The organism is Hydrogenophaga sp. L99, assembly GCF_058731905.1.
In genome coordinates, this window is sequence record NZ_CM178972.1 from 3,974,657 (window position 1) to 4,030,275 (window position 55,619).

The window sequence follows — 55,619 nt, forward strand, 5'->3', positions numbered from 1 at the left end:
CTGGCGCCGGAGACCAACGGCCACGTGGCGGTGAAGGCCTGGGAAGCGCTGGGCAAGCAGACCGGGCGCGACCACACCCACCTGGCCATCTACCGCGAAGACGAAAAAATCCGCTACCGCGACATCCAGGCGCAGCCGCGCAAGATCATCAGCTCGCCGACCTGGAGCGGTATCGAGAGCGAGACGGTGAGCTACAACGCCGGCTACACCAACGTGCACGAATACATCCCATGGCGCACCCTCACCGGCCGCCAGCAGTTCTACCAGGACCACCCCTGGATGATCGCTTTCGGTGAAGGCTTCGGCAGCTACCGCCCACCGGTGGACCTGAAGACCACCAACAGCATTCACAACATCAAGCCCAACGGCAACAAAGAGATTCAGCTGAACTTCATCACGCCGCACCAGAAGTGGGGGATTCACTCCACCTACAGCGACAACCTGATGATGCTCACGCTGAACCGCGGCGGCACCGTGGTCTGGCTCAGCGAGGACGACGCCAAGAGCGCCGGCATCGAAGACAACGACTGGGTCGAGCTGTTCAACATCAACGGCGCCGTGGCGGCCCGTGCGGTGGTGAGCCAGCGCGTGAACAACGGCATGGTGATGATGTACCACTCGCAGGAAAAGATCATCAACACGCCCGGCAGCGAGATCACCGGCGTGCGCGGCGGCATCCACAACTCGGTGACCCGCATCGTGCTGAAACCGACCCACATGATCGGCGGCTATGCGCAGCTGAGCTACGGCTTCAACTACTACGGAACCATCGGCACCAACCGCGACGAGTTTGTGGTGGTGCGCAAGATGAGCAAGGTGGACTGGCTCGACACACCTGCAGATGACCACTTGGTCAGGGCCTATCAGTCACAGGGCGAGAACCCCTGAACCAGCGTCGATCTACAAGGAAAAATGTCATGAAAATACGCGCACAAATCGGCATGGTGCTCAACCTGGACAAGTGCATCGGTTGCCACACTTGTTCGGTCACCTGCAAACAGGTCTGGACCAGCCGCCCCGGTGTCGAATACGCCTGGTTCAACAACGTCGAGTCCAAGCCCGGCATCGGTTACCCCAAGGAGTGGGAAAACCAGGAGAAGTGGAACGGTGGCTGGATTCGCAAGGCCGACGGCTCCATCGTGCCCAAGCAGGGTGGCAAGTGGTCGCTGCTGATGAAGATCTTCAGCAACCCCAACCTGCCTCAGATCGACGACTACTACGAGCCCTTCACCTTCGACTACGACCACCTGCAGTCGGCGCCGGAGATGAAGCACGCACCCACCGCCCGCCCGCGTTCGCTGATCACCGGCAAGCGCATGGAAAAAATCGAGTGGGGTCCGAACTGGGAAGAGATCCTGGGCGGCGAGTTCAGCAAGCGCAGCAAAGACGCCAATCTGGACGGTTTCGAGCAGGCCCAGAAAGACATGATGGGTCAGTTTGAAAACACCTTCATGATGTACCTGCCGCGCCTGTGCGAGCACTGCCTGAACCCGGCCTGTGTGGCTTCGTGCCCATCGGGCTCGATCTACAAGCGCGAGGAAGACGGCATCGTGCTGATCGACCAGGACAAGTGCCGCGGCTGGCGCATGTGCGTGAGCGGCTGCCCGTACAAAAAGATTTACTACAACTGGAAGAGCGGCAAGGCCGAAAAGTGCATCTTCTGCTACCCGCGCATTGAAGCCGGCCAGCCGACGGTGTGCAGTGAAACCTGCGTGGGCCGCATCCGTTACCTCGGTGTGTTGCTGTACGACGCAGACCGCATTGCCGAAGCCGCGAGCACGCCCAACGAGATCGACCTGTACCAGGCCCAGCTCGACCTGTTCCTGGACCCGAACGATCCCAAGGTGATCGCGCAGGCGCGCATCGACGGCATTCCCGACGCCTGGATGGCCGCCGCCCGCCAGAGCCCGGTTTACAAGATGGCGGTGGAGTGGAAAGTGGCCCTGCCGCTGCATCCCGAATACCGCACCCTGCCCATGGTCTGGTACGTGCCACCACTGTCGCCCATCACCGCATCGGCCAACGCCGGCATGCTGGGCAACAACGGCGAGATTCCGGACGTGTCGCAGCTGCGCATTCCGGTGAAGTACCTGGCCAACCTGCTCACCGCCGGCGACACCGGCCCCGTGGTGCGCGCCCTGGAACGCATGCTGGCCATGCGCTCTTACCAGCGCACCAAACACGTGGACGGCCTGATCAACCAGGAGGTGCTGGACCAGGTGGGTTTGAGCGTGCGAGAGGTGGAAGAGATGTACCGCTACATGGCGATCGCGAACTACGAAGACCGCTTCGTGATTCCGACCACGCACCGCGAATACGCCGAAAACACCTTCAACGTGAAGGGCGGTTGCGGCTTCAGTTTCGGCAACGGTTGCTCGGAAGGGCAGACCGAAACCAGCCTCTTCGGTTCCGAGAAGAAGCGCACGATCCCAATCAAGATGGAGAGCTAAGGACATGGCCCACCCCCGCCGCGCTTCGCGCGACCCCCTCAAGGGGGCAACGCTGGCGGCCCGGCAAAGCCGGTTCCGCGGCGTTCTGGGTTTGCTCCCCTTCGTTCATCGATCCAGCTGTTTGACCAAGGAATTGATGTCATGAGTTTATTTTCTTCATCCCCTCCCCAGGCCCGCCTCACGCTGCGCGTGCTGGCGCACCTGTTGCGCTACCCCGACGCGGCGTTCCGCGCCCACACCGCCGACATGCGTGAAGCCCTGCAAGCCGAGGCGGCGCTGCCCGCTGCACGGCTGGCCGAACTCGACGCCTTGCTCAAGCACCTGGGCGCCAGCCCGGCGCTTGACGTGGAGTCCGAATACGTCGAGCTGTTCGACCGGGGCCGCCGCACCGCGCTGCACCTGTTTGAGCATGTGCATGGCGATTCGCGCGACCGTGGCCCGGCCATGATCGACCTGATCCAGACCTACGAAAAAGCCGGCCTGTTTCTGGGTGCCAGCGAGCTGCCCGACTACTTGCCGGTGGTGTTGGAATTTGCCTCCACCCAGCCGCCGCCGCAGGCGCGTGAGTTCATGGGCGAGATCGCGCACATCGTGCGTGTGATCTTCAGCGCCCTGGCTGGCCGCCAGAGCCCCTACGCCAGCGTGCTGGCCGCGGTGCTGGAGTTGGCGGGCGAAAAGGCCGAAGCCGTGGCCATTGCACCCGAGCCCGAAATGGACGAGAGCTGGGCCGAGCCCGAGGTGTTCGGTGGTTGCTCCACCGAAGGCCAGGCCAAACCCGGCCAGCCGCAGCCGATCCACATTGTCAGAAAGTCACCCCAACCCTCTCAAGGAGCGCAGGCATGAACACGCTGCACAACTTCCTCTTCAACGTCTTTCCCTACATCTGCCTGGCGGTGTTCTTCATGGGCAGCCTGGCCCGGTTTGACCGCGACCAATACACCTGGAAAAGCGATTCGTCGCAGCTGCTGCGCAAGCGCCAGTTGCGCTGGGGCAGCAACCTGTTCCACATCGGCATCCTGTTCCTGTTCTTCGGCCACTCCGTGGGTTTGCTCACGCCCCACTTTGTGTACGAGCCCTTCATCACGGCGGGCCAGAAGCAAATGGTGGCGGTGGTGGCCGGCGGCATTGCGGGTGTCATCTGTTTCATCGGACTCACCCTGCTGCTGCACCGTCGCATTTTTGACGACCGCATCCGCCTCACCAGCCACCGCACCGATCTGGGCATCCTGATCATCCTGTGGGTGCAACTGGTGCTGGGCCTGGTCACGCTGCCTTTCTCCTATGGCCACTCCGACGGCCAGGCGATGCTGCAACTGTCGGCCTGGGCGCAAGGCATCGTCACGTTGCGTCCCGATGCCAGCCTGCTGGCCGGTCTGGACTGGGTCTACCTGGTGCACCTGGTGCTGGGCATGACCATATTCCTGCTCTTCCCCTTCTCGCGCCTGGTGCATGTGTGGAGCGGTTTCGGCACGCTGGCCTACGTGTTCCGCCCTTACCAGGTGGTGCGCAGCCGCAAGCTGGGCCTGAAGTCCAGCGCCCCGGCCGAGCAGCGCCCCGTTTCACATTGACCTGAGGACACACACCATGAATGCAGCAACAACCGTGGGCTGTGGCAGCGGCCACTGCGCCTGTGCCGGTGAAGCCCAGCCCGTCGTGGCCAGCATCAACGGCATTGCCCTGCACGAGGTCGGTGAGACACCCGACCTCAACACGCTGCGCGAGCGCGCCTACACCGAGTTGCTGCGTCAGCAGGCGGTGAAGGCGGGCCTGCTGCCGCGCCACGCCGGGCTGGTGGCGCCCGAGCTGGACGACGCCCAGCGCGCCGTGATCGAAAGCCTGCTGGACGTCGCCGTGGTCTCGCCCGACCCCGGCGAATCCGAGTGCCGCCGCTACTTTGACGCCAACAAGGGCCGCTTCATCGTGGGCCAGGCCCTGCATGTGCGCCACATCTTGTTTGCGGTGACGCCGGGTGTGAACGTGCATGCGCTGTCGCAGCGCGCCGAAGCGGCACTGCTGGAGCTGATCCGCAAAGACGTGCCCCCCGGCCGCTTCGAGGCGCTGGCAACCGAGCTGTCCAACTGCCCGTCCAGCAAAGAGGGCGGCGATTTGGGCTGGGTGACGCCGGAGGACTGCGCGCCCGAGCTGGCCAATGAGCTGTTCTTCCAGACCGATTCGCGCTGGGGCATGGGCGTGCACCCGCGTCTGGTGCACACCCGTTTTGGCCTGCACATCATTGAAGTGCTGGGCCGGCGCAAAGGCAAGCTGCCCGAGTTTGAGCAGGTGCAGGAACGCATCAAGGCCCAGCTGGCGCTGCAGTCGCGCAGCACGGCGCTGCGCCAATACATGCAGCTGCTGGTGGGCCAGGCCCAGTTGGAAGGCATCGAGCTCGAAGGCGCCGACTCACCGCTGGTGCAATAAGCCCCCGGGTGCGCAACGTACCGGTGTTTGATGCACCGCAAAGCGCCGGCGGCCCAGGCTGGTTAGCCTCGCCTCGGCGGCATGGGCCGCACCAAAGGAAGTGCAACAGCATGGAACAACTCTTGGATAGCGAACAGACTTCCCACCAGGGCACCTCGACGGTGGCCCAGCTGGCGGCCGAGCTGCAGACCCTGGCCCGCAGCGATGGCCTGCGTACCTGGCGCCTGGCCGGGCGCGAACTCATTCCGGTGGTGCAGGGGGGCATGGGCGTGGGCGTGTCGGCCGGCTCGCTGGCTGGCACCGTGGCCAGCTTCGGGGGCGTGGGCACGGTGTCGTCGGTGGACTTGCGCCGCATGCACCCCGACCTGATGGCCCAGACCGGCCACCTGGACAAAGAACCCGATGCCAAGGCGCAGATTGACGCCGCCAACCTGGTGGCGCTGGACCGCGAGATCCAGCGCGCCCGGGGCATTGCCCAGGGCCGCGGCCTGATTGCGGTGAACGTGATGAAGGCGCTCAGCGCCTACGAAATGTATGTGCGCCAGGCGCTGCAAAGCGGTGCCGACGCCGTGGTGGTGGGCGCCGGTCTGCCACTGGACCTGCCTGAAATCGCCAAAGACCACCCCAAAACCGCGCTGATTCCGATCTTGTCGGACGCCCGGGGCGTGCAGCTGCTGGTGCGCAAGTGGGAGAAAAAAGGCCGCCTGCCCGACGCGATCGTGATCGAGCACCCCCGCTTGGCCGGTGGGCACCTGGGTGCGGCCAAGGTGTCCGATTTGCAGGACACGCGGTTTGATTTTGAAAACGTGCTGCCCCAGGTGCTCGAATTCTTCAAAACCTCGGGCATTGAGGGCCAAATCCCCCTGATCGTCGCCGGTGGCATCAGCAGCCGGGCCGATATTGTGCGGCTGCAGGCCTTGGGTGCCAGCGCGGTACAAATGGGTACCGCCTTTGCCGTCACCACCGAATGCGACGCCGACCCGGCCTTCAAGCACGTGCTGGCCGACGCGCGGCCCGAGGACATTGTGGAGTTCATCAGCGTGGCCGGCCTGCCGGCGCGCGCGGTGCGCACACCCTGGCTGGACAAATACATCCGCATCGAACCCAAGCTGCAGGCGGCCGCGCATGTGAAGAAAAAATGCAATATGTCGTTCGACTGCCTGGCCCACTGCGGCCTGCGCGACGGTGTGGTGGGCATTGGGCAGTTCTGTATTGACCAGCAACTGGGCCACGCCATGGAAGGCGATACGAACAAAGGCCTGTTTTTCCGGGGCGCTGGAAACCTGCCTTTCGGCCGGGAAATCCGGTCGGTTCACGATCTGTTGCAGTGGATGCTGGCAGACGTCCGGCCGTCCGTGCCCAGCCACTGAAAAGGCAAAATAATCCATCGGAAAAGGGCTTTGGCGGTGAAAACCGGTTCCAGCAGGGATAATTTGCGTCCGACGCACAAGCCATTTGCCCGACACCAAGGCCTGAAGCGGCCGTCCACACGGTTTCGCCTCAGCGCCATGTCGACCAACAAACCCCAGTGGCCCGTTGGTCGCCCTCCCCTTCCGATAGGCCGCAGGCCTTTTCAACACGACCCGACATGAAACGCGACAACACCATGCGTCCGCAGGACCTGACCCATACCCAGCCCATCAGCCTCGATGTGCTCAAAGAAAAATACCTGAAGCCCGGCGAAGACGGCATTGAAGACCTGTACCGCCGCGTGGCGCGTGCGCTGGCTTCGGTGGAAAAAGAAGACGTGCGAGCCGACTGGGAGCAGCGCTTCCTGGCCAACCTGCACGCTGGTGCCATTGGCGCCGGGCGCATCATGAGCGCCGCTGGCACCGACATCCAGGCCACCCTGATCAACTGTTTTGTGCAGCCCGTGGGCGACTGCATCCAGGGCGTGGACGCCGAGGGCTATCCCGGCATCTATGAAGCCCTGCGCGAAGCCGCCGAGACCATGCGCCGCGGTGGCGGCGTGGGTTATGACTTCTCGCGCATCCGTCCCAAGGGCGCCGAAGTCAAGGGCACGCACTCCATGGCCTCCGGCCCATGCAGCTACATCAACGTGTTCGACCAGTCGTGCTCCACCGTGGAGAGCGCCGGCGCGCGCCGTGGCGCCCAGATGGGCGTGCTGCGCATCGACCACCCCGATGTGCTCGAATTCATCACCGCCAAGCGCACCCCCGGCCGCTGGAACAACTTCAACGTGTCGGTGGGCGTGTCCGACGCGTTCATGGAAGCCCTGGGCAGCGACCAACCCTGGGAGCTGGTGCACAAGGCCCGCCCGGGCGCCCCTCTGATCGCCAAGGGCGCTTACCAGCGCGCTGATGGCCAGTGGGTTTACCAGATCATCGCCGCCAGCGAACTGTGGGACACGGTCATGAAGTCGGCCTACGACTTCGCCGAACCCGGCATCCTGTTCCTGGACCAGATCCGCAACGACAACAACCTGCGCTACTGCGAGAGCATTGAGGCCACCAACCCCTGTGGCGAACAGCCGCTGCCGCCTTACGGCTGCTGCGACCTCGGCCCGGTCATCCTCACCCGATTTGTGCGCAACCCGTTTGGCTTTGGCGGCCTGCCATCGTTTGACTTCGACGCGTTTGAACAAGCCGTGACCACCCAGGTGCGCGCGCTCGACAACGTGCTGGACGTGACCTTCTGGCCGCTGCCCCAGCAGCGCGAAGAGTCGGCCGCCAAGCGCCGCATTGGCGTGGGCTTCACCGGCATGGGCAACACCCTGGCCATGCTGTGCGTGCGCTACGACCGCGACGAAGGCCGTGCCATGGCGGCGCAAATTGCCGAGCGCATGCGCGACGCGGCTTACGCCGCTTCGGTGGCCCTGGCGCAAGAAAAAGGCGCGTTCCCCAAGCTGGTGGTGGACGACTACCTGGCGGCCGGCACCTTCGCCAGCCGCCTGCCTGCCGCGCTGCAAAAGCAGATCCGCAAGCACGGCATCCGCAACAGCCACCTGCTGTCCATCGCGCCCACCGGCACGGTGAGCCTGGCCTTTGCCGACAACGCGTCCAACGGCATCGAGCCGCCGTTTTCCTGGATGTACCGCCGCAAAAAGCGCGAGGCCGATGGCTCCACCAGCGAATACGCGGTGGAAGACCACGCCTGGCGCCTGTACCGCGAACTCGGCGGTGACGTAGACCAGCTGCCCGAGTATTTTGTGAACGCCCTGGCCATGAGCGCCGGCGACCACATCGCCATGATGCAAGCGGTGCAGCCGTTTGTGGACACCGCCATCTCCAAGACGGTGAACGTCGAAGCCGACTACCCCTACGAAGACTTCAAAGGCCTGTACCAGCAAGCCTGGCGCGCCCACCTCAAGGGCCTGGCCACCTACCGCCCGAACAGCATTCTGGGCTCGGTGCTTGACACTGGCAGCGCTGCCACCGACGCGGCGGCGGCCGCTGCGGCCGCCGCACCGGCGCCGGTGGACCCCATGCGCACCGTGATCGAAAGCCGCCCCAAAGGCGCGCTCTCGGCCGTGGCCGACAAGGTGGAATACTGGACGCAAGAGGGCCACAAAACGCTGTACATCGTGGTCTCGTTCCTGCCGGTGCCTGCGGCCGACGGCGTGGGCACGATCGAGCGCGCCATCGAGTTCTTCATGCCCGTGGGCCAGAGCGGTGAGTCGCAGCAGTGGATCACCTCTACCATGCGCATGCTGTCGCTGGCCGCGCGCGGCGGCTTCCTGGAACGCGCCCTGGGCGACATGCGCAAAGTGGCCTGGGACCGCGGCCCGGTGCGCCTGGGCACCTACCAGAAGGCCGACGGCACGCACGTGCCGATGTGGCACGACTCCGAAGTGGCCGCCATCGCGTTTGCGCTGCAAAACATCATTGCGCGGCGCGCCCAGCAGGGCGTGGCGGCGGTGATGCCCGAGCCGGTTGCCGTGTCCGTGAGCACGTCTGCGGGTGTGATGGCCGGCAAAAAATGCCCCGAGTGCGGAGCGCACGCCATGATCCGCAAGGACGGCTGCGATTACTGCACCCAGTGCGGCCACCTGGGTACGTGTGGGTAACACGTCCGTACGCCGAGTTGCATGGGCGTGCGCATTGACCGGCTAGGTGGTCAGTCAACCTGCAACGTCCAAACGCCCTTGAAGACCGCTACAGCGCAAGCTGCAGCGGTCTTTTTCTTGGTGCGCGCAGCATGGCGCGCGTACCGGCGGGCACTCCCCATCGTCCATTGGTAGTAGCCCCTTTGCGTTTTCGCCAAGGGGCTTTTTGTCGTCTAATAAAAACGCCTTGGTACCCCCTAGGCGGCGCTTTCCAGGCGCTGTGTGTCGATGCCCCGCATGCGCTTTTGCAGGTCGGACGCAAACAGCCGCTTCGGGTGCCGATGCCTTTGTCAACCCCTTGAGTTTTCATGAATGAAACTTGCCACTGATGCGAGCCCCCAAGCGATCTGTGTGGGCTCGCCTACCCAGGCCGTTCAGGCCGATCAGCTGACGCGAGCGGCCAGACCGGCGCGGGCGCTTCGTCCCGAGCCACTGGCTTCGCAGCCCTGGCGCCCGGCGCACCTGCTGCTGGCGCCACACCGACTGGGCTTTGCTTTGGCGGTGTTGCTGTTGCTGGCCTCGGGCGTCTGGTGGGCGCTGGTGCAGGTGGACCGGGCCACTGGCGCCCTGGGTCTGGCCTACGCGGTGTCGCCCTCGCTGGGCCATGCGGCTGTCATGACGTTTGGGTTCATTCCCCTCTTCTTCACGGGTTTTCTGTTCACCGCAGGGCCCAAGTGGCTCGGTGTGGACGGGCCCGAAGCCCGCAGCCTGCTGGCGCCCTTGCTGCTGCAGGCCGCTGGCTGGCTGGTGTGGCTGCTGGGCCTTCACACGGCTTGGGGGCTGAGCCTGGCCGGTGGCGCTGTTGCGCTGCTGGGGCTGGGCTGGGTGGTGGCCTTGTTTGCCCAACTGGTACGCCGCAGCACGCTGGACGACCGCCTGCACGCCCGCACCGTGGCTGTGGCGGGCGGTGTGGGTGTGGTCAGTCTGGCGCTGCTGCTGGTGGCGCTGGCTGCCGGCGCTTATGACGTGGCCCATGCCGCCGTGCTCACCGGGCTGTGGGGCTTTGTGGTGGTCACCTACCTGGTGGTGGCGCACCGCATGATTCCGTTTTTCACCTCCAGAGCCGTGCCCATGATCGATGTGTGGCGGCCGTTCTGGGTGTTGTGGATGCTGCTGGGTGCGGTGGCGCTGGAACTGGCCGCCATCTGGGTGCCGCTGGTCATGTCCTGGATGGGCGAGCCCGCCGGGCGGGGTGGCCGCGCCTGGATGCTGGGCCTGGGCCTGATGCAGCTGGCCGCGGGCAGCGTCATTTTGTGGCTGGCCTTTGTGTGGGGTCTGGTGCAGAGCCTGAGCATCCGGCTGCTGGCCATGCTGCACCTGGGTTTTTTGTGGCTGGGTGTGTCGTTTGTGCTGGCCGGCGCTTCGCAGCTGCTGGGCCTGCGGCTGGGCACGCCGGTGCTTGGCCTGGGAGCGCTGCACGCGCTCACCATGGGCTGCCTCGGTTCGCTCATGCTGGCCATGGTCACGCGGGTGTCGTGCGGTCACAGCGGCCGCACCCTGGTGGCGGACAACCTGGTGTGGGCGCTGTTCTGGCTGTTGCAGCTGGCGGTGCTGCTGCGCATTGGTGGCGCGCTGAACCAGGCGCCGGCCTGGCTGGTCATGGCCGCTGCGCTGCTGTGGGCCGTTGTCATGGCCGTGTGGGGCGTGCGCCTGCTGGGCTGGTATGGCCGCCAGCGAGCCGATGGCCGTCCCGGTTGAACCCCAACGAGCGTCCCATGTTCAAAACCGAATACAACGTCCCTGCGCTGGAACAGCCCGCCAACGACTGGCCCGTAGTGGCCGGCGAACTGATCCAGGCCCGCCAGACCGTGCTGCCCAAGCGCCTGCTGGGTCCCGGCCCCGATGCTTCGCAGCAGCACAGCATCTTGGCCGCTGCGGCGGCCGCCCCCGACCACGGCCAGCTGTTGCCCTGGCGCTTCATTGCCGTGCCCGATGCGCAGCGCGAGCGCCTGGCCGAGGTGTTTGGCCAAGCCCTGCTGGAGCGCGACGCCGGCGCCACGCCCGAGCAGGTGGCGCAAGCCCGCGAAAAAGCCCACCGCGCGCCCTGGCTGATGCTGGTGGTGGTGGACGGCCAACGCGGCGACCCCGCCGTGGACCTGGCCGAGCGCATCCTGTCGGCCGGCTGCGCCGTGCAAAACGCGCTGCTCATGGCCACCGCGCTGGGTTTTGGCTCTGCGCTCACCAGCGGCAAAGCCTTGAAATCGGACAGCCTGCGCGCCCTGTTTGGCCTGCAGGCTGGCGAGCAGGCGCTGTGCTTTGTCAGCGTCGGCACGGTGCGCGCGCGCAAGCCCGCCCGGGTGCGGCCCGCCGTGGCCGAGTTCCTGAGCACCCTGGGTGATCCGCCTGCCGCGCTTTGAACATTTTTCTTTTTTAAACAGCCATCCATGAACATTGCCACCTTTGACGACCTGCTGAGCGCCGCCCGCGCCCAGCCCATGCCGCAGCGTCTGCTGTTTGTGTTTGCCGGCATCGAGCTGCCCGACGACGCCACCCCCGCTGAACGCGCCGGTTTTGAGCGCGGTGAAGGCGGTGCGCTGGTGCCGCAGATGTGCGTGGACAAGACGCCCGACGAGCTCACCTCGTTTGACCAGTTCAAGCAGGAAGCCAGTCAGATGGGTCCTGCCTGGGGCATGGTGTTTGCCGCCGCCCTGTCGGGCAAAGCGGGCCGCGCACCCAGCAGCGAAGACGCTGAAAAACCCCTGCAAGACATGGTGGAAGCCATCCGCATGGGCCAGCTGCAGGCCTTCATCCCGTTCAACCCGCAGGGTGAAGCGGTGCAGCTCGGCTGAATTTTTGCAACGCCGCGAACCATGGCCACATCCATCCCGCTGAGCCAGATCACGCTGCCCGGTCACCGTGCGCCCGGTGCAGGTTTTGAGGCGCCGTTCGAGATGCTCGACGCTTGCCACGAGCGGGTGCACCGCATGCTGGCGCTGCTGGCCAAGCTGCAGCAACACGCGCGGGTGCACGGCTGGAGCCAGCAGATCGGCCAGGCGGCGGTGGACGTGATGCGCTACTTTGACCAGGCCGCCCCACACCACCACGAAGACGAAGAGCGGCATGTGTTTCCGCCGCTGCTCGCCGGTACCGACACCGCGCTGCACACCATCGTGCAGCGGCTCCAGCAAGACCACCGCGACATGGACGCCGCCTGGGCGCAGGTGCGCGTGGTGCTGGCTGGGGTGTGCCAGCCGCCGCCAGCGGGCTGGACCGATTTCACACCGGAACAGACGGCCCTGATCAACCACTTTGCTAGCCTGTACCGGCGGCATATCGACGACGAAGACGGCATCGTCTACCCCGCCGCCCAGGCCCAACTGGCGCCTGACGCGTTGCTGGCCATGAGCGAAGACATGATGCGCCGACGCGGTGTCCAGCCGCTTCAAGGCCCCTGAGCCGTACACAGGCGGCCAAACCGAGGGGCGTGAGCATGAGCCAGAACAGTCCGCACTCCCTGGCGCTTCAGACTTTTGTGTGGAGCGAACGCTTTGAGACCGGTGTTGAATTGATCGACCACCAGCACCAGGCGCTGGTGGGTCTGACCAATGCCTTGGGTGAGGCGCTGGTGGGTGGCGACGCCGCCGAGTGCGAACGTGTTCTGGCCGAGGTGCAGGCCTATGCGGAGTACCACTTTGAAGCCGAGGAAGCCTGGTGGGCGCAGGCCGGCGTACCACCCACGGCGTTGGCTGCGCACCACGGACGCCACAGCGAGTTTGGCGACCAACTGGCCCAGTTCAGCGCGTTGTGGGCGCAAGGTGGTCCGCAGGCCGCGGCGCTGCACCGCTTTCTGTCGGCCTGGCTGATCGTGCACATTCTTGGCGAAGACCGCGAGATGGTGCAGCGGCTCAGCCAGTTGCCTGACGCGGCCGTGCAAGCGCCGCGCACCCTGGGTGACGGTGAGGTGGTGCTGCTGGAGGCGGTGCGCAACCTGCAAGGCGCCCTGGCGGGGCTGAACGCCGGTCTGGACCAGCGTGTTCGCGAAAGCACGGCCGAACTGGCCCACGCCAACCAGCGCCTGAAGGACAGCTTCCTGACCTCCATTCGCACGTTCACCAGCATGATGGAGTTGCGCGGCGGCATGCTGGCCGGGCATTCGCGGCGGGTCGCTGAACTGGCGCAGCGCCTGGCCAAGCAGCTGGGGCTGGACGACCTGACCGTCCAGCAGGTGTTTCTGGGTGGCCTGTTGCACGACATCGGCAAAATCGGTTTGCCCGACGAACTGCTGGGCAAGCCCGTGACCCAGATGAACGCACAGGAGGTGGCGCTGTACCGCAAGCACCCGGTCGCGGGGGTCCAGGCCCTGATCGCGTTGGACGACTTGCAGCCCGCCGCCACCGCCTTGCGCAGCCACCACGAGCGTTTTGACGGCAAGGGTTTTCCGGACGGTCTGGCCGGCGAAGCCATTCCCCTGGAGGCCCGCATTCTGGCCGTTGCCAATGATTTCGATGGCTTGCAGCACGGTCTGATTTCATCCCGCCGCCTGTCTGTCAACGAGGCGCTGCAGTTCGTGCAAGACCAGGTGGGCCAGCGTTACGACCCGCAGGTGGTGGGCGCTCTGCTGCAGGTCATGGGGCGGTCTGCCGAGGGCCGGGGGCCTGAGCGCGTGGTGTTATCGGCCGAGCTCATGCCTGGCATGACCTTGTCGCGCGATCTGGTCACCCCTGAGGGCATGTTGCTGCTGGCGGCCGACAGCCCGCTCGAAGCGGGGCTGATCCGACGCATCCAGGTGTATCTGGGCCAGGCCGGACACCGCCCATTGCAGGTGCATGTGCGCCAGGAAGCCCAGGGCAGCGACATGCCCGCACCCGGCGCTGCATAGATCTGGCGCAACGCGTGGCTTTCGCCGGCGTGTTGCTGCCGGCACCGCTCCGCCAGGGCTTACCGCCCGGCCGTGACCGCTGGCAGCCAGGTGGACAGTTCGGGCACCGCCGCAATCAGCACCAGCGTGAGCATCACCGCCAGCAGAAACGGCACAGTGGCCTTGAACAGCGGACCCATGCGGATGTTGGCCTGCACCATGGCGATGTAAAGCCCTGGGCCCACCGGCGGTGTGACCAGCCCGATCACCGTGGCCACCGTGCAGACCACGCCGAAGTGGATCGGGTCGATGCCCAGGGTGTTCACCACCGGCATCAGTAGCGGCACCACCACGATCAGCACGCTGATGCTTTCCAGGAACATGCCCAGCACCATCAGCATCGCGATCACCAGCAGCAGGAACACAAAGGGCGAATCGGTCAGGCCCTGCATGGTTTCCACCACCAGGTCGGGCACGCCCTGAAAGGCGAGCACCCAACTCAGCACCGAGGCCGCGGCGATCAGGCCGGTGATGGTGGCGGTGTTGGTGGCCACACCCAGCAAGATGCCGCCGAGGTCGCGGACCTTGATTTCACGGTAGGCAAAGCCCAGCGCCAGCGAAATGATGGCTGCCACCGCACCCGATTCGGTGGGCGTCATCACGCCCAGCATGATGCCGGCGATGACCACCACCGGAATCACGGCAGGCACCAGGCCTTCGAGCAACACCTTGATGGACCTGGAGCGCTCGCTCTTGCTGCCGGCCGGCAAGCCGGGGCCAAACACGCCGTGCAAAAAAATCACCAACGCCAGTGCTGCCACCATCAGCAGGCCGGGCACGATGCCGGCGATGAACAGCGGGGCGATGGGCTGCACCGCCACCACGCCGTAAATGATCATCAGCATGGACGGCGGGATGATGGGCCCCAGCAGGCCAGAGGTGACCGTGACCGCGCCCGAAAACGCGCGGTTGTAGCCCATGCGTTCCATGGCCGGGATCATCACCTTGCTCATCACGCCGATCTGCGCCACCGCCGAGCCCAGAATGGACGCGGCCATGGCGTTGGTGAACAGGTTGGCGTAGGCCAGGCCGCCCTTGAGGTTGCCCACGAGCACCTCGGCCACGGCGATCAGGCGCTGCGTCAGGCCCGCCTTGTTCATGATCTCGCCCACCAGCAAAAACAGCGGAATCGCCAGCAGGCTGTTGATTTCCAGCGCGCCGTAAAACTGGATCGGTACCGAGTCGTACAGCACGGCCAGGTCGTTGGTGGCCATGAAGGCCAGCGCGCCCGCCAGGATGGCGCCCACAATGGGCAGGCCGGCAAACAGCAGGCCAAAGAAAACGATCAGGGTGATCATGCGGCGGTTCCTTTGAGCAGGGCGCGCGCGTGGCGCAAGATGGCGGCGAACTGGTGAAAGGCCATACAGGCCATGGCCAGCGGCAGCGCCGAATAGTTGTACCAGCGCGGCAGCTGGGTGGTGGCGCCCAGTTCCATGCGCACCTCGGGGCGGTTGACCCATTCCCAGCCCAGCACCGCCAGGAACAGCAGCAGCGCCAGCAGCACCGCACCCAGCACGGCCATCAGGGCGTGGCGGGCGCGTGCGGGCAGGGCGGCGGGCAAAAAGTCGATGCTCACCAGCTGCCCGCTCTGCACCAGCAGCGACAGGCCAAACAGCGTGACGAACACGAGCAGCTGCACCGACATTTCTTCGGCCCAGAAGATCGGTGCGCTGAAGAAATAGCGCATCACCACCTGCGTCATCATGATGCCGGCAATGCCCGCTGTCAGCGCGATCACCGCGCCGCGTTCCAGCTGCATGAGCCAGCGGTCCAGGGTTTGTATGGGGGCGTACAGGGGCATGGTCGGTCTTGGGTTCAGATGGTCAAAAGCAGACAGGGCCCTGACGGGCGCTGTCTGCGGTACGGTGGCCGGAGCGGGCCGGTTTACAGGCCTTTGGCCTGCTTGTAGAAGTCCGCAATCAGCGGGTTTTTGCTGGTGTACTTGTCGCGGATCGGCCCCGCCACTTTCTGGAACGAGGCGATGTCGGCATTGACCACCTTGGCGCCGTCGGCCTTGGCCTTCACCAGGTTGCTGGCGTCGGCGTCGATAGCGGTCTTGAAGCCCCATTGCTCGGCGTCGGCCACTACCTTGGTGAGCATGGCGCGCTCGGCGTCGCTGCGGGTGGCCAGCCATTTCTTGGACACCACGATCACGGCCGGGAAGGCCATGTGGTTGGTCAGCGTGAGGTTGGGCGCCTGCTGGTGAAACTTCAGGCCCACCAGGGCGTCCAGGTCCACGTCCACCGCGTCGAGCAGTTTGGTGGTCAGCGACGGCGCCACTTCCGACAGCGGCATGGCGGTTGGCGCGGCGCCGTTGGCGTTCCACCAGTCGTTGTAAATGGGGCTGGGGAACGAGCGCACCTTCTTGTTGGCCAGGTCTTTGGCCGATGCCACGGGCTGCAGCGACAGCACGTGGCGCATGCCGGCAAAGGTGTAGCCCAGGCCCACCAGACCGTGCTGGTCCAGGCGCTTGAGCATTTCTTTGGCGGCCGGCGTGCTGGCGGCGCGGGTGGCGTGGGCCACGTCCTTGAACACATAGGGCAGCGACCAGGCCAGGAAGGACTCTTCGCGGTTGGACAGGCCGCCCACCGTGAACACGCCGAGCTGCTGCGCGCCGGCCTGCATCAGGTTGATCATCTGGGCTTCGTTGCCCAGCTTTTGCAGCGGGCTCACCGCCACCTTCATCTTGCCGCCTGAAGCCTTTTCCAGGTCGGTGGCGATCTTTTCAGACACTTGGTGCCACACGTGCGTGGGCGGTGTGATGTGGCCGAGCTTCAGGGTCTGGGCGCTGGCGCCGCTGGCCAGGGCGGTCAGGGTGAGGGCGGCGGCCAAGCCGCGCAGGGTCTGGGTGAATGTCATGGGTTTCATGGGAACGCTTGGGACAAAGCAGCGGCCTCAGCGCGCGTGGCGCCGAAGCCTGCTGCGGGTTGAAAAAGGGGTGGCTGGACGGGGCTCAGGCCGCGTCGGGCTGCGCGGCCGGTGCCGCGCGCTTGAACGCGTCGAGTTCGCTGCAGGCCTGGTCGATGGCGCTGATGAGCGGCCAGCGCGACAGGTCCACCTTGAAGCGGCGCGCGCTTTCCACCTGGGGAATCAGGTACACGTCGGCCACCGTGGGCGCGTTGCCAAAGCTGAACGCGCCACGCGCCGTGTCGGCCGCCAGCAGGGCCTCGTAGGCGTCAAAGCCGGCGCTGATCCAGGTGGCGCACCAGGCGTTCACCGTGGCTTCGTCGGCGTTGAACTGCTTGCGCAGCGCTTCCAGAATGCGGCGGTTGTTGATGGGGTGGATGTCGCAACCCACGATGGCCGCGAGCGCACGCACGCGCGCCCGATCGCTGGCACCGGCGGGCAGCAGCGCGGGCGTGGGGTGCGTTTCTTCCAGCCACTCGATGATGGCGGGCGACTGGATCAGCACTTCGCCGTTGTCCAGCGCCAGCGCAGGCACCAGCATCTGCGGGTTCACCGCTTTGAAGGCGTCTTTCAGATGCTCTTCTTTGCCCAGGTGCACCGCCAGGTACTCGGCGCTCAGGCCTTTGAGATTGAGCGCAATGCGCAGGCGGTGCGAGGTGCCGCTGCGCCAGAAGTTGTAGAGCTTCATTCCGCAGGGCCCACCGTCAGTGCAATCTCGGCCACGCCTTCCACACGGCCGGTGATCTGGTCACCCGCCACCACCGCGCCCACGCCTTCGGGGGTGCCGGTGTAGATGATGTCGCCAGGCTGCAGGTGGTAGTAGGTGGACAGGTCGGCAATGATTTCGCGGATGTTCCAGATCAGCTTGTTCACGTCGGACGACTGCTTGGTGGCGCCGTTGACTTCCAGGGCGATTGCGCCGTGTTCGATGACCACGCCTTCCATGGGCACGATCTCGGAGCACACCGAGCCTTCTTCAATGTCCTTGCCCGTGTCCCACGGACGGCCCTTGTCGCGGGCCACCAGCTGCAGGTCGCGGCGGGTCATGTCCAGGCCGGCGGCGTAGCCGTACACCAGCTCATGGGCGTTGGCTTCGCTGACGCGAAAGCCGGGCTTGCCGATGGCCAGTACCAGTTCCATCTCAAAGTGGTAGTTGCTGGTGCGCGGCGGGTAGGTCACGGTCGCACCGCTTTCCACCAGGGTCTGGGGCGACTTGGTGAAGTAGAACGCCTGCTCGACGCTCTTGTCGACCGGGCGGCCCATTTCAACGGCGTGTGCGTGGTAGTTGCGACCGACGCAGAAAATGCGGTTGATGGGGAAGCGCTCGGTCTTGCCACGGATCGGCAGCGACTGGACGGCGGGCGGGGTGAAGAGGTATTGGGTCATGGTGATCGGGTGCTGGAGAGGTTCAAGTCAGGAAATTTGGGCTGGTGTCTCGGTCTGCGCGGTGCCACAGAACACTGTTCGCTCTGGGCTTGTCGAAGGGCTCCCACCTTGTGGGCACGAGGGCTTCGACAGGCTCAGCCCGAACGGGCGTGTTGGGTGGTGGGCGCTCAATCTGGCCCCGGATGTGGGCTATCGCGTCTCGTACACACCCAGCTTGCGGTGCAACGGCGATTCGTCGGCGATGAAGACGAACGCGGGTTGGTCGGCCGAGCGGTTGACCAGCGTCACCGGCTCGTAGCCGGGCGCGCAGCAGGTGTCTGCCTCGACCAGGCCAAACGTCTTGCCGCAGGTGGACACGTCCACACCACCTTCAATCAGGTGGAACACCTGAGAAGGCGAGCGCGCTGGCAGCGTGAGGGTCTGGCCGGGCTTGAGCATCAGCGCGTAGAAGCCCAGGATGTTCTCTGCGTCGGTGCCGGTTTCCGGGTTCACGTAGGTCACCTGCACGCAGTCCAGCGCGGGCTCGTTCTCGGCCATGTTGACCAGCGCGGCACGCGTGTCCACCCACGGGTAGCGCAGCATGGGGTAGCGCTTGTCGCTGCGGTTGAAGACCTGCGTGGGCGCCACGCCGGCGCGGGTCCAGGCGCGGTCTCCGCTGCCTTGCTTCACGGTCTGGCGTGTGCCGTTGATGTGGTAGCTGGCTTCCATGTAGTACACCAGCGGCAGGTCCAGCACGTCGAGCCACACCACGGGGTCGGTGCCGTCGTGGCCGTGTTCGTGCCACAGCCCGGTGGGCGTCAAGATCAAATCGCCGCGGCTCATGGGGCACTTTTCGCCGTCCACCGTGGTGTAGGCGCCTTCGCCTTCCACGATCATGCGCACCGCGTTGGGCGTGTGCTTGTGGCTGGGTGCCCATTCGCCGGGCAGCAGCAGCTGCATGCCCAGGTACATGGCGGGGCTGGCCTTCATGTTTTCCAGGCCGTGGCCGGGGTTGGCCAGCACCAGCACGCGGCGCTCGGCCTTTTCAATCGGCGTCAGCTCGCCGGCTTTCAGCAGCAGTGGCTTGATCGTGGCGTAGGGCCAGTGCACGGCCTGCGTGGCGCGCGTGGGTGTGCCCGGCGGCAGCACGGCGCGCAGGCTGGGCCACAGCGGCACCAGGTTCAGCGCTTTCAGGTCGTCGCGGTAGTCCTGTGGCAGGTCTTCGAGTCGTCCGAGTTCGTGGCTCATGGGATTCTCCAAAAATAGGGATTCAGGTGCTCAAACAGTTCTTGACGTTCCAGCCATACAGCCACTCAATCGCGTCGTAAAAACGCTCTTGCGTCCGGCCCTTCCACAAGCTGTTGCGCACCAGGCGCTCGACACCGGCCGCGTGGTAAAGCCTGCCCATTTCGCGGCCGCTCAGCACGATGCGTGCGGTGCGGGTCACGCGGCTCTTCTGGTACAGCGGCAGCGCTTTTTCCCAGTCGTTGTCATGCACGCGCAGGGCCTCACCCAGCGTCACCGCGTCTTCCATGGCCATGCAGGCGCCTTGCGCCATGTACTGCGTGGTGGGGTGGGCAGCGTCGCCCAAGATCGTGGCGCGGCCAAACACCCAGGTGTCGATCGGCTCGCGGTCGGCCGTGGCCCAGCGCTTCCAGGTCTTGGGCAGCTCAATCAACTGGCGGGCCTTGGGCGCAATGCCCTGGAAGTAGCTTTCCACTTCTTCCTTGCTGCCGTCCGTCACGCCCCAGGTCTCTTGCTGGCGGCTGTGGAAGGTCACGACCACGTTGTATTGCTCCCCGCCGCGCAGCGGGTAGTGCACCAGGTGGCACTTGGGGCCGGCCCACAGGCTGGCGGCGTTCCAGCGCAGGTCTTCGGGGAAGTCGGCCTTTTCCACCACCGCCCGGTACACCACATGGCCGGTCACGCGTGGCGCGTCGTTCACGTACTGCGCGCGCACCACCGACTTGCCGCCGTCAGCACCAATCAGCGCCTGACCCAACCAGCGCTTGCCGTTTTGGTCAATTGCCGTCACGGTCTTGTTGGCTTCGTCCTGCTCGATCTTGTGGATGTGCGTGTTGGTGAAAAACTCGACCTGGCCGGTTTCCACAGCGCCTTCCAGCAACGACTTGTGCACGTCCACGCGGTGGATGACCGCATAGGGGTTGCCAAAGCGCGCCCGAAAAGCCTCGCCGGTTTCAATCTTGCCCACCTGGACTTCGTCGATGGCGTCGTGCATGACCATGTAGTCGGTGTACACGGCACGGCCCCGCGCCTTGTCGCCCACGCCCAGCGCGTCAAACGCGTGGAAGGCGTTGGGGCCCAACTGGATGCCCGCACCGATTTCACCGATTTCAGGCGCTTGCTCAAACACCTGGACCTTGAAACCCTGGCGCACCAGGGCGAGGGCGGCGGCCAGGCCACCAATGCCACCACCGGCGACCAGGACGGGAAGTTCGGACTGCGGATTGCTCATGGGGTTCTCCGTTGTAAACAATGCACACATATCATCAGTATGCTTACGATAAGTGTAATGCTAACATGGGGCGCTGAAAAGTACGGGTTAACCCTGATCTCTGCCCACCATGAAAAAAGTCCAAACCGCCAGCATCGACATCGACCTGCAGCCCGGCCACGCCATTCGCCGGCTGCATCAAATTTCGGTCGGTGTGTTTCTACAAGAAGCGGGCGACCTGGGCATCACCCCCGTACAGTACGCCGCCCTGCAGACCGTTGGCAACCAGCCGGGCATTGACCAGCGCACCCTGGCCCGCAACATTGCGCTGGACGCATCCACCACCGGCGGCGTGGTCGACCGGCTCGAAGCCCGCGGCTGGCTGGAGCGCAAGACCTCCACCGAAGACCGCCGCGCACGCCAGCTCACGCTCACCCTCTCGGGCGAACAAGCCTTGCGCGATGCGGTGCCCGTGATGCTGCGGGCGCAAGAGCAAATATTGGCGCCGCTCACCGAAAGCCAGCGGGCCACTTTCATGGAGCTGTTGCAGGTGCTCGTCACCCAAAACAACGAGCTGAGCCGCGCACCGAGCGAAACCACCGGCAAGTGATCGCGTGCGGCGGCGGTCTGTGCCTGTGGCCGGGTGAAGGGGTCACGCCAGCCGGCCAGCGCGCGGCCACGCTGGGGTTGGGTTGGGGTCTTTAGAGAGCCTGAGCGAGCCGTTTTTTAAGGCTCGTCGATCCGGATGCCCATGCGTTCGGCGCGTTTGGCCCACAGCTGGCGAGCCAGTTGCTGCATGTCTTCCACCTTGTCGCCTTCATCCAGAATTTCGATGCCCAGGAGGGTCTCCACCACATCCTCCAGCGTCACCAGGCCCTTGGTTTCACCGTACTCGCCCACCACCACGGCGATGTGGTGGCGCAGTTCCAGCAAGGTTTCAAGCAGGCGCGTGAGCGGCGTCGTGTCCAGCACGGAAATGATCTCGCGCTTGAAACTTGATATCGGGGCGTCGCCCTTGCCCTGGTTGAGCGCCACCAGCAGGTCCTCCCGCAGCACAAAGCCGTCAATGGCGTCGATGTTGGCGCTGTAGATGGGCATGCGCGAAAACGGCATTTTCTCGGGCTGGTTCAAGGCCGCCTGAACCGTCAGGTCTTTTTGCAGCGCCGACACCACGATGCGCGGCGTCATGATGGCGCTGGCCTCTACCGACTTGAACAGAAAGAGGTTGCGAATGATCTTGGACTCACGCTCGTTGATGTGGCCCTGTTCCTGGCCAATACCGGCCATGGCGACGAATTCCTCACGGCTGAAATTGTTGTGGTTCTTGCCGCCAGAAATGAGCTTGGTGAGCTTTTCAGACACCAGGATCAGCGGATACATCGTCTTGATGAGCACGTTCACAAACAACGCCGTGGGCCCGGTGAGCTGGCGCCAATACACCGCCCCCAAGGTCTTGGGAACGATCTCGGACAGGAACAGAATCAAGAGCGTCATCACCACAGAAAACAAGCCAAACCAGGCGCTGCCAAACACCGCTGTGGCTTTGGAACCCGCACCAATGGCACCCACTGTGTGGGCGATGGTGTTCACCGTGAGGATGGCCGCCAGCGACTGGTCAATCTTTTCTTCCTTGAGCCGCCGAAGGAGCTCGGCCTTTTTGGGTTGCAGTTCCTTGAGGCCGGCAATGTAGGACGGCGTGATGCTGAGTAAGGTGGCTTCTGCAATGGAACACATGAACGAAAACACCAGGGCCAGCACAACGTACAGCAGCAGCAGGAAGGCATCACCGCCCATCGAGACATTGGCGATGGCATTCAGAGACTCGGGTAACACAGTGGAAGGATCCATGACAGGGGCAGTGGTGCAAAAAATGGAAATATCGGGAAGGGACTGGGCGGCTGGACTGGGAGGACCATTGCCCGCCTGAAAGCCCAACAGTTGCGGTCCGCAGCGGTAACTGCGGCGCAAGCGAGGAAGCTCTGGGTGTGTGTTTGCAAAGGCCCATGGGCATGGACCCAAACGCCGTCAGGTGAGGGCGGTGCCGCGAGGCGGTCTGAGCAGCGTCTCAAGCGCGAGGGAAGCGGGCTTTGCACAAGCTGTGCCCACGGACTCAGGTGGGGCCAGTGTCAGATCCACAAACCCCATAGGGAGAGACAGCACGTCGGGCAGTTCCGGCTGAATATCGGCGAGTCCGTGCACCTGCGCGCCGTTAAAGAGCCCCACGCCTTGCTGGCTGTGCGTTAACTCAACCAAGGCTTGGACAGGCTGGTGTGCAGCGCGGTCAGGTGCAGCAGTCGGATGGCCTGCTGCCGCGAACGTCAAAAAGGCCATGCCCACCAAAAAGAGGAGAGCCAATAGCGTAGAGGTCCGGCGGAGCATGCCCGCATTGTAGGGCTGACGCACTGGAGCCATGGAGCGCAGCGACCCAGCTGCGGCGGTGGTGTCGGAAGCTGTAACCCCGTGGTAACTGGTTTCACAGATAATTGAAACCAAATTACAAACCCCGTTCCCATCCTTTCAGGAGACAGCTTCCATGCCGCAACGCGCCACCAAAATCGTCGCCACCCTGGGACCCGCTTCGAGCGACCCCGCTTTGCTGGAGGCCATGATCCGCGCCGGGGTGAATGTGGTGCGGCTCAATTTCTCGCACGGCAAGGCGCAAGACCACATTGACCGCGCCACGATGGTGCGCGAAGCCGCGCACCGCGCAGGGCGCGAGGTCGGCATCATGGCCGACTTGCAGGGCCCCAAGATCCGGGTGGGCAAGTTTGCTGAAGGCAAGGTGATGCTGGAGCCCGGCCAGCCGTTTGTGCTGGACGCTTCGCGCACCGAGCTGGGCGACATCCACGGTGTGGGCCTGGACTACAAAGAGCTGCCACGCGACGTGAAGGCGGGCGACACCCTGTTGCTCAACGACGGCCTGATCGTGATGACCGTGGACAAGGTGGTGGGCCCGGCGGTGCACACCACCGTGAAGCTGGGCGGTGAGCTGTCCAACAACAAGGGCATCAACAAGCAGGGCGGCGGCCTGACGGCGCCCGCGCTGACCGCCAAGGACATGGACGACATCAAGACCGCCATGAGCCTCAAGGCCGACTACGTGGCGGTGAGTTTCCCAAAGAACGCGACCGACATGGAGCTGGCCCGCCAGCTGTGCAACGTGGCGGGTGAGGCCATGGGCCACAAGCCCGCGCTGATCGCCAAGATCGAACGCGCGGAAGCCATTCCCGAGCTGGCCAACATCTTGAAGGTGTCCGACGGCATCATGGTCGCCCGTGGCGACCTGGCCGTGGAAGTGGGCAACGCCGCGGTGCCGGGCCTGCAAAAGCACATGATCAAGATGGCGCGCGAGATGGACAAGGTGGTCATCACTGCCACGCAGATGATGGAGTCCATGATCGTCAACCCGGTGCCTACCCGCGCCGAGGTGAGTGACGTGGCCAACGCCGTGCTCGACGGCACCGACGCCGTGATGCTGAGCGCCGAAACGGCGGCCGGCAAGTACCCGCTGGAAACGGTCAAGGAAATGGCCAACATCTGCCAGGAAGCCGAGAAGGCCGAATACGCCGAACTCAGCGCCGACTTCAAAGGCAAGACCTTCAAGCGCATCGACCAGTCCATTGCCATGGGCGCGCTCTTTACGGCCCACCACCTGGGCGCCAAGGCCATCGTGGCGCTGACCGAGTCGGGCTCCACCGCGCTGTGGATGAGCCGGCACAACGTGCGCATGCCGATCTACGCCGTCACGTCGAGCCTGACGGCCCAGCGCAAGATGACGCTGTACCGCAACGTGCGCCCGCTGCTCATGGACACCAGCGCCGACCGCGACACCGCCCTGGCCGACGCCGAAGCCCACTTGAAAACCCGCGGCATTGTGCACACCGGCGACGTGTACGCCATCACCGTGGGCGAACCCATGGGCTCACCGGGTGGCACCAACACCTTGAAAATCTGCCGCGCTTCTTGAGCGGTTGCGCGCCGGCTGGCGGTGCGTCCCACCCGAGGTTGGGCGCTTTCGTTCAGCGGGGTTTTTGAGCGTTGGGCTCGGCCAGGAAGCGCCGAGCCAGGCCCAGCCGCTCGCTCAGAGTGAGCGCCAGCCAGCCGCTGACGGCGCCCAGCAGCAAACCCGTGCCCATGTCTGACGGAAAATGCAGGCCCAGGTAGACCCGGCTCCAGGCAATGCACACCGCCACCGGCACAGCCACGGCCACCCAAGCCCAGCGCCACCGGGGCGCCGCAAACCAGCACAGCCCGCCGGCCCAGGCGGCGGCCATGGTGGCGTGCATGCTGGGAAAACCAGCGCTGGCCGAATGCGGCATACCCTGGAAGCCCAGGCCCATCACAAACGGCCGCACCGACGGAATGGTTTCGCGCATGCCCCGCGCGGCCAGCCAGGCCAGCGCCATGGCCAGCAACACGCCGCACACCTGCCAGCGAGCGCGCCGCCCCCAAAAAGCCAGCGGCAGCAAAGCCAGCAGGGCCACGGTCGACAGGTGCTGGCTGGCCATGCGCGCCGCTGCCAGCAGCCAGGCCGGCGAGCTGGCCGAGGCGTTGAGCAACAGAAACAGTTCAATATCCAGAGGGTTCATGCGGTTGCGCCAGCGCAGGGGCGGCTCGTTGGGTGGTGGGTGGGCGGGAGCGGTGTGGATCTGGGCGAATTTTGCATGGCCGCGGCGGCTGTCATCCGGACGCAAGCACCCGGGCGCTAAAATTCGAACGAGTTACAACCCGGTTACCAACTGCTTTTAGGGGATTTCATGGCTCTCGTTTCCATGCGCGAACTGCTCGACCACGCTGCGGCCAACGGCTACGGCATTCCGGCGTTCAACGTCAACAACCTTGAACAGGTGCAGGCCGTCATGGCGGCGGCCGACGAGGTGGGTGCACCGGTCATCTTGCAGGCCAGCGCCGGCGCCCGCAAATACGCCGGCGAGCCTTTCATCAAGCACCTGATCCAGGCCGCTGCCGAGATGTATCCGCACATTCCGCTGGTGATGCACCAGGACCACGGCACCAGCGTCAAGATCTGCCAGGGCGCGATCGACCTGGGCTTTGGCTCGGTCATGATGGACGGCTCGCTGATGGAAGACGGCAAGACCCCCGCCAGCTTTGACTACAACGTGGACGTGACCCGCAAAGTGGTCGACATGGCGCACCAATACGGTGTGACCGTGGAAGGCGAACTGGGCTGCCTGGGCAACCTGGAAACCGGTGAGGCCGGTGAAGAAGACGGCATTGGCGCCGAGGGCAAGCTCGACCACAGCCAGATGCTGACCGACCCCGAAGAAGCCGCCACGTTTGTGAAGGCCACCCAGCTCGACGCGCTGGCCATCGCCATCGGCACCAGCCACGGCGCCTACAAGTTCAGCCGCAAGCCCACGGGCGACATTCTGGCCATCAGCCGCGTGAAAGAAATCCACGCCCGCATCCCCAACACCCACCTGGTGATGCACGGCTCTTCCAGCGTGCCGCAAGACCTCCTGGACATCATCAACCAGTACGGCGGCAAGATGAAGCAGACCTACGGCGTGCCGGTGGAAGAGATCCAGGAAGCCATCAAGCACGGCGTGCGCAAGATCAACATCGACACCGACATCCGCATGGCCATGACCGGCGCGGTACGCAAGTTTCTGGCGGAAAACCCGGAAAAATTTGACGCCCGCGAATGGCTCAAGCCGGCCCGCGAAGCCGCCAAAGCGGTGTGCAAGGCGCGTTACCTCGAGTTTGGCTGCGAAGGCCAGGGCGCCAAGATCAAGGGCGACAACCTGAGCGTGATGGCCGCCCGCTACGCCAAGGGCGAGCTGGCGCAGTTGGTGAAATAAGACGCCAGCCTTGGGCGCCGAGCCTTGAAATTCGGTGCCCGCGCTTCTTGCGATAATCCGTAGGAATGGTTCAAAGCCCGTTGACTGTTCAGCGGGCTTTTTTCTTGGCGCTGTATCGCGGCGCTGTTCCTTGGCGTTTTTTTCCTGGCGCTTTCCACCGCGCATCGAACATGACCTCTGCCCTGCACACCTCCGCTCTCACGTCTTTGCCCCTGCTCGCGCGCGGCAAGGTGCGCGACAACTACGCCGTGGGCGACGACCGCATCTTGATGGTGGCTTCGGACCGCATCAGCGCGTTTGACGTGATCATGGGCGAGCCCATTCCCGGCAAAGGCCAGCTGCTCACACAGCTCAGCCTGTTCTGGTTTGACCAGCTCGGCCCCAAGGGCCTGGACATCTGCCCGATCCACCTCACCGGCGACGCGCCTGAGAGCGTGGTGTCCGCCGAGGAAGTGGCGCAGGTCACGGGCCGTTCCATGCTGGTGCAGCGCTTGAAGCCGATTCCGGTGGAAGCGGTGGTGCGTGGCTACCTGGCCGGCAGCGGCTGGAAGGAATACCAGGACAACCAGGCCGTGTGTGGCGTGAAGCTGCCCGCAGGCCTGCAAAACGCGTCCAAGCTGCCCGAGCCCATTTACACCCCGGCGGCCAAGGCCGAGATGGGCGAGCACGACGAAAACATCACCTTCGAGCAAACCGTGGTCATGATCGGCCCCGAGCTGGCCGCGCAGATCCGCGACATCTCCATTGCCCTGTACAAGGCGGCGGCTGAAATTGCGTTGAAGAAAGGCATCATCATCGCCGACACCAAGTTTGAATTTGGCCTGGACAAGGCCGGCAAGCTGGTGCTGATGGACGAGGTGCTGACGCCCGACAGCTCGCGCTACTGGCCGCTGGAGAGCTACGTGGTGGGGCAAAACCCGCCCAGCTACGACAAGCAATTTTTGCGCGACTGGCTGGAGACCGCCAAGGTCAGCGGCAAGCCGTGGGACAAAACGCCGCCCGCGCCCCGACTGCCCAAGGAGGTGATTGAGAAGACCTCGGCCAAATACCAGGAAGCGCTGGCGCGCATGCTGGGCTGAGCGGCTGAGCGGCTGAGCGGCTGAGGGCGCTCAGCGCTCCACCGAAAACCCCGGCGCCAGCGCCTCCCGCAGGTGCGCCACAAACGCCGTCACGGCGCGCGGCACATGGGCCGAATACGGGCGTATCGCGTAAAGCTGTTCGGCAAACGCCCCCACCGGTTTCCAGCCAGGCAATACCTGCACCAGCTTGCCCGCCAGCAGGCTGGCCTGGGCCGTGAAGTCGGGCAGCAGCGCGATGCCCAGCCCGCCCAGCGCCGCGTCGCGCAGGGCTTCGCTGTTGTTGGCGGCCAGCGAGCCCGACACCTGCACCGTCACCCGCTCAGTGCCCACCGATGTGTTCAACGGCTCCAGCGTCCAGGCGGGTGTGTCGTGCGAGCGCGGGTAGTGCAGGCAGTTGTGTGGCGCCAGGTCGGCGGGCGCCTGTGGCGTGCCGTGGCGGCGCAGGTAGGCACGGCTGGCCACCAGCACCGAGCGGGTGGCGCACAGCGTCCAGGCCACATGCGTGTCGGGCGGGTTGGCGGTGTGGCGAATCGCCAGGTCAAAGCCCTCCGTGGCCAACGAAGACAGCCGGTCCGCCATGTCCAGTTCCAGCCGCACTTCGGGGTATTGGCGCAAAAATTCGGGCAAGCGCGGCACCAGTTGCTGGCGGGCAAACGCCACCGGCGCGGTGACGCGCAGCAAGCCGCGCGGCGCGCCCGCCGCGTCGCGTACCTGGGCAAAACACTGCGCAATGTGTTCAAACGAAGCCCGCGTGTCGTCCACCAGCCGCTGGCCCGCTTCGGTCAGGCGCACGCTGCGGGTGGTGCGCTGCACCAGCGCCACGCCCGCAATGCGCTCCAGCTCGGCCATGCGCTGGCTCACCGCCGCTTTGCTCACGCCCAGGCGCGCGGCGGCTGCCGTGTAGCTGCCCTGCTGAGCCAACACATTGAGCCAATGAAAGTGGCCCCAAAGCTCCTGGTTCCGGTCGTGTATTTTTTGCTCGTTCATGGGTCTATTGTTCATGAAATTGAACAATCAATTCAGCGTTTTGGCCTTGTCCTGTGGGGCCGCAGTTTCTAAACTGCGCACACATTCCGCAATTCAACCCCACGAGACACCCCATGACCACTTCCATTGCCCATTACATCGGTGGCGCTGCAGCCGCTGGCTCGTCCACCCGTGCGCAAGACGTGTTCAACCCCGCCACGGGCGCCGTGACCGGCCGCGTGGCGCTGGCCAACACCGCTGACGTGGCCGCCGCCGTGGCCGCCGCCCAGGCCGCCTTCCCCGCCTGGTCTGACACCCCGCCCATCCGCCGTGCCCGCGTCATGTTCAAGTTTCTGGAGCTCGTGAACCAGCACAAAGACGAACTGGCCCACCTGATCACCGCCGAACACGGCAAGGTGTTCACCGACGCGCAGGGCGAAGTGGCCCGCGGCATCGACATCATCGAATTCTCTTGCGGTATTCCGCAGCTGCTCAAGGGCGACTTCACCGACCAGGTGTCCACCGGCATGGACAACTGGACGCTGCGCCAGCCGCTGGGCGTGGTGGCCGGCATCACGCCGTTCAACTTCCCCGTCATGGTGCCCATGTGGATGTTCCCGGTGGCCATTGCCGCCGGCAACACCTTCATCTTGAAGCCCAGCCCCACCGATCCGAGCGCCAGCCTGTTCATGGCCGATCTGCTGAAGCAAGCCGGCCTGCCCGACGGTGTGTTCAACGTGGTGCAGGGCGACAAAGAAGCCGTGGACGCGCTGCTGGTGCACCCCGACGTGAAGGCCATCAGCTTCGTGGGCTCCACGCCCATTGCGAATTACATCTACGAGACCGGCGCCCACCACGGCAAGCGCGTGCAAGCCCTGGGCGGCGCCAAAAACCACATGGTGGTGATGCCCGACGCCGACCTGGACCAGGCGGTGGACGCATTGATTGGCGCCGCCTACGGCTCGGCCGGTGAGCGCTGCATGGCCATCAGCGTGGCGGTGCTGGTGGGCGACGTGGCCGACAAGATCATGCCCAAGCTGATCGAGCGCACGAAAGCGCTGAAAGTGCTCAACGGCACCAACCTGGCCGCCGAAATGGGCCCCATCGTCACCGCTGCCGCGCACCAGCGCATCACGGGCTACATCGAAGCGGGCCAAAAAGAGGGCGCGCAGATGCTGGTGGACGGCCGCCGCTTTGACGCCAAGCAAACCGGTGAAGGCTGCGAGGGCGGCTTCTGGATGGGCGGCACGCTGTTTGACCACGTGACGACCGACATGAAAATCTACAAAGAAGAGATCTTCGGCCCGGTGCTCAGCTGCGTGCGCGTGCCCGACTTTGCGCAGGCCGTGCAGATCATCAACGACCACGAGTTTGGCAACGGCGTGAGCTGCTTCACCCGCGACGGCAACGTGGCCCGCGAGTTTGCGCGCCGCATTCAGGTGGGCATGGTCGGCATCAACGTGCCGATCCCCGTGCCCATGGCCTGGCACGGTTTTGGTGGCTGGAAGAAAAGCCTGTTCGGCGACATGCACGCCTATGGCGAAGAGGGCGTGCGCTTCTACACCAAGCAAAAATCCATCATGCAGCGCTGGCCGGAGAGCATTGCCAAGGGCGCCGAGTTTGTGATGCCTACCGCCAAGTAATCAATCGCTTTTGTCGGTTTGGATGGCCTCGTTGCGTTTTGGCGTGGCGAGGCCTTTTCTTTGGCTGCTTCTGTGGCGGGTCTGTGCTGTGGAGGTATTGGCGTGTCCACGAAAGTAAACGTGCATGCCGAGCTGCTGCGTCAGGACATAGTGTTCTGCTTGAAGATCTCGTTTCGACCCTGAGCTGCCGGTTGCAACTCCGGAGCGATGGACCGAGTTTCAAGCGCCGCATTCGATCAGCTACATCGGACTTCAAATAGCGCAACTTTGTGAAAGAGGGAAACCAGACTACCAGCAGCGCCTCTTGGCGCCTCACCACATTACTGCCTTGCGGTACAGATACGTGGATCGTGTTGGATCCTGCACATATTAGAAAAGTCTCAAGTCAGGATGCTGAACGCCGATAAACAGAACATAAATCAGACACCCTCAACAAGTATCAGAGCTTCAAGATGAGAAACAGGGCATCAAACTATGTGAACTTGGCAAGTGCCGCCTTTGTGGGGCTCGCTTCGTTGCTACTTTTCCCGACAATGGCTCAGGGGAAGTCGGCCTCCATAGCGTTTAGTAGCGATAATGCCTGGGGTTGGGCCGTAGGAAAATCGCAGGCTGAGGCCAATGCGTCAGCTTTGGAACAATGTGCCAAAGGCACCAAAACGAACGACTGTAAGGTCAGCCTTCAAAAAGGGATTGCCCTAGGGAAACTCTGCAAAACCACCCCAGCGGCATGGCAGATGTAAGCCCAGCGCGGCACACTCGGGCACCATGAAACAAAGCAGCTTTGACTTGAACCTGAGCACGCGCAAGACCCGCAAGCAGGTGTTTTTGCAGCAGATGGAAACCGTGGTTCCATGGGCTGCCCTGGTCGAGCTGATAGCCCCGTATTACAGCGAAGGGCGCAATGGTCGCCCACCCTTTGCGCTGGAGACGATGCTGCGAGTGCACTTCATGCAGCAGTGGTTCAGTCTGTCAGACCCGGCCATGGAGGAAGCCTTCTTCGACACACCGCTTTACCGCGAATTCGCTCAGCTCGATACCTTTGGCCGACTGCCCGACGAGAGCACCATTCTTCGGTTCCGCCACAGGCTGGAGAAACACAAGCTGGCCGATCAGATCCTGGCCACCGTCAACGAACTGCTGCAGCAGCGCGGCTTGCTGCTCAAGGCCGGCACCGCTGTAGATGCCACCCTCATCGCCGCGCCCAGCTCCACCAAGAACAAAGACAAAGCGCGAGACCCCGAGATGCACTCGAGTCAAAAGGGCAACGAGTGGCACTTTGGCATGAAAGCCCACATAGGCGTGGATGCCGAATCGGGCTTGGTGCACACCGTGCGAGGCACCTCGGGCAACGTAGCCGATGTCACCGAGGGCAACAGCCTGCTGCATGGTCAAGAGACGGACGTGTTCGGTGACGCGGGCTACCAAGGCGCAGACAAGCGCCCCGATGCAAAAGCCAGCCACAAATGGCATGTGGCCATGCGCCCAGGCAAGCGCAAGAAGCTGGACAAAGACAGCAACCCGAGGGATGCGCTGATCGACAAAGTCGAGAAGATCAAGGCCGGGATTCGCGCCAAGGTGGAGCACCCGTTTCGGGTGATCAAGCGCCAGTTCGGCTTCACGAAGGTGCGATATCGGGGTCTGAAGAAGAACACCTTGCAGATCAAGACGCTGTTTGCGTTGTCCAACTTGTGGATGGCCCGTCACAAACTGATCGGAGCACAGGCGTGAGTGCGACCGAAACCGGGTCAGTGGCCCTCAGGCGGCCCCAAATGGGGCAAACCGGATACGAATTCCAACCCAAACTGGGCCGGATCGCGCGAAAGCTCATCGGACGAAACTCCGTCAGGCACGTAACACGCTGGCTGGTGGGTTTTTCAGAGCATCCCTAGCTGAAAGTGGCGAAAGGGAGACATACGGATGGAGCGCGGTTAGCCTTTCTGAGGCTAAGAAGGCTGCCCTCAAATCCTGTGGCAATGCTGGCTGCAAAGTTACTCGAACCTTTGTTTCGCCGGGTTTTTTTTTCGATCGCCAAATCTAACACTAGCGACACTGGAACTTTATTTCTGGCCCATGGGTACGCGAACAGCGACCTTGCTGACACTGATGCAAAGGCAGGCTGCGAGAAGAATTCGGGCGTGGCATGCAGTATTGCCATTTCTTCTGCGATTCCCGGCGTGATAGAGGTTCCTAAGATTGCTCCCGCACCCGCCGTTAGCAAGAGCTGTCGGCCCAACAAACCACAAGTAAGGTGTACTTCGCAGTGCTTGAACGGCAATTGTGAGGTGACATATGAAAATGGTTGTAAGTTGCGAGTTCAGGTTCCTGCGAAATTCGATCTGTTCAGCAACCAATGGACATTTCCAGCTCCAAGCTGTTGATCGTCCACGCGCAAAAAATCTGCGTGCGCCAACAAGTTTCAAGATCCTCAAGCGGCAGTACTCCGCCAAGTTAATTTCGACCGCTTTTGACGGAAACGGGCCGCTCGAAGTCGAAGGACCGCAGCCAGACGCGCCAGTCCAGCGAGCGAAGGGTTTCCGTATCCCGCACCGCAACGAGCGCCTATCTACCGCCGCTGCCATTCAGAAAACTCCAGCGGCCGAATCCCAAACCGCACCGCATTGCCCTCGTGCAGAGATGCAAATTCGGCCAGCACCAGCGTGGTGAAATGCGCGTGCTCGTCCGGCGGCACTGTGGCGGGAATCTTGCTCTTCACAGCCTCTTCGGTGGCGGCTTCGCCTTGGCGCACGATGACGGCGACCACCTCGGCCAGCGCCTGCCGGTGGCGCAGCCGGAAGATGTCCGGGGGCACCAGGGTCTGCTGGATCGCCACGTATTGCTGGCACGAGCGCTCGTAGGCCCACACGAATACGTCGCGCAACAGCTCCACGCGGTTCAGTTCGTACACGCCGAGCATGGCGTTCACATAGGCCTGTTGCGGCACGTCGATGAAGGACAGCGGGCAAAGGTTGTGTCGAATGAACGGGATGTTGGCGGCCAGCCGCGAGACGCGTTTGTTCACGTCCTCGAACGGCTGCAGATAGGGCAGGTGCACCATCAGAAAGAAGGCCTGCTCGAACGGGTCGGCGATCTCGGCCGCCATCTGCACCACGATGCCCAGCAGCTCTTCCAGCCGCTGGGGCAGCGCCAGGGGCAGGTAGACGCTGCCGCCGATTTCCACGGCGCGGCGGCGCACGCGGCCCACGGCGGTGGGGTCGGCCATCAGGCCGTCTGACAAGAAAGCGTGCAGCGCGATCAGGGTGTCGGTCTGCACGCGGGCGTTGTCGGGGCTGAGCACCAGGTATTCGATGGCCTGCTTGTGATTCAGGATCATCTGCGTTTCCAGCGCGTCCTTGCCTTCGGCGGCCTGACCAAACGCGATCAGCCGCTCGGTGTCCAGACGGCTGTAGGTGTTGCCCTCCAGCTGCGACGAGGCCCACGACAGGTCAATCAGCAGGCGGTTGAGGATGTCTCTGGCGAAGGTGCCGGCCGGCGTCTGCGCGGCGGGCGAGCGACCCATGGCGTGCAGTTGCTCGCGCAAGGCGGGTGGCAGATAGGCCGTGTGGTTGGGGTGGTATTGCTCCAGGAACGACTGCCGGTAGCCCGCCGGGCAACGCAGGTGGCGCGGCTGGGTGACGTGGGCGCGGATCTCGGCCCCGGCTGCGGAAAGGGGCAGGTCGTCGGGCTTTGGGGCGGTGCGCCAGGCCGCCTCGGGCTCTTCCGCGCGAACAGTCGATGTCCGGCGGCGGTAGCGCGCGGTGCGGCGATCCCCCAGCATTTCGATGCGTTGCTGTTCCACCAGCAAGGCCAGGCGCCGCTGCAGGGTGCGGCGGTGGATCGGAGTGCCCAACTGCAGCTCAATGGCTTCAATGCCTACGCTGTCGGTTGCGCTGCCGATGAGTTCGACCAACTTGTCCAGCTCCTGGCTGGGGGTGACGCGTGGCATGGGGTGGGCTTCGATGAGGTTGCTGGTGCATTGCGACAAAAAAATGTCGCAAACCATTTTATGCGACATATAAAAGTCGTAAAGACTATTTTTGCGCCGGTATGGCCCCAAGCTCATCGGTCGAAAAGATGGGCTGCGTGCGGTGACGCTGTGGTTACCACCGGGTTACTGGGTACAGTGCAGCCAACCAAAACCAGGAGACGCACCCATGTACACCGCCAACCCCACCCGCTACGAGCGCATGCCCTACCGCACCGTCGGCAAGAGCGGCCTGAAGCTGCCCAGCATTACCCTGGGCCTGTGGCACAACTTTGGCGACGCCACGCCCATGGAAACGCAGCGGGCCATGTTGCGCACCGCGTTTGACGCGGGTATCACCCACTTTGACCTGGCCAACAACTACGGCCCGCCGGCCGGCAGCGCCGAAACCAATTTTGGTGAGCACCTGCGCCGCGACTTTCGACCCTACCGGGACGAACTCATCATCTCCAGCAAGGCGGGCTGGGACATGTGGCCCGGGCCGTATGGCCAGGGTGGCGGCTCGCGCAAATACGTGCTGGCCAGCCTGGACCAGAGCTTGAAGCGCATGGGGCTGGACTACGTGGACATCTTCTATTCCCACCGCTTCGACGCCGACACCCCGCTGGAAGAAACCATGGGCGCGCTGGCCACGGCGGTGCAGCAGGGCAAGGCGCTGTACGTGGGCATTTCCAGCTACTCGGCCGGCAAAACGCGTGAAGCCGCCGCCATTTTGCGCAGCATGGGCGTGCCGCTGCTGATCCACCAGCCGTCGTACAGCCTGGTGAACCGCTGGGTGGAAGAAGATTTGCTGGACACCTTGCAGGCCGAAGGCATGGGCTGCATCGCCTTCAGCCCGCTGGCTCAGGGGCTGCTGACCAGCAAGTACCTGAACGGTGTGCCTGAGGACGCGCGCATCAACCGCCCGGGCGGCGGCTCGTTCACCGCGGCCCACCTGAGCGAGCAAAACCTGGCGCATGTGCGCGCACTGAACGGCATTGCCCTGGCGCGCGGCCAAAGCCTGGCCCAGATGGCTGTGGCCTGGGTGCTGCGCCAGCCGGGCATGAGCTCGGCGCTGATAGGTGCCAGCAAGCCCGAGCAGATCACCGAGCTGGTGGGTGCGCTCGACAACTTGAATTTCAGCGCCGACGAGCTGGCCGCCATTGACCAGCATGCGGTGGACGGCGGCATCAACCTCTGGAAGAAGCCTTCGACCGACCAGCGGATCTGAAAACCCCCTCCGCAAAGACCGGCGCTTCTTCTTTTGTGTACATGATAGTAATATACAAAAATGATCGATCTGGAAAGTCTGTCGGGATTCAATTGGGACGAAGGAAACGCCCGAAAGAATGAGAAGCACGGGGTGTCTATGGCCGAGGCGGAGCAGGTTTTTTTCAACCAGCCGCTGCTGTTGCTGGAAGACGGCGCCCACAGCCAGTCGGAGCCCCGGTTTCATGCCCTGGGCAAGACAGACGCCGGACGGACATTGCACATCACCTTCACCTTGCGGCAATCCGGGGCCTTGATCCGGGTGATTTCCGCGCGCGACATGCACCGAAAGGAGCGAGCCATTTATGAAAACGCCACGTAAGCCCATCCCCAAGTTTGCGAACGAGGCGCAGGAACGTGCGTACTGGGAATCGCATGACTCTACCGAGCACCTGGACTGGTCCCAAGCCCGCAAGGCGAGCCTGCCGAACCTCAAGCCGACCACTAAGACCATTTCGCTGCGCCTGCCCCAGCATTTGCTGGACTCGATCAAGGTGGCGGCGAATGCGCGGGACGTGCCGTATCAGTCGCTGATCAAGGTGTGGCTGCAGGAAAAGCTGCAGAGCCACTGACCACCAGAACATCGCGCTCGGTCGGCATGTGATGGGTCTCTGATCAGCTCAGCACCACGCTCGACAACCGCCGGCGGTAGGTGGCCACCGTGGGGTCTTCGGGGGGCACCTGGCCTTCGGCCACCTTGGGCTTGGGCGGCTCGATGATGTCCAGGATGGCGATGAAGGTCTTGCGGGCAAGGTCTTCGTTCCAGCTCTTGTCGCGCATCAAAATCTCCAGCAGCTCGTCCATGGCGGGCACAAACTGGCTGTGGGCCATCAGCAGTTGGGCCAGTGCAAAGCGGCTGGCAAAGTCGCGCTTGTTGGTGGCAATTTTGGCCTGCAGGTCGGCGGCGTAGGCCTCGGGGTCCACCACCATGTCTTGCGCGTCGCGCGCTTTCATCCAGCGGTTGAGCGAGTCAAGCCGGCGCACCGCCATGGACTTGGCGATCACCGGCGCAAACGCCACCTTGGCCTCATCGTCGCGCTCCAGTTCCAGCAGCAGTTTCACCAGGTCAAAGCGTGCGTCGTCGTTTTCGGGGTCGGTTTGCACGGCGTGCTGCAGCTTGGCCAGCGCGCCTTCCACGTCGCCCGCCGCCAGCGCTTGCAGCGCATCGGCTTCTTCTTCAGCCGCTTCCAGCACCTCGGCCGCGGGCAGGTGCTTGTCCAGAAATTCTTTGATCTGGCCTTCGGGCAGCGCGCCCATGAAGCCGTCCACGGGCTGGCCGTTCATCATCAGCACGCAGGTGGGGATACTCTTGATGCCAAAGGCGCCGGCCAGTTGCTGTTCTTGTTCGGTGTCGATCTTCACCAGCTTGAAGCGGCCCGCGTAGGCGGCTTCAATTTTTTCCAGCAAAGGGCCAATGACCTTGCAGGGTCCGCACCAGGGCGCCCAAAAATCCACCAGCACGGGGGTGTGTTGCGAAGCCTCGATGACTTCGGTTTCAAAATTGGCAATAGTGACGTCGATCATGGCGGTGCTCTGGAATGGGGGCGCCACAGCCGCCTGAGGCGGTGCGAGGGCGCGAAACGTAAAATCGACACTTTACCGGAGACGGGCCGCTTTCCAGGCCGGTCTTCATGCTCCCGGCCATGGATTGGCTGGGCAAAAGGCACTCACATGAACCCCATCCAAGTGGGCGTGGTCATGGGCTCCAGCAGCGACTGGGACACCATGCAGCACGCCGTGCAGATTCTCAAAGACTTCGGCATCACGCACGAGGCCCGCGTGGTGTCGGCTCACCGCATGCCCGACGACATGTTTGCCTACGCGGAAGCCGCTGTGGGCCGCGGGCTCAAGGCCATCATTGCGGGCGCGGGCGGTGCCGCCCATTTGCCGGGCATGATCGCGGCCAAAACCGTGGTGCCGGTGCTGGGTGTGCCGGTGGCCAGCAAGCACCTGAGCGGGGTGGATTCGCTGCACAGCATTGTGCAAATGCCCAAGGGTGTGCCGGTGGCCACCTTTGCCATTGGCCAGGCGGGTGCGGCCAACGCGGCGCTGTTTGCGGTGGCCTTGCTGGCCAGCGAAAACCCGGCCCTGCGCGACCAGCTGGAAGCCTTTCGCGCCGCGCAGACCGAAGCCGCACGCGGCATGACGCTGCCGGCATGACCCACCCCCGCCGCGCTTTGCGCGACCCCCACCAGGGGGCAACATCTGCTGGCTGGCAAAGCCAGTTACATGATGTTCTGGGCGGTGATCATTTCGTTCGTTTCGTTTCCTGATTTTTGGACCCCAACACCCATGAGCTTCAAGCCCCTTCTTCCCGGCAGCACCTCGGCCAGTGGCCAGCAAATCACGCTGGGCGTCATGGGCGGCGGGCAGCTGGGCCGCATGTTTGTGCAGGCGGCCCAGGCCATGGGTTATTTCACGGCGGTGCTCGACCCCGACCCAGCCAGCCCGGCTGGGCTGATCAGCCACTTTCACATTCAAACCCCTTACGATGATGAGCAGGGTCTGGCGCAGCTGATGCAGCGCTGCGAAGCCATCACCACCGAATTTGAAAACGTGCCGGCGCCCGCGCTGGTCACGCTCGGCGCACACCGGCCGGTGGCCCCGTCGGCCGCCTGCGTGGCGGTGGCGCAAGACCGCATCAAGGAGAAATCGCACTTTGTGCAATGCGCGCCCATCAGCGGCGTGTACCCCGCGCCTTACGCAGCCATCACCAGCGCCGAGCTGCTGGCCGCCGTGCCGGCCGATTTGTTGCCCGGCATTTTGAAAACCGCCCGCATGGGCTACGACGGCAAAGGCCAGGTGCGCGTGGGCACTCCCGAAGAGCTTGCCGCTGCCTGGGCGCAGCTGGGCAGCGTGCCCTGCGTGCTTGAAAAGCTCATGCCGCTGCAGGCCGAGTGTTCGGTGATCGTGGCGCGCGGCTCTGACGGGCAGAGCGTGAGCTTCCCGGTGCAGGCCAACACCCACCGCGACGGCATTTTGGCGCTCACCGCTGTGTACGAGGGCGCCGTGCCCGCTGCGCTGGCCGAGCGGGCGCGCGCCAGCACCGTGGCCATTGCCAACCACCTGAACTACGTGGGCGTGCTGTGCGTTGAATACTTCTTGGTGGACGACGGCCAGGGCGGGCTCGACCTGATCGTCAACGAAATGGCACCGCGCCCGCACAACAGCGGGCACTACACGCAAAACGCCTGCGACCTGTCGCAGTTTGAAGCCCAGGTGCGGGCCCTGGCCGGCCTGCCGCTGCCCACGCCGCGCCAGCACAGCCCGGCCATCATGGTCAACCTGCTGGGCAACCTGTGGTTTGATGCCAATGGCGTGCGCGCCAAGCCCAGCGAACAACCCGTGTCGCCGCCATGGGCGCAGGTGCTGGCTTTGCCCGGCACCCACCTGCACCTGTACGGCAAGCTCAGCGCCCGCCCAGGCCGCAAGATGGGCCACCTGAACATCACCGCGCCCACTGTGGAACAGGTGCGCGAAACCGCGGCGAAAGTGCTGGTGCTGCTGGGCCTGCCCGCGCTTGACGGGGTTTGAGCGTCTGTTACCCATGCCTCTGCTGCTGAGCGCCACCGACCCCGCCGCCATTGAGGCCGCTGCGCAGCGGCTGGCCGCGGGCTCGCTGGTGGGCATGCCCACCGAAACGGTGTACGGCCTGGCGGCCGACGCCGACAACGCCAGCGCGGTGCACCGCATTTTTGAAGCCAAAGGCCGCCCCAGCGACCACCCGCTCATCGTGCACCTGGCGCCCGGTGACGGTGCGCAAGGCTGGCGCGCCGGGGTAGACCACTACGCCCGCGAAGTGCCCGCCTTTGCCCAGGCGCTCATGCAGGCCTTTTGGCCGGGCCCGCTCACGCTGATCTTGCCGCGCCGCGAAGGCGTAGCCGCTGTGTCAGCCGGCGGGCAAGACTCGGTGGGCCTGCGCTGCCCGTCGCACCCGGTGGCGCAGGCGCTGTTGGCGGCCGCCCGGGCACACGGCGTGTATGGCGTGGCCGCACCCAGCGCCAACCGCTTCGGCCGCGTCAGCCCCACCACCGCCGCGCATGTGGCCGAAGAGTTCAAGCAGTTGCCTGACGACGCGCTGTTGATTTTGGACGGCGGTGCTTGCCCGGTGGGCATTGAGTCCACCATCGTGGATTGCACCCGCGGCCACCCGGTGTTGCTGCGGCCCGGCATGGTCACCACCGCGCAGCTGGAAGCCGCCTGCGGCCAGCCGCTGCGCGGGCGGGACGAAGCGGCCCCGCGCGCCTCTGGCACGCTCGAATCGCATTACGCACCCAACGCCAAAGTGCGGCTCATGGCCGCCCAGCCCCTGCAGTCGGCGCTGGATCTGCTGGGCCCCGATGCCCGCCACATCGCGGTGTACGCCCGCGCACCGCTCAAAGCAGCCCGGGGTGTGAGCCTTCGCCGCATGCCCGACGACGCCGCGCAAGCCGCCCAAGCCCTGTTTGCCACCCTGCGCGAACTCGACGCCACGGGTGTGAAACTCATCTGGGTAGAAACCCCGCCCGCCAGCCCCGAATGGGACGGCGTGCGGGACCGCTTGCAGCGGGCTGCGGCTTGAAGCCTTTCGTGCAGCCTTGAAGCACGGCCCGCAACCAGCGCGGGCCGCATCCTCAGAAGCTGTGGCGCATGCCCAGTGCCAGCGAAGTCGCGTCGCGGCCCGCTGTGGCGGTGACCCCACCTAGGTAACCGTTGCCACCGGGCGCTGCTTGCGCGTTCGCGCTGTTGTTGAAACGGGTGAGCACCGCGTTCAGGTTGGTGCGCTTGGACAGCGGGTAGGTGTAGGCCACGCCATACGAGCTGATGTCGGCGTTGGACGCGCGTTTGTCGTTGAGCTGGTTGTAAGCCACCGTGACGTGACCAGCGCTGCCCATGTTGTAGCGCGCTCCCACGTGGATCAGGTTGGCATCTTGTTTGAGCCGGTCCAGCACGGTGCTGATCAACGGCGCTGGCACGCCGGCCAGCGTGAGGCCTGCACTCAGCTCAGGTCCTCCTGATGGGTTGGGTTCCTGGATGCGGGCGAACATGCCCGAGACGATCCAATCGCCTCTGGCCGTGGATGCGCCCAGGACCGTGGTTTTGAGCGCTTGCTGACCGGCTGAGTTTTTCTTGCTGTTGAGGCCAAAACCCACGTTGAAGGCGCCACCTTTGTAGAGGGTGTTGATCCCCAGCAGCCGATTGTTTGCGCTGCTGGTGCCCTCGCCAAAGCCATACATGAGTGCCGCATTCCAGGGGCCTTGCACGATGCGGTACTGCAAGGTGTTGTTGTAGCGAATGTCGAGCCCAGCAGGTATTGACGCCACCTGGGCGGCCGACAGCGCGCTCTGCGTGTTCATGGCGTCGAACGTGGCAAACGTTTCGAAGGCTGGCGTGTATTGGCGGCCCATCAAAAAACCACCAACCGGCGTGACCAGACCCACCCAGGCCTGCCGGTCAAAAGCTGTATTGGTGAGGTTGACGCCCAGTGACGGCCCGATGGCGGCGTTGGTCAAGGCCGCAGCCACGGCGGGCGGCAGTCCAGCGGTCAGACGGTCAGGCAGTTGGTTACCTGACGTGGGGCGGTTGCCCAGCCCACCGGTGTCGAGTTCGACGCGGCTTTCCAGCGTGAACAGGGCTTTGTAGCCACCGCCCATGTCTTCTTCCCCTTTGACGCCCCAGCGTGAGCCCTCCATGTGGCCGCTGGACAGGCTGGTGACGCTGCCCTGGGCATAGCCGCTGACGTGGGTGATGCTGACGTCGGCCAGGCCGTACAGCGTGACCTGTGCCCAGGCGCCTGCACAGGCGAGCGTGGCGGCAGTGGCAATGAATGTTTTTTTCATTTTGTGGTGCTCTGTGTGTGGGTGGATGCGGTCGTGAGCCGAGGATCAAAACTGGGCAAAGTAGCCGCGTGCTGCTGCGTTGCAAAACGGGGGAACCAGCGTGCCGTGATAGGCCTGCAAAACCGCTGCAGCGTCGCCAGCGGCCGCCTTGGCCTGTGCAAAGCCGCCTTTGACTTCGTAAAAAGGATCGGTGGTAGCCGTTGGATTAAAGCTGTCCACGTCCAGCACCGTTACAGCTTGGTCTGGCACGCCCCGGCCCGTGAAGTAATTCTTGGCTGTGGTCGTGTTGAACTCGAAAAACACGGTGGGGTCACCGTTCCCGCCGCACAGCAGCATCGGTTGTGCAGGGGTCCAGTTCTGGGCCAGCAGGTCGTTTTTGTAGGCGGCCACACGCAGGGGATGCTGTGGGTTGGTTGGGTTGACCATGGCATCTGCGAGGACCGCGTTGCGATAGCTGGTCTTGATCAGGTTTGGCGTGCCGAAAAATATTTCGAAGCCCTCTGGTTGTGGTTCGCTGTCAGCCGCAAACAGCGCGGTTGCTGGTAGCTTGCCCGTTGTCAGCAAGGTGTTCAGCGGGGTGGTGCTGGGCAGCAAGGTTTCGATGCCCGTTGCAAACGTTTCCTCATACATCTCGCTTGGGGTCGCGTAGATGTTGCCGTAGGTGCGCTGGAAGCTGGTGTTGAGCAGGGGGCTGAAGAGGGTTGCGCCCAAGTTCACCCGGCCGCTGTAGACGATATCCCCAAAATAGCCCAGGTTGTAAGGGCCAGACAGGTGCGCGCCAGCTGTCACCGGGGTGCCGGCCAACTGCAGCCTGCGCTGCGCTGCCATGGACACAAAACCACCCTGCGAATAGCCGCTCACAAAAAGTTTGCTGTTGGCACTGGCGTTGATGGCGGCAAAGCCTTTGCGGGCGGCGGTCAGTGCGTCCACCACGTCTTGCGCTTGCTGTTCCAGGTTCAGGTAGGGGTGGTAGGGCAGCGTCGAAGATTCGTAGCCTGCGTAGTTGGGTGCCACCACGATGTAGCCCTGTGCGGCGAACATGGCGGCCACCAGGGCGGCTTCACCGTCTTGCGGGCTGGCCATGTTCTTGTTTTTGTCGGTGCTGGTGCCGTGCGCGTACAGCAGCACCGGGCGCGGTCCGGTGCAGGCCGGGTCGGTGCCGCCGGGCACCATGATGCCGCCAGACGCCGATGTTTTTTCCCCTGCACCACCGACGGTACCGTACTGGAAATAGTTGAAGGTGATGTCGCACTTGGGTGCACCGGTGACCAGCAACAGGTCTTCGGCCCCGGCCTGGGTCAATGCTGCCGTGAAAGCCGCAGGGGTGAGTGTGGTCAGCGCTGTTGGGCTCGCGATCAGGCTGCCTGGCGCGCCGCTCAAGTCAAAACTGCTGCCCTCGTCAGGGCTGTCGCCACCACCGCAGGCGGCCAAAACGGTGATGGCGGCTGCTGAAATCGCCGCCAATTTCATGAACTTCATGCGTGTCTCCTGCTGGTGTGTAACGAATTCTGATCAAGAAAAAGAACGGTCGTTCTATTTTCTAAATCGCGATGTTAGTGCCAGACCACGATTGGAAACAGAGGGTTAATACCAGCGCAGAGGGCTTTCGTTTTCAGTCGGGCCAAGGGCCATCGGAGCGCGGGTGGTGGCGGCGCCGAACGGTCTCAGCCTGCGCTTTGCCGGTTGGCTGGCCCTCAGCATGTGCCGAGCGCTTGAGCTCGCACAGAACGGCGTGTTGGCCGCTGCTTTGCGGGTCCGTCTGTCAGGTGTGGCAAGAAGCCCCGAGGTTGATGGGCTTCAATGCAAGGCGCGTCTGCAGCGGCTCCGGCAAGGGAAGCCTGGGCTTTGTCAGTCCGGCTGCCCAGCCGTCCATTCCACCAAGGCTTCCAGTGCCGGCCGCGCGGCTGGTGCGTTGGGGTGGTTGATGAAGCCCACCACGGCGTAGCGTGCGCCGTTGGAGGCGTTGACGTAGCCGGCGATGCCGGTCACGTCGCGCAGGGTGCCGGTTTTGAGCCAGGCGTTGCCGCGGGCGGCGCTGTTGGCGCCGCGGGCCATGCGGGCGGTGGTGCCGCTGACACCCGCGATGGACAGGGACTGCACAAACTGCTCACCTTTTGGGTGCACGGCGGCGTGGCGCAGCAGGCCCACCAGGGCTTCGGGGGTGATGCGTTCAATGCGGGACAGGCCGGCGCCGTTGTCCATCACGGGTGCGGTGTAGCGCAGGCCAAAGGTGCGCTTCCACCAGCTCGCCACCACCTCGCGCGAGCGCTCAAAGCGGGCGGTGCGCACGGGCGCGAGCCGGTCGGCCAGGCTGCTTTCGGTGAGCACGCGCGTGGGCGACAGCTGACCGAGCGTGAGGAACACCTGCTGCGCCATCACGTTGTTGCTCCACTGGTTCACGTCGGTGATGATGTCTGAGAGCGGCAGCGAGCGGGCCTCATGCAGCAGCCGGGCGCCCGGCGGCGTGAGGCCGGCGCGCACCTCGCCGGTGATGGCGCCACCGGTGGCGCGCCACAAGCCTTCGAGCGAGCGGGCTGCGTAGCTGGCCGGGTCTTGGTAGGCCACAGGCCACACGCGTTCGCCGCAGCTGCCGGGGTAGCGGCCTTCAAACCGGATGGTGTTGGCGTCGTTGAAGCGGGCTTGCAAGCTGCCGCGCCAGTCGCCGCAGCCGGTGCGCGACAAGGGCACGGTGGCGTCGATGTCCAGGCCGGCCATGGGCGGCTCGCTGGTCACGCGGGCGACGCCGGCGGTGGTGTCGGGCTGAAACGTCAGCACCACCGACTTGAAGTTGACGAGCAGGGCGTCGGGTGATGCGTTGTAGGGGCGCAGGGCTTCGCCGTCAAAGGCGCCGGGGTCCATGGCCGGCAGTTCAAACGCGCTGTGGTCGAGCACCAGGTCGCCCAAAATCACGCGCACGCCCTGGTCTTGCAGGTTCATGAAAGCGGCCTGGATGCGTTCGAGCACCAGTTTTGGGTCACCGCCACCACGCACATACAGGTTGCCGCGCAGCACGCCCTGGCTGACTTCACCGTCGCTGTAAAAGCGGGTGTTCCAGGTGAAGTCGGGGCCCAGCAGGTCGATGGCCGCGTAAGTGGTCACCAACTTCATCACCGAAGCCGGGTTGACCGAGGTGCTGGCGCGGTAGCGCAGCCGCTCCTGGGCGCTGGCGTCCAGCGACACCACCAGGGCCGAAAACGCGCTGGGCGGCACGCCCGCGCGCGCCAGCGCAGCCGACACGCCCGGCGGCAGCGCGCCTGCAGGGGCCGCAGGCTGCGCAGCCACCGGCAAGGCCAAGCCAGCCAAGGTGGCAAGCAGCAGGGGCAGGGTCACAAAGGAGCGGAAAACAGATGAAAACATGGTGTTTTCATTATGTGGCGACGATCGGTATCCCCTGTACCCCAGCCGTGTAAAGGGCGGAATTTGTGCATGGGCGGGCGGGGTGGGGCGGCGGCGCTCACCGGGCAGCCGGCGCCTGGGTGGCCGATAATGCCCGGATGCCCGTTGTTGCCACCGATTTGTCTGCCAAGCCCCCGGCCGCTCTGCGCCTGCTGGCCCTTGAAACCAGCACCGACACCTTGTCGGTGGCGCTGGGCAGCGGTGTGCCTGGCGCCCCCATGTGGGAACACACCGGCCCCGGCGGCGCCCAGGCGTCGGCCACGCTGCTGCCTCTGGTGCAAACGCTGCTGACCCAGGCCGGCTGGACGCTGCACAGCCTGGACGCCGTGGTGTTTGGCCGTGGCCCAGGCTCGTTCACGGGGCTGCGCACCGCCTGTGCCGTGGCGCAGGGCCTGGCTTATGGCGTGCAAAGCCCCAGCCAGCCTGATGGCCTGCCGGTGCTGGCTGTGGACACGCTGCTGGCGCTGGCCGACGCCGCGCGGCAGGCGCTGCCAGAGGCACCGCAACAGCCGGGCGTGATCGTAGCCTTGCTCGATGCGCGCATGGACGAGCTGTATGTGGCGCCCTACGCCCGCACCGCCCAGGGCCTGAGCCCGCTGGCGCCGCCGCGCCTGTGCGCGCCGCAAGATCTGGGTGCCTATCTGGCTCAGTGCCTGCCGGCCGATGCGGGCCTGGCCGAAGGGCGCTGCCTGCTGGCGGGCAACGTGTTTGCGGCTTACACCGAACGGCTGGCCCATGTGCCCGGACAGCGCCTGCTGGCCTTGCCCAGCGCCAGCGCCTTGCTGCGGCTGGCGCCCGGCCTGCTGGCCGCCGGGGCCGCCACGGCGGCCCGAGACGCGCTGCCGCTGTATGTGCGCGACAAGGTGGCGCAAACCACCGCCGAACGCGATGCCCTGCGCCTGGCCGTGCCACCCGTGGCCACGGCCACCGCTGCCTGAGATTCATGGCCCCTTCCGCTCAAGCCCTTTCTTCTGGCGATGTGGCGCCAGCCCCCGCCTGGGCGCAGCGCGGCTGGCCTGCGCTGGCCACAGACAGCGCCAGCCCCGCGCTCACCCACAGCCAGCGCCGCATTGCGTTTGTGCCCATGACCGAGGCGGACCTGGATGCCGTGGTCGAGGTGGAAAAAACCGCCTACACCCACCCCTGGTCGCGCAAGCATTTCAGCGATTCGCTGCAGTCGGGCTACCCGGCGGTGCTGCTGCTGGGCGAGGCACTGCCGGGCGAAGTGGCCCACCCAGGCCGGCCCGATGGCCGCGTGCTGCTGGGCTACCTGGTGGCCATGCCCGGCGTGGACGAGGTGCACCTGCTCAACATCACCGTGGCCCCGGCCCAGCAGCGCCAGGGCTGGGCGCGCTTCATGCTCGACGCGCTGGTGCTGTGGTCGCGCGGGCAGCGCGCGCAGTGGCTCTGGCTGGAAGTGCGCCACAGCAACACGCCGGCGCGGGCTTTGTACGAACGCTACGGTTTTGCCCAGGTGGGCCTGCGCCGGGGCTACTACCCCGCAGGCCAGCGCGAGCGCGAAGACGCCGTGGTGATGAGCCTGAACCTGGTGGTGGCGCAAGCCCAGGCCGCCCAAGAAAAAACGCCATGAGCACAGACCTGCCCACACCCGCCGCCGAAACGGCTGACACCGATGCGCCAGACACCTCGTTCGTGCCGCAGCTTGATGCGCGCCAGCGCGCCATGCTGGCCGAAATGGGTGTGCGCGTGTGGGCGCCCAAGCCGGCGGCGCCCGTGAAACCGCCCGTGGTAACGCCCGAGCCCGAGCGGCCCGTGGCCCGCCCTGCGGCAGCACCGCTTGCTGCACAGGCGCCCGCTGCGCCCGCACCCGCACCCGCGGCAGCCCGCCCACCGGTCACCGCCAGCACCCGGCCAGCCACCCCGGCCCATGCCACAGCACCAACGCCGGTTGCGCCAGCAGCTCTCGCACCGCTCCCGGCGGGTATCGAGCTGATGGACTGGCCTGCGCTGCGCGAAACCGTGGCGAGTTGCCAGGCCTGCGGCTTATGCGAAGGGCGCAAGCACACCGTGTTTGGCACCGGCAGCACGCAGGCCGACTGGCTCATCGTGGGCGAAGCCCCCGGTGAAAACGAAGACCTGCAGGGCGAGCCTTTTGTGGGCGCTGCGGGTCAGCTGCTCGACAACATGCTGCGTGCCGTGGGTTTGAGCCGCACCGGCGAGGGCGCTCAGGGCGCCTACATCACCAACGTGCTCAAGTGCCGCCCGCCTGCCAACCGCAACCCCCGGCCCGCCGAGGTGGCGCAGTGCGCGCCCTACTTGGCGCGCCAGGTGGCGCTGGTGCAACCCAAGGTCATCATCGCCATGGGGCGCTTTGCCGTGCAGTCTTTGCTGCAAAGCAACGAGCCCATTGGCAAGCTGCGCGGGCAGGTGCACCGCTACCAGGGCGTGCCGGTCATCGTCACCTACCACCCGGCCTATTTGCTGCGCACCCCCAGCGACAAGGGCAAGGCCTGGGCCGACCTGTGCCTGGCCATGGAGACGGTACAGGCGGCTTAAACCACCGCCCGCCGCGCTGGCCACAACACCGTGGCAATCGCCACCATCACCAGGGCCACGGCGGCCCAGTCTTGCCAGTGCAGCACCTCGCCCAGCCACCAGGCGCCGCTGAACACGCCCAGCACCGGAATGAACATGACCGACAGCGTGGACGCGATGGGTGGCAGGTCGCGCGCCAGCATCAGCCAGGCCACTTGCGCAAAGGCAAACACGCCGATGGCGTTGTACACAATGGCCGCCTGAATGGCCGGTGTGGGCCAGACCCAGGCGTCGCGTTCAAACACCACCGCCAGCAGCGTCATCCACAAGGCGGTGAACAGCGTCATCCAGAACGACAGCGCCAGCGTGGGGTGCGGAATGCGGGTGCGGCGCATCAGCTGCGTGCCCACCGCCCAGGTGGCCGCGGCCACCAGCATCATTGCCACGCCCAGCGGCTTGCCTGAGAGGCTGGTGATTTCGTGCCACAGCAGCAGTACCACGCCCAGCGCCGCCGCCGCCACGCCACCCCAGGCCCGGCTTTGCAGCCGCTGGCCAAACCACCAGGCGCCCACCAGTGCTGAAAACACCGGCATGGTGTACCCCAGAATGGCTGCGCGCCCGCTGGACAGCGTCTGAATGGCCAGGATGGCCAGCGTGTGCCAGAAAAACATGTTGAACACGGTGAGCAGCGCCAGCTCGCGCCAGTGCGCGCGGCCCACCTGAAACGGCACCCGCCGCCACAACAGCACCGCGCCCAGCACTGGCAGCCCGATCCACATGCAGATGGTGCGAAACGTGAGTGGCGGGAAACCGGTCACACCAAATTTCATGATCGGCCAGTTGACGCCCCACACCAGGGTGAGCAGGACGAGCAGGATCAGTTGTTGGCGAGACAGAGCGTGCATGGCCGCGATCTTAGGGGGCTTTGTGGCCGGGTGCGCTGGCGGCGTCTGCTGCGCTGTCGCGCTGGTTGCCGAACCGTAAAATCACGCCATGACCTTCATTGACATGCTGCAAGGCGCCGAGCGCCAGAACCGTTCCCTGCTGTGCGTGGGCCTGGACCCGGACCCGGCCAAATTCCCCGCCCACCTGAAGGGTGACGCCAGCCGCATTTACGACTTTTGCGCCGCCATCGTCGAAGCCACGGCCGACACCGCCATCGCCTTCAAGCCGCAAATTGCCTACTTCGCCGCGCACCGCGCCGAAGACCAGCTGGAAAAGCTGATGGCCCACATGCGCGCCGTGGCGCCGCAGGTGCCGGTGATTCTGGACGCCAAGCGCGGCGACATCGGCAGCACCGCCGAGCAGTACGCCATTGAAGCGTTTGAACGCTACGGCGCCGACGCCGTCACGCTCTCGCCCTTCATGGGTTTTGACTCGGTGCAGCCCTATTTGAAGTACCACGGCAAGGGCGCTTTTTTGCTCTGCCGCACCTCCAACCCCGGTGGCGACGACCTGCAAAACCAGCGCCTGGCCTCGGTGGACGGCCAGCCCCTGTTGTATGAACACGTGGCGCGTCTGGCGCAAGGCCCCTGGAACCTGAACGGCCAGCTGGGTCTGGTGGTGGGCGCCACCTACCCCGCTGAAATTCAGCGGGTGCGCGAGCTCGCGCCCACGCTGCCGCTGCTCATTCCCGGCGTGGGCGCGCAGGGCGGCGACGCCGTGGCCACCATCCGGGCGGGCTACCGCACGCAAGGCGGTGCCACCACCGGCCCGGTCATCGTCAATTCGTCGCGGGCCATTTTGTATGCGTCCAGCGGCGACGACTTTGCCGCCGCCGCCCGGCGCGAGGCGCTGCGCACCCGCGACCTGCTCGAAGCCGCCAAGGGCTGAGCCCCGCTGAGGGCTTCGCGCACGCGACAGCCTGGGCGCGACAGAAACCCGCCCGCCCACTACCATGCTCGACGGCCATGGAGGTGCCGCAGCGCATGATCAATTTCTACACCGCCGCCGAACGCTCCAGCGAACCAGCCCTCGTTGAAACAACCCCTTGTTGGAAAGGCGGCCTCCCATGAAGCTGTTCGTTTCCCCGCGCGCGCCCAACCCCCGGCGCGTGCTCATGTTTCTGGTTGAAAAAAATATCAATGGGCTGGAGCTGGTCAACATCGACCTGAACGCCCAGGAACACAAAACCGAGCAGTACCGCGCCAAAAGCCCGCTGGCCCGGGTGCCCGCACTGGAGCTGGACGACGGTCGCGTGCTGACCGAAACCCGCGCTATTTGCACCTACATGGAAGGCCGCGTGCCCGAGCCCAACCTGATGGGGCGCACGTCTGAAGAGCGCGCTTTCATTGAAATGGCCGACCGGCGCGTCGAGTGGTCTTTCATGCTGCCGCTGGCCAACGCCATTCGCCACACCCACCCCGGGCTGGCGGCGCTGGAGCAACCGCAGTTTCCCGACTTCGGCCAGTCGCAGGCGGGCAAGGCCCGTGAAACCGCCGCCTGGCTCGACGCCGAATTGCAGCGCCAGCCCTGGGTGGCGGGTGAGCGTTTCACCATTGCCGACATCACCGCGTTTTGTGCCGTCGAGTTTGGCCGGTTGATGCGCTTCAAGCCCGCCGACGAAGGCTTTGCCGCGCTGCAGGCGTGGCGCGACAAGGTGGCTGCGCGGCCCAGCGCCCTCGTTTAAGCGGCACCTGAAAAAGCCCGGTCGCCCGCTATTCCAGGGGGGCGGGCCGCGTGCCGTCAAACTGGGCCCGCGCGCTGCTGGCCAGCGCCATTTCACCAGGCGTTTCGGGCGTCCAGCTGTCCACCCGCATGGGCTGGCCATCGGCGTCCAGTGACACATACACCGCCAGGCACTCGGCAGTTTTTTCCAGCTTGCGGGTGGCCAGGTCGCCGCTGTGCACCGCCACCGCTATGTTCATGTGGGTCTCGCCGGTGAAGGCCAGCCGGGCCCGCACCTCCACCAGGTCGCCCAGCTTCACCACGCGCAAAAACCGGATGCTGCTCATGTACACCGCCCGGCAGGGCCCCCGCGCCCAGGTGGTGGCGCTGGCGTAGCCGGCCTCGTCGATCCACTTCATCACCGTGCCGCTGTGCACATGACCACCCGGGCCGACCGCCCCGGGTTCGACCAGAAAACGCAAGGTAATGGCTGACACGGCAGAGTCCTCCCGTTGGTGTACGTGGAGGCCATTGTGGGGCGCAGGCCGGGGTTTTGCCAAGCGCTTTGCGGGCCAGGCGGTCGCTCAGCGCGCGCGCTTTGTGGGGTGCGGCGGGTCTTGCAGCGCCAGCACGGCGCGGGTGAAGGCGAGCAGGTTCAGTGCGTGGGCGGGGGCGCTTAGCGCTGCTCCCGGTTGTTCGCGCTGGCCAGGGCGCGCTCTGTGGCCTGCCACTGCCCGCGCCAGTGGGCCACAAACCGGCGTGGCAGCACCGGGCCAAACCGCTTCAAGGCTTTGCGCAGCTGCCGCAGCGCCAGGCGCGCCTGGTGCATGAACTCGGGGTTGGGCTGATTTGCGGGCGCTGCCTCTGCCTGCAGCCAGCCCGACACATTGGCCTGCAAGTGCACCAGGCTGCCCAGCGCCACGGTGCGAAACGCCATCAAGGGCGAGCCCTGGGGTGCGGGTTTGGCGGGCTCGGCTCTCACCGGGCCGGGCGGCTGGTTCAAATACAAGGCCAGCCCGCGTTCGGCCTTGCTGCGGTCGCTCGGGTGCAGCCAGATGCCTTGCGCCGCGTGTCCTTGGGGGCCCAGCGCGAGGGTGTGGGCCAGGTCCAGCAGAGCTTCCACCGGCCCGCTTTTCAGCTCCAGTTCCAGTTCCAGCAGCGGCTCGCGCCGGGCGCCCTGGGCGTTGCGGGTGGCCACGAAGCCTTGGTCCAGTGCCACCTCCACCTGCGCGCCACCGTGGTGCAGCAGCCAGCTGTGGCGGGTGAAGTCGGTGCGAAACACCGGCACAAGTTGCGGTGCCAGCGCGGTGAGTTGCTGGGCCAGCGTTGTGTCGTTCACCAGGGCGGCAAAGTCAAACCGTCCGGGCTGGGTGGGGGCTTCCCATTCGCCGCGCTGGCTCAGGCCGCCCACGCTGTGCCCGGCGGTTTTCACGGTCAGCAGGGTGCGCCGGCCCACTTGCCGTTCGCGCACGGCCAGGCGCTGCTGCATCAGCGTGAGTGCGGCGGTGTCGAAATAGGTGTTGCGCAGGCGCTCGCGCCGGGGCGCCTGGGCCGCCAGCAGCGGGTGGGCCAGCAGGCGCGGCAGGTCGTGCGGGTGCAGCGCGAGCTTGAGTTCGGTTTCTTGGGGCATGGACGGCCTTGTGGTGGTGTGCAGGCGCGGGGATCGCGGGTCAGGCTGTGGGGGGTAACCAGGTCTTACACCTTGTAACCCTGCGCCCAGCACACCGTCCTAAAAATGGCGGCTTGCTTGCCCTGGGCTCCCTGGGCGCAGCGGATTTTTATTTCAGGAGACATTGCCATGGCCATTTTGACCCGGTTTCGCCTGCTGTTTGCCCTGCTGTTGCTTGGCGTGTTGGCCGCCTGCGGTGGTGGCGGGGGCGCTGCATCGGGCAGCGGCACGCTGCGCCTGGCCCTCACCGACGCGCCGTCGTGCGGTTACGACGAGGTCAACGTGACGGTGGAGCGCGTGCGCGTGCACCAGAGTTCGACCGCTGCCGACAGCGATGGCGGCTGGGTGGATCTGGTGCAAGACCCACCCCAGCGCGTGGACCTGCTCACCCTCAGCAACGGCCTGCTGATGGAGCTGGGCCAGACCCGCCTGACCGCAGGCACCTACCGCCAGCTGCGCCTGGTGCTGGCCGACAACACGGTGCTGAACCCGATGGCCAATTCGGTGGTTCCCACCGGCGGCACCGAGGTGGCGCTGAAAACGCCCAGTGCGCAGCAGTCCGGTTTGAAAATTCGCGTTGATATGGATGTGGCCACCGACCAGCTGGCCGACGTCGTGCTGGACTTCGATGCCTGCAAGTCGGTGGTGAAAGCCGGGGGCTCGGGCCAGTTCCTGCTCAAGCCGGTCATCACCGCTTTCCCGCGCACCGCCACCGGCGTGACCGGTGAAGTGGTGGCCTCGCTGGCCAATGGCAGCACCACGGTGGCCCTGCAGCAAGGCGGCGTCACCCTGCGTTCCACCACTCCTTCGCCCTCCGGCTCCTTCCTGTTGCAGCCGGTGCTGCCGGGCACCTACACCCTGGTGCTCACCGCACCGGGGCGCGCGGTAGCGGTGGTGAGCGAGGTGGCGGTGGCCGAGGGCACTGTTGTGCGCATCCACCCTGCGGCCACCCCGCTGGACCCTGCCATCTCAACCCGCAGCGGCACGCTTACCGGCACCGTCACCACGGCGCTGTCGCCGGTAGACGCGTCGGTGCGTGTGCTGCAGCCGTTGCCTGCGGCGGTGGTCGAGATCATCAACCGCCCGGTGGACGGCGACACCGGCCAGTACCGCTACCGCTTGTCCACCGCCGCACCCGAGCTGGCGGTGCACGCAGGCGGCGCGGCGCTGGCGTTTGGCCCGGTCGGCGCGTCCGCCGGCCCGTTCACGCTGGAAGCCACGGCCGCTGGACAGACCCAGGCCGTGGAAGCGGTGATTCTGGGCGATGATGCAACCGCGACCAACAACTTTGTTTTCCCTTGAAAGAACCCGCACCGTGACCCCTGTGAATTTTTCTTCGCGTGCCGCGTGCCGTGCCCTGGGCCTGGGTGTGTTGCTGGCTTCTCTGGCTTTTTCTGCGAGCGCTGAAAAGCCGGAATGGGCTGGCAAACCCGGCCATGGCGGTAAGCCAGACACCCAGCGCCAGGTGAGCCAAGCCCCGCGCCTGGCGGCCTCGTCGTCGGGCATTTCCGTCAACGTGCAGATCGGCGGCTACTTTGGCGAACCCCAGCGCCAGGCGGTGCGCGACTATTACCAACCGCGCTTCAAGGCCGGCAAGTGCCCACCCGGGCTGGCCAAAAAAGGCAACGGCTGTATGCCGCCCGGCCAGGCCAAAAAATGGCGCGTGGGCCGCCCGCTGCCGTCCGATGTGATCTACCACCCCTTGCCCAGCGGTATTTCGGTGCAGATCGGTTTGCCCCCTGCAGGCCACAAATACGTGCGCGTAGCGGCCGACATCCTGCTCATCGCCATCGGCACCGGCATGGTGATCGACGCCATCGAAGACCTGAACGGTTTGTAAGGCGGCTGCGGGCGGCAGGGCACGTTGCGGTGGGGCTCGGCCCGTATCATGTGGCCATGTCCCATGCCCGCTTGACCCTTTGCCTGCCGTTGGCCCTGTGGGCCGGCGCCTCGGTGCAGGCCGCAGAGCCCGTGGCGCTCGATGCCAGCCGCGACTACCTGGTGGGCGCCTCGCTCGCCTCGTCGGCTGGACACCTTGGCGAAACCGAGCAGCGCCTGAGCCTGCGCCCACTGTGGGCGTTTCAGCTCGGTCGCTTTCGCTTTGCCACGGCGCGCGCCAGCAGCTTGCTGAGCGTGGGCCGCGAAACTGTGGACCCTGGTCTCAGCACCGTGCTGACCACTGCCAACGGCTGGCGCCTCAGCACCTCACTGCAGTATGACGAGGGCCGCGAGTCGGGCACCGACCCGCTGCTGGCGGGCCTGCCCGACGTGCGCGACACCCTGCGCGGCCGCGCCTCTGCCAGCCTGGCCCTGGGGCCGCGCTGGAGCGGGTCCGTCAGCGGCTCACAAGATCTGCTGGGCCGCGACGGCGGTTTCTACCTCAACACCGGGCTGAACTACCGCTACCCCGTGTCCGAACAAACCTACTGGGACCTGGGCCTGGGCGCCGTGTGGGGCACCGACACCTACCGCCAAACGCACTACGGCATATCGCCAGCCGCCGCCCTGGCCACGGGCCGCACCGCCTATGCTTTGGGCGCTGGCTGGGAGCGCGTGTCATTGGGTGTGAGCATGACCACCGCGCTCAACCGGCGCTGGGTCGCCTTTGGCGGCCTGAGCCTGTCGCAGTTGCAGGGCGCTACAGCGCGCAGCCCGCTGGTGGGCCGCCAAACGGTGTACGGCGCCACGCTGGGCCTGGCTTACCGCAACAACTGATGCGGCAGGCGCAAGCCCGCCGCCGAGCTGGCGCAGAAGCTCAAATGAGCGCCCCGCATAATCCGGGCAAGCCCACGCCACCGCAGCGCAAGGCCAACCCAGGGAACCCATGAGCCAGCTCCTCATCAACGACTACCTCAAGCAGCTCGATCTCATCAAGAAGGTCAGCGGCAGCCAGCGCGAAACCATTGTTCGCGAAGCGTTCAAAGATTTGCTCAAGGCCTGGGGGCGGCAAAACAACCTCGTCTTCCTGGCCGAATACCCGCTCAAAACAGCCACCAAAACCAACATCGCGGTGGATGGTGCCGTGTTGCACGAGCTGCGCATGCCCATGGGCTATTGGGAAGCCAAAGACGCCGCCGACGATCTGGACGATGAGATTGCCAAAAAATTCAAAAAGGGCTATCCACAAGACAACATCGTTTTCAGCGACGACACCACCTTCGTGCTGTGGCAACACCGGCAAGAGGTCTTGCGCTGTGAAGTCACCGACACCACCGCGCTGGAAAAACTGCTCAAGCTCTTCTTCAGCTTCGAGCGTCCCGAAATCGCCGGTTTCCGCGCTGCGGTGGAACAGTTCAAAACCGACCTGCCTGCCGTGCTCGACGCGCTGCGCCAGATGATCGAAGCCGCGCACGACAGCAACCCGAGCTTCCGCACGGCGGAAGAAAAATTCCTCGTGCACGCGCAAGAGGCCATCAACCCCGCGTTGACGGACGCCGACGTGCGCGAGATGCTGATCCAGCACATCCTCACCGAAGAAATCTTCGCCAAGGTGTTCGACGACAGCGACTTCCACCAGCACAACAACGTGGCCCGCGAGCTGTATGCGCTGGAGGGTGCGTTCTTCACCGGCGCGCTCAAGCGCCAAACGCTCAAAGGCCTGGAGTCCTACTACGCCGCCATCCGCGCCGCCGCTGCGCAAATTGGCAGCCACGGCGAGAAGCAGACCTTTCTCAAAGTTATCTACGAAAACTTCTACAAGGTCTACAACACCAAGGCCGCCGACCGCCTGGGCGTGGTCTACACACCCAATGAAATCGTGCGCTTCATGATCGACGGTGCCGATTGGTTGTGTGAGCAACACTTCGGCAAAAACCTCATTGACAAGGACGTCGACATCCTTGACCCCGCCACCGGCACGGGCACCTACATCTGCGAACTGCTCGAACACTTTCGCGGCCAGCCCAAAAAGCTGGAGCAGAAGTACAAACACGAGCTGCACGCCAACGAGGTCGCCATCCTCCCGTACTACGTGGCCAACCTCAACATCGAAGCCACCTACGCCGCCATCACCGGCCAGTACGCCGAGTTCCCCAACCTGTGTTTCGTGGACACGCTGGACAACGTGGGCCTGCACACCGCTCAGCGCGGCAGCGTGCAAGACCTGTTTGGCAGCGTGAGTGAAGAAAACGTGGCCCGCATCAAGCGGCAGAACAGCCGCCGCATCAGCGTCGTCATTGGCAACCCGCCGTACAACGCCAACCAGGCCAACGAAAACGACAACAACAAGAACCGCGAATACCCGGACATCGACCGCCGCATCAAAGCCACCTACATCGCCGAGAGCACCGCGCAGAAGACCAAGCTCTACGACATGTACGCCCGCTTCTTCCGCTGGGCCAGCGACCGGCTCGACGTGAACGGCATCCTGGCTT

At 65.0% G+C, this 55,619-nt stretch carries 53 protein-coding genes (2 of these 53 running past the window's edge); 34 read left to right on the forward strand and 19 right to left on the reverse strand.

Features of this window, described 5'->3' with window-relative positions; translation table 11 throughout:
* The 12 genes from AC4QBL_RS19030 to AC4QBL_RS19085 form a co-directional block, all read left to right on the forward strand.
* Positions 1-888 carry the end of a nitrate reductase subunit alpha gene (locus AC4QBL_RS19030; RefSeq protein WP_472907698.1) on the forward strand. 2,940 nt of this gene lie to the left of the window's left edge, so the window shows 888 of its 3,828 coding nt (coding positions 2,941-3,828); its start codon lies beyond the left edge, outside the window; its stop codon occupies positions 886-888.
* Between the two features lie 29 nt (positions 889-917).
* Positions 918-2,450, forward strand: a complete 1,533-nt coding sequence (narH, locus tag AC4QBL_RS19035; protein ID WP_472900390.1) for a nitrate reductase subunit beta — start codon at positions 918-920, stop codon at positions 2,448-2,450.
* A gap of 141 nt (positions 2,451-2,591) precedes the next feature.
* Entirely contained in the window at positions 2,592-3,293 is a 702-nt protein-coding gene (narJ, locus tag AC4QBL_RS19040) for a nitrate reductase molybdenum cofactor assembly chaperone (RefSeq protein ID WP_472900389.1), read from the forward strand.
* Positions 3,290-4,018, forward strand: coding sequence for a respiratory nitrate reductase subunit gamma (gene narI / locus AC4QBL_RS19045; protein WP_472907697.1), 729 nt, complete (start codon positions 3,290-3,292; stop codon positions 4,016-4,018). The genes narJ and narI overlap by 4 nt, the downstream gene beginning before the upstream one ends.
* 16 nt (positions 4,019-4,034) lie before the next feature.
* Positions 4,035-4,868 carry a peptidylprolyl isomerase gene (locus AC4QBL_RS19050; RefSeq protein ID WP_472907696.1) on the forward strand — a complete coding sequence of 278 codons (834 nt, stop codon included), beginning with the start codon at positions 4,035-4,037 and terminating at the stop codon, positions 4,866-4,868.
* Between the two features lie 110 nt (positions 4,869-4,978).
* Positions 4,979-6,238 (forward strand): NAD(P)H-dependent flavin oxidoreductase, encoded by a 1,260-nt coding sequence (locus AC4QBL_RS19055; RefSeq protein WP_472907695.1) that lies wholly within the window; start codon positions 4,979-4,981, stop codon positions 6,236-6,238.
* 218 nt (positions 6,239-6,456) lie between these two features.
* The gene (locus AC4QBL_RS19060) at positions 6,457-8,895 is read left to right on the forward strand and encodes an adenosylcobalamin-dependent ribonucleoside-diphosphate reductase (RefSeq protein WP_472907694.1); all 2,439 of its coding nucleotides are present in this window, start codon (positions 6,457-6,459) and stop codon (positions 8,893-8,895) included.
* Between the two features lie 351 nt (positions 8,896-9,246).
* The gene (locus tag AC4QBL_RS19065) at positions 9,247-10,632 is read left to right on the forward strand and encodes an NnrS family protein (protein WP_472907693.1); all 1,386 of its coding nucleotides are present in this window, start codon (positions 9,247-9,249) and stop codon (positions 10,630-10,632) included.
* A gap of 17 nt (positions 10,633-10,649) precedes the next feature.
* On the forward strand, positions 10,650-11,291 hold the full coding sequence (locus tag AC4QBL_RS19070; protein ID WP_472900383.1) for a nitroreductase family protein: 642 nt from the start codon (positions 10,650-10,652) through the stop codon (positions 11,289-11,291).
* A gap of 27 nt (positions 11,292-11,318) precedes the next feature.
* Entirely contained in the window at positions 11,319-11,723 is a 405-nt protein-coding gene (locus AC4QBL_RS19075) for a ribonucleotide reductase subunit alpha (RefSeq protein ID WP_472900382.1), read from the forward strand.
* 21 nt (positions 11,724-11,744) lie between these two features.
* Complete coding sequence (locus AC4QBL_RS19080; RefSeq protein ID WP_472900381.1) at positions 11,745-12,329, forward strand: hemerythrin domain-containing protein; 585 nt, start codon at positions 11,745-11,747, stop codon at positions 12,327-12,329.
* Positions 12,330-12,364: 35 nt separating this feature from the next.
* Positions 12,365-13,753 (forward strand): HD domain-containing phosphohydrolase, encoded by a 1,389-nt coding sequence (locus AC4QBL_RS19085; protein WP_472907692.1) that lies wholly within the window; start codon positions 12,365-12,367, stop codon positions 13,751-13,753.
* Between the two features lie 59 nt (positions 13,754-13,812).
* Here AC4QBL_RS19085 and AC4QBL_RS19090 read toward each other — a convergent pair whose 3' ends face one another.
* The 7 genes from AC4QBL_RS19090 to AC4QBL_RS19120 form a co-directional block, all read right to left on the reverse strand.
* Positions 13,813-15,090, reverse strand: coding sequence for a TRAP transporter large permease (locus AC4QBL_RS19090; protein ID WP_472900625.1), 1,278 nt, complete (start codon positions 15,088-15,090; stop codon positions 13,813-13,815).
* Entirely contained in the window at positions 15,087-15,593 is a 507-nt protein-coding gene (locus tag AC4QBL_RS19095) for a TRAP transporter small permease (RefSeq protein ID WP_472907691.1), read from the reverse strand. Before AC4QBL_RS19095 ends, AC4QBL_RS19090 begins: the two co-directional genes overlap by 4 nt.
* Positions 15,594-15,676: 83 nt before the next feature.
* Positions 15,677-16,651, reverse strand: a complete 975-nt coding sequence (locus tag AC4QBL_RS19100) for a TRAP transporter substrate-binding protein (protein ID WP_472907690.1) — start codon at positions 16,649-16,651, stop codon at positions 15,677-15,679.
* A 94-nt stretch (positions 16,652-16,745) separates the two neighbouring features.
* Positions 16,746-17,387 (reverse strand): maleylacetoacetate isomerase, encoded by a 642-nt coding sequence (gene maiA / locus AC4QBL_RS19105; protein WP_472900622.1) that lies wholly within the window; start codon positions 17,385-17,387, stop codon positions 16,746-16,748.
* A complete protein-coding gene (locus tag AC4QBL_RS19110; RefSeq protein ID WP_472900621.1) occupies positions 17,384-18,085 on the reverse strand; it encodes a fumarylacetoacetate hydrolase family protein in 702 nt (233 codons plus the stop codon). The genes maiA and AC4QBL_RS19110 overlap by 4 nt, the downstream gene beginning before the upstream one ends.
* A 189-nt stretch (positions 18,086-18,274) precedes the next feature.
* Positions 18,275-19,312, reverse strand: a complete 1,038-nt coding sequence (locus AC4QBL_RS19115; protein ID WP_472907689.1) for a cupin domain-containing protein — start codon at positions 19,310-19,312, stop codon at positions 18,275-18,277.
* 22 nt (positions 19,313-19,334) lie between these two features.
* Positions 19,335-20,540 carry a 3-hydroxybenzoate 6-monooxygenase gene (locus AC4QBL_RS19120; RefSeq protein WP_472907688.1) on the reverse strand — a complete coding sequence of 402 codons (1,206 nt, stop codon included), beginning with the start codon at positions 20,538-20,540 and terminating at the stop codon, positions 19,335-19,337.
* A 109-nt stretch (positions 20,541-20,649) separates the two neighbouring features.
* Between AC4QBL_RS19120 and AC4QBL_RS19125 the strand changes: the two genes are divergently transcribed.
* A complete protein-coding gene (locus AC4QBL_RS19125; RefSeq protein WP_472900618.1) occupies positions 20,650-21,129 on the forward strand; it encodes a MarR family winged helix-turn-helix transcriptional regulator in 480 nt (159 codons plus the stop codon).
* Between the two features lie 116 nt (positions 21,130-21,245).
* On the opposite strand, the gene AC4QBL_RS19130 is transcribed toward AC4QBL_RS19125, so the two are convergent.
* On the reverse strand, positions 21,246-22,367 hold the full coding sequence (locus tag AC4QBL_RS19130; RefSeq protein ID WP_472907687.1) for a CNNM domain-containing protein: 1,122 nt from the start codon (positions 22,365-22,367) through the stop codon (positions 21,246-21,248).
* A 177-nt stretch (positions 22,368-22,544) separates the two neighbouring features.
* Positions 22,545-22,898: a hypothetical protein gene (locus tag AC4QBL_RS19135; RefSeq protein ID WP_472907686.1), complete on the reverse strand. Its 354-nt coding sequence runs from the start codon at positions 22,896-22,898 to the stop codon at positions 22,545-22,547.
* 154 nt (positions 22,899-23,052) lie between these two features.
* Between AC4QBL_RS19135 and pyk the strand changes: the two genes are divergently transcribed.
* Complete coding sequence (pyk, locus tag AC4QBL_RS19140) at positions 23,053-24,486, forward strand: pyruvate kinase (RefSeq protein WP_472900616.1); 1,434 nt, start codon at positions 23,053-23,055, stop codon at positions 24,484-24,486.
* A gap of 52 nt (positions 24,487-24,538) precedes the next feature.
* Here pyk and AC4QBL_RS19145 read toward each other — a convergent pair whose 3' ends face one another.
* The gene (locus AC4QBL_RS19145; RefSeq protein ID WP_472900615.1) at positions 24,539-25,108 is read right to left on the reverse strand and encodes a phosphatase PAP2 family protein; all 570 of its coding nucleotides are present in this window, start codon (positions 25,106-25,108) and stop codon (positions 24,539-24,541) included.
* Between the two features lie 168 nt (positions 25,109-25,276).
* Here AC4QBL_RS19145 and fba point away from each other — a divergent pair, with 168 nt between their 5' ends.
* Together fba and AC4QBL_RS19155 are read left to right on the forward strand one after the other, a co-directional pair.
* Positions 25,277-26,341, forward strand: a complete 1,065-nt coding sequence (fba, locus tag AC4QBL_RS19150) for a class II fructose-bisphosphate aldolase (RefSeq protein ID WP_472900614.1) — start codon at positions 25,277-25,279, stop codon at positions 26,339-26,341.
* A 170-nt stretch (positions 26,342-26,511) separates the two neighbouring features.
* Positions 26,512-27,420 carry a phosphoribosylaminoimidazolesuccinocarboxamide synthase gene (locus AC4QBL_RS19155; protein ID WP_472900613.1) on the forward strand — a complete coding sequence of 303 codons (909 nt, stop codon included), beginning with the start codon at positions 26,512-26,514 and terminating at the stop codon, positions 27,418-27,420.
* 30 nt (positions 27,421-27,450) lie between these two features.
* Here the strand turns inward: AC4QBL_RS19155 and AC4QBL_RS19160 are convergent, their stop codons facing one another.
* Entirely contained in the window at positions 27,451-28,407 is a 957-nt protein-coding gene (locus AC4QBL_RS19160; RefSeq protein WP_472900612.1) for a LysR family transcriptional regulator, read from the reverse strand.
* A gap of 113 nt (positions 28,408-28,520) precedes the next feature.
* On the opposite strand from AC4QBL_RS19160, the gene AC4QBL_RS19165 reads away from it, so the two are divergent.
* The 3 genes from AC4QBL_RS19165 to AC4QBL_RS19175 all read left to right on the forward strand — a co-directional run bounded on the left by AC4QBL_RS19165 (position 28,521) and on the right by AC4QBL_RS19175 (position 31,757).
* Entirely contained in the window at positions 28,521-30,029 is a 1,509-nt protein-coding gene (locus AC4QBL_RS19165) for a CoA-acylating methylmalonate-semialdehyde dehydrogenase (protein WP_472907685.1), read from the forward strand.
* Between the two features lie 533 nt (positions 30,030-30,562).
* Positions 30,563-30,769, forward strand: coding sequence for a DUF4189 domain-containing protein (locus AC4QBL_RS19170; RefSeq protein WP_492131672.1), 207 nt, complete (start codon positions 30,563-30,565; stop codon positions 30,767-30,769).
* A gap of 25 nt (positions 30,770-30,794) precedes the next feature.
* On the forward strand, positions 30,795-31,757 hold the full coding sequence (locus tag AC4QBL_RS19175; RefSeq protein WP_472906996.1) for an IS5 family transposase: 963 nt from the start codon (positions 30,795-30,797) through the stop codon (positions 31,755-31,757).
* A gap of 835 nt (positions 31,758-32,592) precedes the next feature.
* On the opposite strand, the gene AC4QBL_RS19180 is transcribed toward AC4QBL_RS19175, so the two are convergent.
* Complete coding sequence (locus AC4QBL_RS19180) at positions 32,593-33,972, reverse strand: Fic family protein (protein WP_472900608.1); 1,380 nt, start codon at positions 33,970-33,972, stop codon at positions 32,593-32,595.
* Positions 33,973-34,180: 208 nt separating this feature from the next.
* Between AC4QBL_RS19180 and mgrA the strand changes: the two genes are divergently transcribed.
* Genes mgrA through AC4QBL_RS19195 form a run of 3 tightly spaced genes read left to right on the forward strand, consistent with a single transcriptional unit; the run spans position 34,181 to position 35,831 of the window.
* Positions 34,181-35,221 carry an L-glyceraldehyde 3-phosphate reductase gene (mgrA, locus tag AC4QBL_RS19185; protein ID WP_472900607.1) on the forward strand — a complete coding sequence of 347 codons (1,041 nt, stop codon included), beginning with the start codon at positions 34,181-34,183 and terminating at the stop codon, positions 35,219-35,221.
* Positions 35,222-35,281: 60 nt separating this feature from the next.
* Positions 35,282-35,581 (forward strand): BrnT family toxin, encoded by a 300-nt coding sequence (locus tag AC4QBL_RS19190; RefSeq protein ID WP_472900606.1) that lies wholly within the window; start codon positions 35,282-35,284, stop codon positions 35,579-35,581.
* On the forward strand, positions 35,565-35,831 hold the full coding sequence (locus tag AC4QBL_RS19195; RefSeq protein WP_472907177.1) for a BrnA antitoxin family protein: 267 nt from the start codon (positions 35,565-35,567) through the stop codon (positions 35,829-35,831). Before AC4QBL_RS19190 ends, AC4QBL_RS19195 begins: the two co-directional genes overlap by 17 nt.
* A gap of 43 nt (positions 35,832-35,874) precedes the next feature.
* Here the strand turns inward: AC4QBL_RS19195 and trxA are convergent, their stop codons facing one another.
* Positions 35,875-36,783, reverse strand: a complete 909-nt coding sequence (trxA, locus tag AC4QBL_RS19200) for a thioredoxin (protein WP_472900604.1) — start codon at positions 36,781-36,783, stop codon at positions 35,875-35,877.
* A gap of 147 nt (positions 36,784-36,930) precedes the next feature.
* Between trxA and purE the strand changes: the two genes are divergently transcribed.
* The 3 genes from purE to AC4QBL_RS19215 all read left to right on the forward strand — a co-directional run bounded on the left by purE (position 36,931) and on the right by AC4QBL_RS19215 (position 39,820).
* Positions 36,931-37,419 carry a 5-(carboxyamino)imidazole ribonucleotide mutase gene (purE, locus tag AC4QBL_RS19205; protein WP_472900603.1) on the forward strand — a complete coding sequence of 163 codons (489 nt, stop codon included), beginning with the start codon at positions 36,931-36,933 and terminating at the stop codon, positions 37,417-37,419.
* Between the two features lie 132 nt (positions 37,420-37,551).
* Complete coding sequence (locus tag AC4QBL_RS19210) at positions 37,552-38,793, forward strand: 5-(carboxyamino)imidazole ribonucleotide synthase (protein ID WP_472907178.1); 1,242 nt, start codon at positions 37,552-37,554, stop codon at positions 38,791-38,793.
* Positions 38,794-38,812: 19 nt separating this feature from the next.
* Positions 38,813-39,820, forward strand: coding sequence for an L-threonylcarbamoyladenylate synthase (locus AC4QBL_RS19215; protein WP_472900636.1), 1,008 nt, complete (start codon positions 38,813-38,815; stop codon positions 39,818-39,820).
* Between the two features lie 52 nt (positions 39,821-39,872).
* On the opposite strand, the gene AC4QBL_RS19220 is transcribed toward AC4QBL_RS19215, so the two are convergent.
* From AC4QBL_RS19220 to dacB, 3 genes are all read right to left on the reverse strand, one after another.
* Entirely contained in the window at positions 39,873-41,078 is a 1,206-nt protein-coding gene (locus AC4QBL_RS19220; RefSeq protein ID WP_472907179.1) for a porin, read from the reverse strand.
* A 45-nt stretch (positions 41,079-41,123) separates the two neighbouring features.
* Positions 41,124-42,557 (reverse strand): alpha/beta hydrolase family protein, encoded by a 1,434-nt coding sequence (locus tag AC4QBL_RS19225; protein ID WP_472907180.1) that lies wholly within the window; start codon positions 42,555-42,557, stop codon positions 41,124-41,126.
* 369 nt (positions 42,558-42,926) lie between these two features.
* On the reverse strand, positions 42,927-44,435 hold the full coding sequence (dacB, locus tag AC4QBL_RS19230; RefSeq protein ID WP_472907181.1) for a D-alanyl-D-alanine carboxypeptidase/D-alanyl-D-alanine endopeptidase: 1,509 nt from the start codon (positions 44,433-44,435) through the stop codon (positions 42,927-42,929).
* Between the two features lie 182 nt (positions 44,436-44,617).
* Between dacB and tsaB the strand changes: the two genes are divergently transcribed.
* The 3 genes from tsaB (at position 44,618) to AC4QBL_RS19245 (ending at position 46,991) form a co-directional block, all read left to right on the forward strand.
* Positions 44,618-45,412, forward strand: a complete 795-nt coding sequence (tsaB, locus tag AC4QBL_RS19235) for a tRNA (adenosine(37)-N6)-threonylcarbamoyltransferase complex dimerization subunit type 1 TsaB (RefSeq protein WP_472907243.1) — start codon at positions 44,618-44,620, stop codon at positions 45,410-45,412.
* Between the two features lie 146 nt (positions 45,413-45,558).
* Positions 45,559-46,065 (forward strand): ribosomal protein S18-alanine N-acetyltransferase, encoded by a 507-nt coding sequence (gene rimI / locus AC4QBL_RS19240; RefSeq protein WP_472907244.1) that lies wholly within the window; start codon positions 45,559-45,561, stop codon positions 46,063-46,065.
* A gap of 104 nt (positions 46,066-46,169) precedes the next feature.
* On the forward strand, positions 46,170-46,991 hold the full coding sequence (locus AC4QBL_RS19245) for a uracil-DNA glycosylase (protein ID WP_472907245.1): 822 nt from the start codon (positions 46,170-46,172) through the stop codon (positions 46,989-46,991).
* Here the strand turns inward: AC4QBL_RS19245 and AC4QBL_RS19250 are convergent.
* Complete coding sequence (locus AC4QBL_RS19250; protein WP_472907182.1) at positions 46,988-47,875, reverse strand: DMT family transporter; 888 nt, start codon at positions 47,873-47,875, stop codon at positions 46,988-46,990. The two genes, AC4QBL_RS19245 and AC4QBL_RS19250, sit on opposite strands and share 4 nt — an antisense overlap.
* A gap of 88 nt (positions 47,876-47,963) precedes the next feature.
* On the opposite strand from AC4QBL_RS19250, the gene pyrF reads away from it, so the two are divergent.
* On the forward strand, positions 47,964-48,803 hold the full coding sequence (pyrF, locus tag AC4QBL_RS19255; protein ID WP_472907183.1) for an orotidine-5'-phosphate decarboxylase: 840 nt from the start codon (positions 47,964-47,966) through the stop codon (positions 48,801-48,803).
* 178 nt (positions 48,804-48,981) lie between these two features.
* Entirely contained in the window at positions 48,982-49,599 is a 618-nt protein-coding gene (locus AC4QBL_RS19260; RefSeq protein WP_472900597.1) for a glutathione S-transferase family protein, read from the forward strand.
* Between the two features lie 28 nt (positions 49,600-49,627).
* On the opposite strand, the gene AC4QBL_RS19265 is transcribed toward AC4QBL_RS19260, so the two are convergent.
* A complete protein-coding gene (locus AC4QBL_RS19265) occupies positions 49,628-50,074 on the reverse strand; it encodes an acyl-CoA thioesterase (protein ID WP_472900596.1) in 447 nt (148 codons plus the stop codon).
* Between the two features lie 179 nt (positions 50,075-50,253).
* Positions 50,254-51,207 carry a CYTH and CHAD domain-containing protein gene (locus tag AC4QBL_RS19270; RefSeq protein WP_472907184.1) on the reverse strand — a complete coding sequence of 318 codons (954 nt, stop codon included), beginning with the start codon at positions 51,205-51,207 and terminating at the stop codon, positions 50,254-50,256.
* Between the two features lie 168 nt (positions 51,208-51,375).
* Here AC4QBL_RS19270 and AC4QBL_RS19275 point away from each other — a divergent pair, with 168 nt between their 5' ends.
* The 4 genes from AC4QBL_RS19275 to AC4QBL_RS19290 form a co-directional block, all read left to right on the forward strand.
* A complete protein-coding gene (locus AC4QBL_RS19275; RefSeq protein ID WP_472907185.1) occupies positions 51,376-52,548 on the forward strand; it encodes a DUF4382 domain-containing protein in 1,173 nt (390 codons plus the stop codon).
* A 13-nt stretch (positions 52,549-52,561) separates the two neighbouring features.
* Complete coding sequence (locus tag AC4QBL_RS19280) at positions 52,562-53,086, forward strand: hypothetical protein (protein ID WP_472907186.1); 525 nt, start codon at positions 52,562-52,564, stop codon at positions 53,084-53,086.
* Positions 53,087-53,142: 56 nt separating this feature from the next.
* The gene (locus AC4QBL_RS19285) at positions 53,143-53,961 is read left to right on the forward strand and encodes a MipA/OmpV family protein (RefSeq protein WP_472907187.1); all 819 of its coding nucleotides are present in this window, start codon (positions 53,143-53,145) and stop codon (positions 53,959-53,961) included.
* Between the two features lie 109 nt (positions 53,962-54,070).
* Positions 54,071-55,619: the 5' portion of a type ISP restriction/modification enzyme gene (locus AC4QBL_RS19290; protein ID WP_472907188.1), read on the forward strand. Its footprint extends 1,526 nt past the window's final position; only the first 1,549 of its 3,075 coding nucleotides appear in the window; the start codon lies at positions 54,071-54,073; its stop codon lies beyond the right edge, outside the window.

Excerpts from the sequence above, each read along its gene's own strand:
- rimI (WP_472907244.1), top strand. The coding sequence starts at position 45,559 with ATGACCGAGGCGGACCTGGATGCCGTGGTCGAGGTGGAAAAAACCGCC.
- AC4QBL_RS19100 (WP_472907690.1), bottom strand. The coding sequence starts at position 16,651 with ATGACATTCACCCAGACCCTGCGCGGCTTGGCCGCCGCCCTCACCCTG.
- AC4QBL_RS19135 (WP_472907686.1), bottom strand. The coding sequence starts at position 22,898 with ATGCTCCGCCGGACCTCTACGCTATTGGCTCTCCTCTTTTTGGTGGGC.
- AC4QBL_RS19155 (WP_472900613.1), top strand. The coding sequence starts at position 26,512 with ATGACCTCTGCCCTGCACACCTCCGCTCTCACGTCTTTGCCCCTGCTC.
- AC4QBL_RS19060 (WP_472907694.1), top strand. The coding sequence starts at position 6,457 with ATGAAACGCGACAACACCATGCGTCCGCAGGACCTGACCCATACCCAG.
- narI (WP_472907697.1), top strand. The coding sequence starts at position 3,290 with ATGAACACGCTGCACAACTTCCTCTTCAACGTCTTTCCCTACATCTGC.
- AC4QBL_RS19195 (WP_472907177.1), top strand. The coding sequence starts at position 35,565 with ATGAAAACGCCACGTAAGCCCATCCCCAAGTTTGCGAACGAGGCGCAG.
- AC4QBL_RS19080 (WP_472900381.1), top strand. The coding sequence starts at position 11,745 with ATGGCCACATCCATCCCGCTGAGCCAGATCACGCTGCCCGGTCACCGT.
- pyrF (WP_472907183.1), top strand. The coding sequence starts at position 47,964 with ATGACCTTCATTGACATGCTGCAAGGCGCCGAGCGCCAGAACCGTTCC.
- AC4QBL_RS19120 (WP_472907688.1), bottom strand. The coding sequence starts at position 20,540 with ATGAGCAATCCGCAGTCCGAACTTCCCGTCCTGGTCGCCGGTGGTGGC.
- AC4QBL_RS19190 (WP_472900606.1), top strand. The coding sequence starts at position 35,282 with ATGATCGATCTGGAAAGTCTGTCGGGATTCAATTGGGACGAAGGAAAC.
- AC4QBL_RS19075 (WP_472900382.1), top strand. The coding sequence starts at position 11,319 with ATGAACATTGCCACCTTTGACGACCTGCTGAGCGCCGCCCGCGCCCAG.
- AC4QBL_RS19085 (WP_472907692.1), top strand. The coding sequence starts at position 12,365 with ATGAGCCAGAACAGTCCGCACTCCCTGGCGCTTCAGACTTTTGTGTGG.
- maiA (WP_472900622.1), bottom strand. The coding sequence starts at position 17,387 with ATGAAGCTCTACAACTTCTGGCGCAGCGGCACCTCGCACCGCCTGCGC.
- AC4QBL_RS19175 (WP_472906996.1), top strand. The coding sequence starts at position 30,795 with ATGAAACAAAGCAGCTTTGACTTGAACCTGAGCACGCGCAAGACCCGC.
- dacB (WP_472907181.1), bottom strand. The coding sequence starts at position 44,435 with ATGTTTTCATCTGTTTTCCGCTCCTTTGTGACCCTGCCCCTGCTGCTT.
- AC4QBL_RS19210 (WP_472907178.1), top strand. The coding sequence starts at position 37,552 with ATGAGCTTCAAGCCCCTTCTTCCCGGCAGCACCTCGGCCAGTGGCCAG.
- trxA (WP_472900604.1), bottom strand. The coding sequence starts at position 36,783 with ATGATCGACGTCACTATTGCCAATTTTGAAACCGAAGTCATCGAGGCT.
- AC4QBL_RS19250 (WP_472907182.1), bottom strand. The coding sequence starts at position 47,875 with ATGCACGCTCTGTCTCGCCAACAACTGATCCTGCTCGTCCTGCTCACC.
- fba (WP_472900614.1), top strand. The coding sequence starts at position 25,277 with ATGGCTCTCGTTTCCATGCGCGAACTGCTCGACCACGCTGCGGCCAAC.
- pyk (WP_472900616.1), top strand. The coding sequence starts at position 23,053 with ATGCCGCAACGCGCCACCAAAATCGTCGCCACCCTGGGACCCGCTTCG.
- AC4QBL_RS19095 (WP_472907691.1), bottom strand. The coding sequence starts at position 15,593 with ATGCCCCTGTACGCCCCCATACAAACCCTGGACCGCTGGCTCATGCAG.
- AC4QBL_RS19055 (WP_472907695.1), top strand. The coding sequence starts at position 4,979 with ATGGAACAACTCTTGGATAGCGAACAGACTTCCCACCAGGGCACCTCG.
- AC4QBL_RS19245 (WP_472907245.1), top strand. The coding sequence starts at position 46,170 with ATGGGTGTGCGCGTGTGGGCGCCCAAGCCGGCGGCGCCCGTGAAACCG.
- AC4QBL_RS19160 (WP_472900612.1), bottom strand. The coding sequence starts at position 28,407 with ATGAACGAGCAAAAAATACACGACCGGAACCAGGAGCTTTGGGGCCAC.
- AC4QBL_RS19225 (WP_472907180.1), bottom strand. The coding sequence starts at position 42,557 with ATGAAGTTCATGAAATTGGCGGCGATTTCAGCAGCCGCCATCACCGTT.
- narJ (WP_472900389.1), top strand. The coding sequence starts at position 2,592 with ATGAGTTTATTTTCTTCATCCCCTCCCCAGGCCCGCCTCACGCTGCGC.
- AC4QBL_RS19285 (WP_472907187.1), top strand. The coding sequence starts at position 53,143 with ATGTCCCATGCCCGCTTGACCCTTTGCCTGCCGTTGGCCCTGTGGGCC.
- AC4QBL_RS19115 (WP_472907689.1), bottom strand. The coding sequence starts at position 19,312 with ATGAGCCACGAACTCGGACGACTCGAAGACCTGCCACAGGACTACCGC.
- AC4QBL_RS19145 (WP_472900615.1), bottom strand. The coding sequence starts at position 25,108 with ATGAACCCTCTGGATATTGAACTGTTTCTGTTGCTCAACGCCTCGGCC.
- AC4QBL_RS19180 (WP_472900608.1), bottom strand. The coding sequence starts at position 33,972 with ATGCCACGCGTCACCCCCAGCCAGGAGCTGGACAAGTTGGTCGAACTC.
- AC4QBL_RS19270 (WP_472907184.1), bottom strand. The coding sequence starts at position 51,207 with ATGCCCCAAGAAACCGAACTCAAGCTCGCGCTGCACCCGCACGACCTG.
- AC4QBL_RS19275 (WP_472907185.1), top strand. The coding sequence starts at position 51,376 with ATGGCCATTTTGACCCGGTTTCGCCTGCTGTTTGCCCTGCTGTTGCTT.
- AC4QBL_RS19165 (WP_472907685.1), top strand. The coding sequence starts at position 28,521 with ATGACCACTTCCATTGCCCATTACATCGGTGGCGCTGCAGCCGCTGGC.
- AC4QBL_RS19050 (WP_472907696.1), top strand. The coding sequence starts at position 4,035 with ATGAATGCAGCAACAACCGTGGGCTGTGGCAGCGGCCACTGCGCCTGT.
- mgrA (WP_472900607.1), top strand. The coding sequence starts at position 34,181 with ATGTACACCGCCAACCCCACCCGCTACGAGCGCATGCCCTACCGCACC.
- AC4QBL_RS19170 (WP_492131672.1), top strand. The coding sequence starts at position 30,563 with ATGGCTCAGGGGAAGTCGGCCTCCATAGCGTTTAGTAGCGATAATGCC.
- AC4QBL_RS19260 (WP_472900597.1), top strand. The coding sequence starts at position 48,982 with ATGAAGCTGTTCGTTTCCCCGCGCGCGCCCAACCCCCGGCGCGTGCTC.
- AC4QBL_RS19125 (WP_472900618.1), top strand. The coding sequence starts at position 20,650 with ATGAAAAAAGTCCAAACCGCCAGCATCGACATCGACCTGCAGCCCGGC.
- AC4QBL_RS19070 (WP_472900383.1), top strand. The coding sequence starts at position 10,650 with ATGTTCAAAACCGAATACAACGTCCCTGCGCTGGAACAGCCCGCCAAC.
- AC4QBL_RS19220 (WP_472907179.1), bottom strand. The coding sequence starts at position 41,078 with ATGAAAAAAACATTCATTGCCACTGCCGCCACGCTCGCCTGTGCAGGC.
- purE (WP_472900603.1), top strand. The coding sequence starts at position 36,931 with ATGAACCCCATCCAAGTGGGCGTGGTCATGGGCTCCAGCAGCGACTGG.
- AC4QBL_RS19110 (WP_472900621.1), bottom strand. The coding sequence starts at position 18,085 with ATGACCCAATACCTCTTCACCCCGCCCGCCGTCCAGTCGCTGCCGATC.
- narH (WP_472900390.1), top strand. The coding sequence starts at position 918 with ATGAAAATACGCGCACAAATCGGCATGGTGCTCAACCTGGACAAGTGC.
- AC4QBL_RS19065 (WP_472907693.1), top strand. The coding sequence starts at position 9,247 with ATGAAACTTGCCACTGATGCGAGCCCCCAAGCGATCTGTGTGGGCTCG.
- AC4QBL_RS19130 (WP_472907687.1), bottom strand. The coding sequence starts at position 22,367 with ATGGATCCTTCCACTGTGTTACCCGAGTCTCTGAATGCCATCGCCAAT.
- AC4QBL_RS19090 (WP_472900625.1), bottom strand. The coding sequence starts at position 15,090 with ATGATCACCCTGATCGTTTTCTTTGGCCTGCTGTTTGCCGGCCTGCCC.